Source organism: Pseudoruegeria aquimaris (assembly GCF_900172235.1).
GTDB lineage: Bacteria > Pseudomonadota > Alphaproteobacteria > Rhodobacterales > Rhodobacteraceae > Pseudoruegeria > Pseudoruegeria aquimaris.
Genome location: NZ_FWFQ01000012.1, coordinates 1 through 54,952, shown reverse-complemented (window position 1 = coordinate 54,952; position 54,952 = coordinate 1). Strand labels below are relative to the sequence as shown.

The window sequence follows — 54,952 nt, the reverse complement described above, 5'->3', positions numbered from 1 at the left end:
ATCGGCATCGCGCCGCTCCCCGGGCGCGGTGGCGATCTGGCGGCCGATCTCCGGGCCATTGCCGATTTCGCCCCCGCTTTCGTGATATCCTGCACCGAAGCGGCCGAGATGGGCTGCGCAAGGGCCCTGCCCGCGGGCCTTGCGGCGGCAGGCATCGGCTGGCGGCGGTTTCCGATCGCCGATTTCGGCGTGCCCTCGGAACGGACGGCGCAGGCATGGCCCGCCTTGCAGGCCGAGGCGCTGGCGGTTCTGGCCGGGGGCGGCCGCGTGCTGGCCCATTGTCACGGCGGGCGCGGGCGCTCGGGCATGGTGGCTCTGGCGTTGCTCATGGCACTGGGGCAGGCGGAGCCATTCGCCCATCTGCGCCGCCATCACCCGCAGGCGGTGGAGACGGAGGCGCAGAGGCTTTGGGCGGAAGGGGTGAACGAGGGATGAAGGGATGAGGCGGCCGGGATGACAGGCGGACCAGCATCGCTTCGCAGGTGGCTCTGGCCGCTGCTTGCGCTCTGGCTGGGATGCCAGATCTGGGCGGTGTCGCAGCTTTGGGAAGCGCCCACGGGCGACGGTTTCACGCGGGGGATGAACAGGATCACCGGGTTCCTGGCCGGGCAGCTCGTGGCCGGTCTCCTCGCGATCTTCTGCTGGCAGGCCGGAAGTGGCGGCGGGAGCCGCTTGGCCCGGTGGGCGGCGCGGCTTCCGGCGCTCGTGGCACTCGCTTGGGTGCTGGGAATCGCCGGGTTGATCGGCTGGGCCTGGATCACCCATCCCGGCCCCTAGCAGGCCACCCGAGGGGGGCGGCCTGACCGGGGCCGTTTCAACTCTTTCCGCGCCGATCCCGTTCGCGCATCGCCTCGCGGACGATCTTGCCGAACTGCCTGTCCCGATGGCGGGCCTCGGCGATGGTTTCGCTGTTGCGCCTGTCCTCGGCACGCAGTTTCTGCCAGCGGCGCAGGCGGTCGGCCTCCAGACGGCCCTCGGCGATCGCCGCCTGCACCGCGCAGCCGGGCTCGCCTTCGTGGCGGCAATCGGAGAAGCGGCATTGCTCGGCCAACTCGGCGACGTCGGAAAACACCGCGTCGATCCCCTCTTCGGCGGCCTGAAGGCGCAGGGCGCGCAGGCCGGGGGTGTCGATCAGCCAGCCGCCGTGGCTGGCGCGAAGGAAATCGCGGCGGGTGGTGGTGTGGCGGCCCTTGGCGTCGTCCTCGCGAATGCCGCCGGTGCCCTGCGCCCCGCCGCAGAGGGTGTTGGCGAGGGTGGATTTGCCCACGCCGGAGGAGCCCAGCAGCACGGCCGTCTGGCCCTTGCGCCACCAGTCGGTGAGCGGGGCCACCTGCGCCGGGTCGCGGGCGTCGAGCAGTTGGACGGCGAGGCCCGGCATCAGCGCTTCGCCGCGGGCGCGCCAGTCTTCGCGCGCCTCGGTGCCGGCGCAGCCATCGGCTTTCGTCATCACGAGAACGGGGGTGATGCCGGCCTGTTCGGCCAGAGCGAGGTAGCGTTCCAGCCGGCGCGGGTTGAAATCGGCGTTGCAGCTGGTGGTGATGAACATCACGTCCACGTTCGCCGCCAGAAGCTGCTGCCGTGCATCGGTTCCCGCGGCGCGGCGGGCCAGCGTCGTGGCGCGGTCGAGGAGGGTGATGACCCGGAGGGTTTCGGGCTCCACCATCAGCCAGTCGCCGATGGCATAGGCGCCGGTTTCCTGCCCGCCGGGCAGGGTGAGCGCCGCCGGGCCGGCCGTGCCGATGGCTTCGAGCCGGTCGCGATGCACCGCGCTCACGCGCATGGGCTGCAGGGTTTCAAGCGCCTCGATGTCGAGTTGCTGCATGAAGTGGGCCGACCATCCGAGGTCGGCGAGGGTATGGGTAAGCATTGGTCTGCCTGAGTTGAAAAGACAAACGCGCCCATCGCCGCGATGCGGGGGCGGGCACGGTGGCTCAGGCGAAGGTGGTGGCGTCAGCCTGCGGTGCGTGTGGCGCGCGGGGCAGGGTGGGCGTCAGCGGTTCCCGGCCTGAGCGGGCAGTGTGACAGTCATCTACTTTCCCTTCTCAAGCGGTTGCGGTTCCGGGGTGCGCCAGCGGTGACGGCAAGGTGAGAGGTTGGACAACGACCCAAACGGGACTCGTTACGGCTGCTTCCTTCCGGACCTGACCGGGTTGGCGAGGCGTTTGCCCGCGCCAACCTCTCACCGGGTCAGATAGGCGGTTTCGGCGCCGAGTGCAAGAGGGGCGCGGCCGGGGATCGGGCAGAGGAGAGCGCATGGGTAAGCGCCCCGGGCGGGCGGTCCGCGGGGGCGTCAGGTTTCGGTGAGCGGGCCGAAGAAGGCCGGCAGCCCGCGCAGGACATCGCCGCTCTGGCGGGCGCGCGCCTGCGTCCAGCCGCCCTGCACGAGGAACATCAGGTGCTCGGCCTGCCGCCGGGCCGCCTCGGGCGCGAGGCCAAGGCGCAGGGCATGGGTTTCGACCCGGTGACGCCAGCTTTCGAAGATCTCCGCCGCCACCGCCCGGAAACTTTCGTTCTCCGGCCCGTCGAACAGCACCGAGGAGATCGGACAGCCGCGCCAGTCCGGGTAGAGATCGAACAGCTTCGCCAGCTTGAAGCAGAGCGTGGTGGCGCCGCCGGTGAAATCCGCGGCCGGGGTGAAAGCGTCGTCGATGATCCCGAGCATGCCGGCCGAGGCCCAGCGGGCGGCGGCAACGGCCAGATCAGCCTTCCCGGCGGGGAAGTGGTGATAGAGCGAGCCTTTCGGCACGCCGCTCTCGGCCAGGATCTCGGCCAGCCCGGTGCCGTGGTAGCCCTTCTGGCGAAAAAGCCGGGCGGCGGTTTCGGTGAGGCGGGACTTGGTGGCGGGCGCGGTCGGGGGCATGGCGGCAGTCTACCGGGGCTGGACCGATTGGTCCAGTCGTGCTATTGGACCAATCGGTCCAGTGCGCTGCCACGGCGTGCCGGAAACAATCGGGAGGGCAGCAGATGAGACACCTGAGACTGGCGGAGACCCGCGCCACCATGGAAGAGATCCGCTTTCCCTGCGACGGCGCCGAGTTGAGCGGCCGCCTGTTCCGCCCCTCCCACGCGCCGAAGGCCGCGATCGTGATCCACGGCGCCACCGGCGTGCCGCAGGGGTTCTACCGGCCCTTCGCCGAGTGGCTCTCCCGCGAGGGCTACGCCTGCCTGACCTACGATTACCGGGATTTCGGCGCCAGCGCGGTGAAGCCGCCGAAAGACTCCGAGGCGACGATGGCGATCTGGGGCCTGAAGGATCAGCCGGCGGCGCAGGAGGCCCTTGAAACGCGGGTGCCCGGCGTGCCGGTCTGGGTGATCGGCCATTCGCTGGGCGGGCTGATGATCCCGTTCCAGCAGGGGGCGGGCCGGCGGCTTTCGCGCGTCATCACCGTGGCTTCGGGCCCGGTGCATTTCTCCGATCACCCGCTGCGCTACAAGCCCGTGACGGCGGCCTTCTGGTATGGCCCCGGGCCCCTGGCCACGGCGATGCTTGGCTACCTGCCGGGCCGCGCGATGGGGCTTGGGCCGGATCTGCCGGCCGGGGTCTACTGGCAGTGGCGGCGCTGGTGCACCACGCCCGGCTTCAACGCCTGCGACGTGGGCAGGGATCTGCCCGAGCCGGACCCCGCGGCGGTGCAGTGCCCGGTGAAACACGTGGCCGTGGCCGATGACGTGATGGTGCCCCCGGCGGCCGTCTGGCGTCTGATGCAGCTCTACCCGGAAGCCCCCAAGCGCCAGCTGACCCTGCGGCCGGCCGATTTCGGGCTGAAGCGGATCGGGCACATCGGCATGTTCAACGGCCGTAACGCCGCGACATGGCCCGCGATCATCGCCTGAGCTTTGGTCAGAACCGCTGACCGATGTAAACGTAGGTGGCGCTGCCGCCGTTGGCGTTCCAGGCCATGTCGATCGCGAAGTCCAGCGGGAACTGCCTGCTGATCCTGACCCGCAGCCCGAGGCCGGCGGCCGCGCGGGTTTCGGAGCCAATCACGTCGGACAGATCGTTGCCCACGGCCCCGACCCCTCCAAATACAGCGTAGCCGAAGCGATCGGTGAAGGCGCCGCGGTATTCGGCCTGCGCGGAGAGCAGGGCGTCGCCGATGAACTGCGTCGAGGGGTAGCCGCGGAAGCCGTCGACGCCGCCGAGGCCGCAGGAATCGTAGAAGGGAGCGGTTTCCGAGGCACCGCAGGCGGCGAATCTCACCGCCAGCGCATCGCCGTCGCGGGGCATCGGGCGGTAGTGATCGAAGAGCAGCGTGGCCTTGTTGTATTCCCGGCTGCTGCTCGTCATGAAGCCTCGGCTCGTGCGCAGCGCGAGGTGGGTGCCGCTGGTGGCGAAGATCGTGTCGTCGCGCGTATCGTAGTCGAAGGTCGCGCCGAAGGTGAAGATCCCGAGGGACTGGTCGTCGTTGATGTCCGGTGGCAGCCCGCTGCCCCCCGAGCGCAGGGTGATGTCGGTTACGAGGTAGCGCATGTGCATGCCGAAATTGATGTCCGGCGTGACGCCGTAGGCGAGGTTGGCCTGCACGAGGTTGCCCGTCTGGTTCAGCGGGATCGGCGCGCCGAGCACGAAGAGATCGTAGTTGGCATCCAGTGCTCCGGCGGCGAAGCCGAATTTCCAGCGGTTGTCGTCCAGCGCGAAATTCCCGGCCAGCGCGTAGCCCGAGGTGCCGTTGTCGGTGCGCATGCCGCCGATGCCGAAGAAGGAGGTATCGCTGCCCTCGTCGGCATCGAACAGGTAGCCCGTCACCAGAACGAGGCCCGAGCCGAGGGTGGGATTGGACAGCGGGATCGGCGCGACGACGACCGAGCCCGAACGCAGCCCGTATTCGGCTTCGTCGTAATCCTTGATGCCGGACAGCGCCCCGTCGGGCAGGCTGCTCTGGGCGGTGGCCGCAGGTGGGGCCGCGAGGCCGGCAAGCAGGGCCAGCACCGGTGCCGCGGATCGGATCGTCATGGGCCTGTCCTTCGCTGGGTTGCGCCGCGGTGGCGGCGGAAGACACCGCCTGAACCCTAGCGCACCATGCGGGAACTGCAACGTTCCGGCAAAGGCCGGCGAAGGAAAGAGGCGGGCGGGCCGCCTCTTCCGGTTCGGTACGGGCGTCAGAGCGTGATGCGGAAGAGCGCGAAGCCGTCGGGGCCTTCACCGGCCTCTTCGATCGTCACGCCTTTCACGTCACCCAGGTAGTCTTTCGCCTTCGGCCCGGTTTCGAACAGCACCGAGGTGCCAGGCGTGGCCTTGAAATGCCAGTTGGCGTCGGCCGCCGGGCTGATGGTGCCCTGATCCACGATGTAGCGCACGATCACGTCGCGGTTGGTGTCGGGCGCCTCAAAGACGATGGTGGAGCCATCGGCCCCGGGGAAGCTGCCGCCCCCGCCGGCGCGGTAGTTGTTGGTGGCGACGATGAACTCCTGCTCCGGGTCGAGCGGCTTGCCTTCGTACATCAGGTTGACGATGCGGTTGGCCTCCGGGTTCTCCAACTCGCCCTTGGGCCCGTATTTCGAGGGCTGGGTCAGGTCGATCTCGTAGGTCACGCCATCCATCACGTCGAAGTTGTAGGAAGGAAACGCCGGGTTCAGCAGCGGCTGATCGGCCTTGCCGGGCTCGATCTGGTTGAACATGCCGGCGGAGCGTTCCAGCCAGTCCTTCACCTGCGCGCCGGTGATCTTCACCGCCCGCACGGTGTTGGGGTAGAGGTAGAGATCGGCCACGTTCTTGATCGCCACGTCGCCGGCCGGCACATCGGTGTAATACTCCGGCCCACCCCGGCCACCGGCCTTGAAGGGGGCGGCGGCTGAGAGGATCGGCAGGCCCTCGAACTCGGTGCCCGCCAGCATCTCGCTGACATACCACTTCTGCGCGATGGACACGATCTGGACGCTGGGATCATCCGCCACCAGCGCGAAATAGCTGTGCAGCGGGGCGCTCGTCTTGCCGACGGCGCGGCGCACGTAGGCCAGCGTTTCCTCGTGATCCTTGCGCACCGCGTCCAAAACGTATTGCTGATCCTCCACCAGCGCGGTGATGGAGCGATCCTCGTTGCGCTTGGAGATCGGGCGCGCTTCCGAGGAGGCGGTGACGACCTTCCATTCGCCGCCGTCGATTTCCAGCATCAGGTCGATCACGCCCAGGTGGCTGCCCCAGAAACCGCCCATGGCGGCGGGCTTGCCCTGGATCGTGCCGGCCTCGGCGTCCACCAGCGGCACTTCGGCGAAGGCCGGGCCGGGGAAGACGAGGTGCTGGTGGCCGGTGACGAGGGCGTCGATCCCGTCAACGCCGGCCAGCGCGACGGAGGCGTTCTCCAGCCCCTCGCCCTCGGCCGCGCCGAGGCCCGAATGCGACAGCGCCACGATGATGTCGGCGCCCTGTTCCTTCATCTCGGGGATGTAGGCGCGGGCGGTCTCCACGATGTCGCGCGCCTGCACCTTGCCTTCGAGGTGGCGGCGATCCCAGTTCATGATCTGGGGCGGCACGAAGCCGATGATGCCGATCTTGATCGGATGCTTCATGCCCGCGCCGTCTTCCAGCTCGCGTTCGAGGATCACGTAGGGCTTCACCAGCGTCTTGTCCTCGCGCGGGGAGGCGCCGGTCTCCAGCGCGACGTTGGCGGAGACCACCGGGAACTCCGCGCCCGCGAGCGATTTGGCGAGGAAATCGAGCCCGTAGTTGAATTCATGGTTGCCCAGTGTGGAGGCATCGAAGCCCACCGCGTTCATCGCGGTGATGACGGGGTGCATGTCGCCTTCCTTCATGCCGCGCTCGTAGGCGATGTAATCGCCCATCGGGTTGCCTTGCAGGAAGTCGCCGTTGTCCACCAGCAGCGTGTTGGTGGCCTCGTCGCGGATCTGCTGGATCAGCGTCGCCGTGCGCGAAAGCCCCACCGTGTCGCGCGGTTTGTCGGCGTAGTAGTCATAGGGGAAGACGTGGACGTGCAGGTCCGTGGTTTCGAGGATCCGCAGATGCGCCTGGTTGGTGGCGGCGGCGACGGAATAGGGGTGCAGCGCGATCATCGCGGAGCCTGCGGCGGTGCCTGCGAGGAAGCCGCGCCGGCTGAGGGGGGTGGATGAAAATGCCATGTCTGGGCCTCTTTTTGGTGTCCCTGTCGGATGGAAAGGCGAAAGACGGGTGCAGAGCCCTGCGCCTTTGCGCATTCAGGCTACAGCACTACAGGGGATTCCAAGACAGTTTTTTGACTGTATGGTCCAGAATTGGCGGGTGGCCGCTGAAAAGGAGAGCAGAGCATGAAAATCGCGGAGAGCGTGACCTTCGGCGGATCGGGGCTCGATCGGGCAGCGCATCTGCGCACGCAACCGGAGGCGGTCGCGGCGCTGGCGGAACGGGCGGATGCCCGCTGCTTCGCGCTCTGGCGCGGCAAGATCCTGATGCACCGGGACGGCGCGCAAGGCCTCGTCTGGCTGGGCATGGACCATTCGCTGTTTGCCGAGGCGCCGGAGCCTTTCGTCTTTCTCGGAATGGATGAAGCGGGCCCGCGCTTCGCGCGCGATGTTTCCGCGTTTCGGCCGGAGGGGGTGGACGAGGAGGCGCTGAAACGCTTCTTCGATCCCAACGAATACGGCGTGCCGGGCCTGCCCGAGAGCCAGCGTTTCGCCGAGATGCGGGGTGCGATGATGGAGCTGACGCCCCGCGACGCGGAGCTTGCCGCCACCGGCAAGGCCATTCTCGAATGGCACCGCAGCCATCGCTTCTGCGCGCGCTGCGGCGCGGCCTCCGAGATGATCAACGCCGGCTGGCAGCGCAGTTGCGCAAGCTGCGGCGGCCAGCACTTCCCGCGCACCGATCCGGTGGTGATCATGCTCATCACCCACGGCAACAGCGTGCTCCTTGGCCGCAGCCCCGGCTGGCCGGAGGGCATGTATTCGCTGCTCGCGGGCTTCGTGGAGCCGGGCGAAACCATCGAGGCGGCGGTGCGCCGCGAGGTGATGGAGGAAACGCAGGTGCAGGTCGGGCCCGTGCGCTACCTCGCGAGCCAGCCCTGGGCCTTTCCGAACTCGCTGATGATCGGCTGCCACGGCCTCGCCACCAGCACCGAGATCACGCTGGATCCGGTGGAACTGGAGCACGCGCTCTGGATGACGCGCGAAGAGGTGGCCGACAGCTTTTCCGGTGCCGACAAATCGGTCAAACCCGCACGCGCGGGATCCATCGCGCATTTTCTTCTCAGGAATTGGCTTGCGGACCGGCTGGATTGACGCCAGTAAAGAACGAGCCGCAGCGAAGGGTCCGACCGGATGAAACTTTCCGCCAATGAAGACATCGAAGCCCCCATCGACACGGTGTTCCGTGCGGTGACCGATTTCGACTTCTTCGAGCGCTCCGCCCTGCGGCGCGGCATCGACGTGACCCGCACCGACGGAGCCAAGCCGCATTGGAGCATGGGCTTCGACTACCGCGGCAAGGCGCGCAGGCTGGAGGCAGACCTGATCGAGATGGAGACTCCCAGCCTCGTGAAGTTCCGCGGCAAGATGGGCGGGATCTACGGCGATCTGGACGTGGAACTCGTGCCGCTCTCGCGCAACCGCACGCGGCTGAGCGTGGCCACGGTGCTGAAGGCCGAAAGCCTGACGGGAAAGCTGCTGCTGCAATCGCTGAAGCTTGCGAAGTCCAAGATCACCAAGCGCTACAAGAAGCGCGTCGGCAGTTTCGCCGCGGACGTTGAAAAGCGCGTCGGCGCGGCGGGCAAGCGCCCGGTCTGATCCTTTCAGCCTGATCCATCCCGCCCGATGCATCCGGCCGACCGGCCGGCGCTGCGCCTGGGTCAGCCCAGCCTGCCGGCCTTTCAAGCCTCGCGCGGCACCGTCAGCGACGGCGCGGATCCGCCGGGTAGACCCCCAGAAGCGATACGTGCGAGGTGAAGTAGTCGAGCTCTTCCAGCGCGAGCTGCACGTTGCGGTCGTCCGGGTGGCCCTCGATGTCGGCGTAGAACTGCGTGGCCGAGAAGCTGCCGTCCACCATGTAGCTTTCCAGCTTCGTCATGTTGACGCCGTTGGTGGCGAAGCCGCCCATCGCCTTGTAGAGCGCCGCCGGAATGTTGCGCACGCGGAAGACGAAGGACGTCATCATCCCGGCCTTGCCCCGGCGCTTCAGATCCAGTTCGCGCGACATGATCAGGAAGCGCGTGGTGTTGTTGGACTGATCCTCGATGTGGCGCGCAAGCACCTTGAGGCCGTAGATCTCGGCGGCCAGTTCGCTCGCCAGCGCGGCCTTGGTTGGGTCGCCCTCGGCGGCGATGTCGCGGGCGGCGCGGGCGTTGTCGGAGCTGACGCGGCCGGTGATGCCGTTTTCGCGCAGGAAGCTTGCGCATTGGGGCAGCAGCACGAGGTGGGAATAGGCTTCCTTCACGCCGTCGATGGTGCTGCCGGGCACGCCCAGAAGATTGATGTGCACGCGCACGAAGGCTTCATCGACGATGTGCAGCCCGGATTCGGGCAGCAGGCGGTGGATGTCGGCCACCCGCCCGTAGGTGGTATTCTCCACCGGCAGCATGGCGAGATCGGCGTCGCCCTTGCGCACGGCTTCGATCACGTCTTCGAAGGTGCGGCAGGGCACCGATTCCATGTCGGGGCGCGCCTGTCGGCAGGCTTGATCGGAATAGGCGCCAGGTTCCCCCTGGAAGGCGATGCGTCCGCTCATCGGTGTCTCCGTCCCTGCATCCGGGGGCCCATGCCGGGGCGCCCCTCTCCCCGCCGCCGGGCCACGAAAATCCCGGTGGGCGATTGGTCGCGGTAACTACACCTTGCAGTCTGGGAGTGGAAGCGGGTAGTAAGCGCAAAAATTCCGACGATATGGATCGCGACATGTTCGACACAATGACACTGACGAAGATCACCGCCGGGCTGTGCGGCTCGCTGCTGGTCTTTTTGCTGGGCGGCTGGGTTGGAGAAATTCTCTTCCACACCGGTGGCGGCCACGGCGGCGATGACCACGCCAAGGCCGGCTTCGTGATCGAAGTGGCAGAGGGCGGCGCAGGCGCCGAAGCCGAGGAAGGCCCGAGCTTCGAAGAGCTTCTGGCCGCGGCCGACGTCGGCAAGGGCGAGAAGGTCTTCGGCAAGTGCAAGGCCTGCCACAAGCTGGAAGACGGCGCCAACGGCACCGGCCCGCATCTTTTCGGAGTGGTGGATCGCGATATTGCTTCGGTTTCGGGCTTCGGCTACTCGGCGGCGCTCGAAGGGCTGGAAGGCGCCTGGACGCCCGAACACCTCGACGGCTTCCTGGAAAGCCCGAAGAACTACGCGCCGGGCACCAAGATGTCCTTTGCCGGTCTGAAGAAGGCGGAAGACCGCGCCAACCTGATCGCTTACCTCGAAACCGTGAAGTAAGCCGGGCCGGCGCCCTGTGCGCAGGCTGGAGAGCAAACAGGAAAGTGCCTGTGAAGCCGCCCGATCCGGGCGGCTTTTTCATTGTGCGCCCTGCGGTGGGCAGGGAAGGGGGCCAGCCCCCGCCGCGCCCCGCGGGGGGCGCGACTCCCCCGAGGTATTTGGAGCGAGAGGAAGCGCGCGGAGGGCCCGTTTCACGCGGGTTTCACAAATTCGCAACTTGGCCCTGTGATGGGGTGAATTCTGCGCTAATGTATCCCCACATAGGCGAAAGCCGCGTTCTGCACATTCGGAGGATCCACATGCAAAACAGCCGCCCGCGCGCCGCCGCCCTCGGCACACACCCGAAGCGCCGCGCCCGACTTGGCCTTTTGTTGTCCGCCCCGCTGTTCGCCGCGGCCCTTCTGCTGGGGGCGCCGAAAGCCTTTTCCGAAGACGCCATCATCAAGAGCCACGCGATCTCGACCTTCGGCACGCCGAAATACCCGGCGGATTTCGCGCATCTCGACTACGTGAATCCCGAGGCGCCGAAGGGCGGCGAGATCTCGATCAGCTGGGTTGGCACCTTCGATTCGATGAACCCCTACACCACGAAGGGGCGCGCGGGCATTCTTTCGAGCGTCTTCTTCGAAAGCCTGCTCACGACGACCTCCGATGAGATCGGCACCTCCTACGGGCTGCTGGCGGAGAGCCTCGAGTATCCCGAAAGCAAGGATTGGGTGATCTTCAACATCCGCCCCGAGGCGAAGTTCGCCGACGGCAGCGACGTGACCGCCGAGGACGTGGCCTTCACCTACGAGCTGTTTCTCAACGAGGGGCTGCCTTCCTTCCGCGCGGTGCTGAGCCAGCAGGTCGAGGGGGCCGAGGTTCTGGGGCCGAAGCGGATCAAGTTCACCTTCAAGCCCGAGGCGCCGCGCCGCGACGTGATCGAGAGCGTCGGCGGGCTGCCGGTGTTCTCCAAGGCGTGGTTTGAGGAGACGGGCGCGGGGCTGGATGAAAGCCGGCTGGAGCCCGCGCTGGGGTCCGGGCCCTACGTGCTCGACAGTTTCGACATCAACCGCCGCATCGTCTACAAGCGCAACCCGGACTACTGGGGCAAGGATCTGCCCATCAACATCGGTCGCAACAATTTCGACCGCATCCGCATCGAGTATTTCGGCGATGGCAACGCGGCCTTCGAAGGGTTCAAGGCGGGCGCCTACACTTTCCGCAACGAGAATTCCTCCAAGACCTGGGCCACGCAATACGATTTCCCGGCGCTCGAAGCGGGCCACGTCGTCAAGGCGGAACTGCCCGACGGCACCATCGCCACCGGCCAGAGTTTCGTGATGAACCTGCGCCGCCCTCAGTTCCAGGATCCGCGCGTGCGCGAGGCGATCGGCCTGATGTTCAATTTCGAGTGGTCCAACAAGACGCTCTTCTACGGCATCTACAAGCGGATCAATTCCTTCTGGGACAACACCGAGCTCGCCGCGAGCGGGCTGCCGAGCGCGGAGGAGCTGGCGCTTCTTGAGCCGCTGGCGGATGATCTGCCGCCGGGGGTTCTGACGGAGGAGGCCGTGCGCGCGCCTGTCTCCGGGGAACGCCGGCTCGACCGCCGCAACCTGCGCAAGGCGGCGGCGCTTCTGGACGAAGCCGGCTGGACGGTCGGTGACGACGGGCTGCGCCGCAATGCCGAGGGGCAGACGCTGAAGGTCGAGTTCCTCGAAGACAGCCCGACCTGGGATCGGGTGATCAACCCCTACGTGGAAAGCCTGCGCGCCCTGGGCGTGGACGCGAGCCTGAACCGGATCGATTTCGCGCAATACACGGACCGCACGCGCAACTTCGATTTCGACATCATCACCGACCAGTTCCCGATGGGCTACGAGCCCGGCTCCGGTCTGAAGCAGTATTTCGGGTCCGAGACGGCCGACACCTCGATCTTCAATTCCATGGGGCTGAAGAGTAAGGCGGTGGATGCGCTGATCGATCACGTGATCGCGGCGGAGTCGCAGGCGGAGCTGACGATCGCGGTGCGCGCCCTCGACCGGGTGCTCCGGGCCGAGCGCTTCTGGGTGCCGCAGTGGTTCAAGGATACCCACACGGTGGCCTACTGGGATCAATACGCCTACCCGGAACCGCTGCCGCCCTACGGGCTGGGATACCTTGATTTCTGGTGGTACGATCAGGAAAAAGCAGATACCTTGCGCGCAGCCGGCGCGCTGAAATAGGCCGACAAGAAGAATAGGGCAGGCATATGGGCGCCTATATCCTCAGGCGATTGCTCCTCGTGATCCCGACGCTGTTCGGGATCATGGTCATCAACTTCGCACTCACCCAGTTCGTGCCGGGCGGGCCGATCGAACAGATCCTCGCCCAGCTCGAAGGCGAAGGCGACGTGTTCCAGTCCATTTCGGGCTCGGGCGGCGATGCGGGCATCGATACCAACGCGGGCGGCGACTCCTCCTACCAGGGCGCGCGCGGCCTGCCCCCCGATTTCATCGAGGATCTGGAACGGCAGTTCGGCTTCGACAAGCCTCCCGTGGTGCGCTTCTTCAACATGATGTGGGATTACATGCGCTTCGATTTCGGCGAGAGCTATTTCCGCTCCGTCTCGGTGCGCGATCTGGTGCTGGAGAAGATGCCGGTGTCGATCACGCTTGGGCTGTGGTCCACCTTGCTGGCCTATATCGTCTCGATCCCGCTGGGCATCCGCAAGGCGGTGAAGGACGGCAGCCGCTTCGACACCTGGACGTCGGCCGTCATCATCGTGGCCTACGCGATCCCGGGCTTCCTCTTCGCCATCCTGCTGCTCGTGCTCTTCGCCGGCGGCTCCTACTGGCAGATCTTCCCGCTGCGCGGACTGACGAGCGACAACTTCAGCGAGCTCAGCGCCTTCGGCAAGATCCTCGACTACCTCTGGCACATCACCCTGCCGGTCATCGCCATCACGATCTCCAGCTTCGCCACGCTGACGCTGCTGACGAAGAACAGCTTCCTCGACGAACTGGGCAAGCAATACGTGATCACCGCCAAGGCCAAGGGGCTGGCGGACCGGCGCGTGTTCTACGGCCATGTCTTCCGCAACGCGATGCTGATCGTGATCGCGGGTTTCCCGAGCCTCTTCATCGGGGTGTTCTTCGGCGGCTCCATCATCATCGAGACGATCTTCTCGCTCGACGGGCTGGGCCGGCTCGGCTTCGAGGCCGCCGTCGCGCGAGATTACCCGGTGATCTTCGGCACCCTCTTCTTCTTCGGCCTGCTGGGCCTGCTGGTGAACATCCTGTCCGATCTCATGTACGTGCTCGTCGATCCACGCATCGACTTCGACTCGCGGGAGACCTGATCCATGGCGCTCTCACCTCTCAACCAGCGCCGCTGGCGCAATTTCCGCCGCAACCGGCGCGCCTTCTGGTCGCTCATCATCTTCTCGATCCTGTTCGGGCTCTCCTGCTTCGCGGAGTTCATCGCCAACGATCGCCCGATCCTCGTGCGCTACCAGGGCGAGTTCTACACCCCGATCTTCCGCTTCTATCCGGAAACCACCTTCGGCGGGGATCTCTCCATCGAGGCGCAATACCAGTATGAAGACGTGGAATGCCTCATCGTTTCCGGCGGCCTGGAAGACTGTTTCGACGATCCCGAGGCCGTGATGGAGGAGGTGCGCAGCACCGGTGCCTTCAACGGCGAGCCCGTGCAGAAGGGCTGGGTGCTCTGGCCGCCGATCCCCTACAAGTACAACACCATCGTGGACATCCCCGGCGTGGCGCCCTCGCCGCCGGACGCCAACAACTGGCTGGGCACGGATGACACCAAGCGCGACGTGGCGGCGCGGGTGATCTACGGCTTCCGGCTTTCCGTGTTCTTCGCGCTGGTGGTGACGGTCCTCTCCTCGGTGATCGGCATCGCCGCCGGGGCGGTGCAGGGCTATTTCGGCGGCTGGCTCGATCTCTTCTTCCAGCGCTTCATCGAGATCTGGAGTTCCTCGCCGAGCCTCTACATCATCATCATCCTCTTCGCGATCCTGGGGCGAAGTTTCTGGCTCCTCGTCTTCGTGACGGTGCTCTTCGGCTGGATGGCGCTGGTGGGCGTGGTGCGGGCGGAGTTCCTGCGGGCGCGCAACTTCGAATACGTGCGGGCCGCGCGGGCGCTGGGGGTGAGCAACCGGGTGATCATGTTCCGCCACATGCTGCCCAACGCCATGGTGGCCACGCTCACCTTCCTGCCCTTCATCATCACCGGCGCCATCGGCGGGCTGGCCTCGCTCGATTTTCTCGGTTTCGGCCTGCCGTCCTCCGCGCCCTCGCTGGGCGAGCTGACCCTGCAGGCCAAGCAGAACCTGCAGGCGCCGTGGCTCGGCTTCACCGCCTTCTTCACCTTCTCGATCATGCTGTCGCTGCTCGTCTTCATTTTCGAGGGCGTGCGCGATGCCTTCGACCCGCGAAAGACGTTCCAATGAGTTCCGTTCTCTCCGTCAGGGATCTGACCGTATCCTTCCGCCAGGACGGCCGCTCCGTGCAGGCGGTGAAGGGCGTTTCCTTCGATGTCGGCAAGGGCGAGACCGTCGCGCTCGTGGGCGAATCCGGCTCCGGAAAATCCGTCACCGCGCTGTCCACGGTCTCGCTGCTGCCGGCCTCCGCCACGATCGAGGGCAGCGTCACCTACGGTGACAGGCAGCTCGTGGGCGCCGACGAGGCGACCCTGCGGCAGGTGCGCGGCAATGACATCAGCTTCATCTTCCAGGAGCCGATGACCTCGCTCAACCCGCTGCACACGATCGAGAAGCAGCTCGCCGAAAGCCTGCTGATCCACCAGGGGCTCTCGGGCCGGCCGGCCCGGGAGCGCATCCTCGACCTGCTCGACAAGGTCGGTATCCGCGATGCCGAAAGCCGCCTGTCCGCCTATCCGCACCAGCTTTCGGGCGGGCAGCGGCAGCGGGTCATGATCGCCATGGCGCTGGCCAACGGGCCGGAGCTTCTGATCGCCGACGAGCCGACGACGGCGCTGGACGTGACGATCCAGGCGCAGATCCTCGAACTGTTGGCCGATCTCCAGAAACAGGAGGGCATGAGCCTTCTGTTCATCACCCATGATCTGGGCATCGTGCGCAAGTTCGCCGATCGCGTCTGCGTGATGAAGGATGGCGAGATCGTCGAAACCGGCCCCACGGGCGAGATCTTCGCCAACCCGCAGCACCCCTATACGCAGAAACTCCTGGCCGCCGAGCCCTCGGGCGCCCCCGCCCCCGTGCCGCAAGGCGCGGAAGAAGTGGTCGCCACCGAGGCCATGCGCGTCTGGTTCCCGATCCAGCGCGGGCTTCTCAAGCGGACGGTGGGCCACGTCAAGGCCGTGAACGAGGCCACCGTCTCGGTGCGCCGGGGCGAAACGCTCGGCATCGTCGGGGAAAGCGGATCGGGCAAGACGACGATGGCGCTCGCCATCATGCGGCTGATCTCGAGCCAGGGCCGGATCGTCTTCCAGGGCCGCGGGATCGACGGGCTGAACACCCGCCAGATGCGCGATCTGCGCAAGGACATGCAGATCGTCTTCCAGGATCCCTTCGGATCGCTCTCGCCCCGCATGACGGTAGAGCAGATCATTTCCGAGGGGCTGGAGATCCACGGCACCGAGGACGAACGCTCCTTTCGCGATCAGGTCGCGCAGATCATGGAGGAGGTCGGGCTCGATCCGGCGACGATGGATCGATACCCGCATGAATTCTCCGGCGGCCAGCGCCAGCGGATCGCCATCGCCCGCGCCATGATCCTGCGCCCCAAAATGGTGGTGCTGGACGAACCCACCAGCGCGCTCGACATGACGGTGCAGGTGCAGATCGTCGAGCTTCTGCGCCACCTGCAGGCCAAATACGGGCTCGCCTACCTCTTCATCAGCCACGATCTGAAGGTGGTGAAGGCCCTGAGCCACAAGGTGATCGTGATGAAGCAGGGCGACGTGGTCGAGGCCGGCAGCCGCGACGAGATCTTCGAGAACCCGCGCGATCCCTACACGCGCACCCTGATCGCCGCGGCCTTCGACATCGTCGAACACGGCGCCTGACCTTTTCCTCTCGCCGCAAATACCTCGGGGGTGCGGGGGCGGAGCCCCCGCGTGGCGCTGGGCGCCTGTTCTGCCTCCGGCGGGGATGTGCCCGGTCCGAAGATGATTACCTGCGCGGCTTCGCGCGGAGCGTCGGATCCGCCTGCGTCGGGTCTTCGGGCCAGGGGTGCTTGGGATAGCGGCCGCGCATGTCCTTGCGCACGTCGGCGTAGGAGGTGGCCCAGAAGGCCGGGATGTCCATCGTCGTCTGCACCGGGCGCCGGGCCGGAGAGAGCAGGGTCACGCGCAGGGGCAGGCGCTGTGGCCCGACCGTGGGGTGCACGGTGGTGCCGAACATCTCCTGCAGCCGCAGTTCGATGGCCGGCGCCTCGCCGGCGTAGTCGATCGGGATGCGGTTGCCCAGCGGCGAGGTGAAGTGGCTGGGCGCTTCCCGGTCCAGCCGCTGAAGCTGATCCCAGTCGAGCCGCTGGCGCAGGGGTTCCAGCAGGTCCAGCGCGCGCAGATCGGCCTCGGTGCGCACGCCGGCGAGATGGGGCAGCAGCCAGTCTTCCGCCTCCGCGAGCAGGCTTTCGCCGTCCATCGGCGGCATCTGCGCACCGCCGCTGCGCAGCAGTTCCACCCGCGCCCGGAAACGTTCGGCAGCCGGCGACAGGCGCAGGCCGAGATCGCGCAGCCCTTCCAGCGCCGCCCGCGCGCGGGCCTCCTCGGGAGCATCCTTCCAGAGCCTGTCCTCCAGCACGAGGGCACCGAGGCGCTCCTGCCGGCGGGCCTCCACGCGGCGCTCGCGCCGGTTCCAGCGGCAGAGCTCGACCCATTCGATCCGGTCGGCGAAGAGCGCGCGCAGTTCGGATTCGGTGATCAGCGCCGCCTGCCGGATCTTCGCCTCGCGGGCATCGCCGTCCAGATCGGTGGCGACGAGCAGCCGGGCCGAGCCGAAGGGGTCGGTGTCCGCCATGGTCGCGCCCTTGCCGCCGGAGAGCACCCAGCGCGGTGCATCGCCCCTGCGCCGCAGCCCGATGCGGTCCGGGTATGCCAGCGCGGCCATCTCGCCGGCGCTCATCGCCGGCGCCTCGGGCAGGCCCCGGGCCAGGCGGCGGGCCTCCTCGCGGATCCGCGCCAGCGCGCCGGGATTGGGCGGGGGGGAGACCGATTTCGGATCGCGCAGGGCGCGCAGGCGCAGGTCGAGATCCACCGGGGCGCCGCGCAGCGGATCGCGGTCCGACAGCAGCGCGGCAAGCGGCGCGGCCTGTTTGCCCGCCGTCAGCAGCATGTGGGCCAGACGCGGGTGCACGGGATGGGCCGCGATCGCCCGGCCATGGGCGGTGATGGCCCCGTCGGCCTCCAGCGCGCCGAGCTGGCGCAGCAGCGCGCGGGCTTCCGCCAGGGCGCCGGGCGGCGGTGTCGTCAGCAGGGCAAGCTCGCCCGCGTCGCGGGTGCCCCAGAGCGCCAGTTCGAGCGCGAAGCCGGCGAGATCGGCGCGCTCGATCTCGGCCGGGGCGAAGGGCAGCAGCCCGCCTTCTTCGCCCTTCGTCCAGAGCCGGTAGCAGATGCCCGGCGCAAGGCGGCCCGCACGCCCCTGCCGCTGGGTGGCCTCGGCCCTGGTCACGCGCTCCGTCACCAGCCGCGACATTCCCGAGGCCGGATCGAACCGCGCCCGGCGCGCCCGGCCGCCGTCCACCACCACGCGGATCCCGTCGATGGTGAGCGAGGTTTCCGCAATCGAGGTGGCGAGCACCAGCTTGCAGCCCTCGGTGGGCGGGGCGATGGCGGCGCGCTGGGCCTTGAAGTCCATCGCGCCGTAGAGCGGGTGCACCGAGATCCCGCCGGGCAGATCCGCCAGCAGGGCCTGCACCCGCCGGATCTCGCCCTCGCCGGGCAGGAAGCACAGGATGCCACCTTCGGTTTCGGCCACGGCCTTGCGGATCAGCCCCGCCACGGCCTCCGGGTAACGCGCTTTCGGGGGCAGGGGCTTTTCGAGCCAGCGGGTTTCCACCGGGTGGCTGCGCCCGTCCGAGGTGATGATCGGCGCGTCGTCCAGCAGGCGGGCCACCGGTTCGGCATCCAGCGTGGCCGACATCACCAGCAGCCCAAGGTCCTCGCGCAGGGCGCCGCGGATTTCCCAGCACAGCGCAAGCCCCAGGTCGGCGTTGAGGGAACGTTCGTGGAACTCGTCGAAGATCACCACCCCCACGCCCGACAGCTCCGGGTCGGACTGGATCATGCGCGTCAGAATGCCCTCGGTGACGACCTCGATCCGCGTCTGCCTGCTGACCTTGGCTTCCCCGCGGATGCGGTAGCCCACGGTTTCGCCCACGGGTTCGCCCAGCGTGGCGGCCATGCGTTCGGCCGCCGCGCGCGCGGCGAGACGGCGCGGCTCCAGCATCAGGATGCGCCCGGGCCAGCCGGCCTCCAGCAGGGCCAGCGGCACGCGCGTCGTCTTGCCGGCGCCCGGCGGGGCCTGCAGCACCGCGCGGCCCTGTGCCTCGAGGGCGTCCAGCAGGGCCGGCAGGGCGGCTTCGATGGGAAGGTCTGTTCGTGTCACGCCGCCCTTATCGGCGATTCATCGTCACAGTGCCATAGAGCGATGCGGAGGTGATCTTCACCGGGTGGAATTTTCCGCCGCCGGCGGGCGCCATCTCCACCGTGAACGGGAAGGAGGTGCGTTCTTCCATGTCGGCGGGCTTGTAGCCTGAAACGCGGCGGTATTCGCCCTTGCAGGTGTAGCCGGTTTCGCTGCGCTTGGGCTGGCTGAGCGAGACCTTGCTGCGGCGGTGGCCGTCGAAGACGAAGACCGAAAGCCGGCAGACCTCGGATTCCGGCACGGCGCGCAGCGTGAGGTGCAGGGCGGTGAGCGGATCCACCGCATCGCCCTGCCGCGCCGGGTCGATGTCCCACGGGCGGGGCTTGCGCCCCTCGCGCCCGGAGACCACCACCGGGACGCCGTTGCGGTAGGTGATGGTGGAGGTCGAGTCCCTCCGGCTGGTGTGTTCCGTCTCGCTGTAGGCGGCGGGGCGGTAGCGGCCCCCGCGCACCGAACCACGCACCTTCGCGGTGTAGCGGAACCGGGCGATCGCGCCCACGAGCCCGGTGGTCTGGGCAAGGCCCGTCGCCGCATACTGGCCGTTGCTCTCCACGGCCGAAAGCGTCAGCGAGCCGCCCTTGATGCCGCGCAGTGACACGTCGAAGATCGCGTCCTCCGCGAGGGCCGGCGCAGTGGCGAACGTGGCCGAAACCACCAGGAGCGCGGCGCGCCCCCCCGCCAGGGCCTTGCGGAAATCGGGAAAACACATAACGAAAAACCTTCTGCTCATCCGTTGGGGGCGCTGGACACCTCGCCCCGATCAAGGCAAGAAACTCCGAAAGCCGTCAACCCGGCGGGCGGCGCAGGAAGCGAAAGGTTGCCGAGATCCCGTGAAGAAGATTTCAGAACTCGCAGAAGGCGTGAGCCGCGGAGACAGGCGGGCGCTGGCCCGGGCCATCACCCTGATCGAAAGCGCGCGCGCCGATCACCGCGCGGAGGCCACCGCCCTGCTGGACGCCCTGCGCGGTTCGCGCCAGGCGCTGCGCATCGGATTGTCCGGCACGCCCGGTGTGGGCAAATCCACCTTCATCGAAAGCTTCGGCATGATGCTCACGGGGCAGGGGCTGAAGGTGGCGGTGCTGGCGGTCGATCCTTCCTCCACCCGCTCCGGCGGCTCGATTCTCGGGGACAAGACCCGCATGGAGCGGCTGTCGCGCGATCCCAACGCCTTCATCCGCCCCTCTCCGAGCCAGAGCCAGCTCGGCGGCGTGGCGCGGCGCACCCGCGAGGCGGTGATGCTCTGCGAGGCGGCGGGTTATGACGTGGTGCTGATCGAGACCGTGGGCGTGGGCCAGTCGGAGACGATGGTGGCGGAGATGAGCGATCTCTTCCTGCTGCTGATCGCGCCGGCGGGCGGGGACGAGCTTCAGGGGGTGAAGCGGGGAATCATGGAGATCGCCGACATCATCCTCGTCAACAAGGCCGACGGCGATCTCAAGCCCGCGGCCACGCGCACCTGCGCCGACTACACCGGCGCCCTGCGCCTGCTGCGCAAGCGGCCACAGGATCCGGAGGGCTTCCCCAAGGCGCTGCTCGTCTCGGCGCTCGAAGAGGAGGGGCTGAAGGCGGCCTGGCAGGAGATGCAGGCGCTCGCGGAGTGGCGCAAGGCCAATGGCCATTGGCAGGCGCGGCGGGCCGCGCAGGCGCGGCACTGGTTCGAGGAGGAGGTGCGGCACGGGCTGCTCGCACGGCTCTCCGACGATCCCGAGATCCGCGCCCGGATGGAGCAGCTGGGCACGGAGGTGGCCGGTGGTTCGCTGGCGCCGGGCGTTGCCGCACAGGCCCTTCTGGAGGCGCTTCGGGCGCCGAAATGAATCGCTTGACGTTCCCCGGCTTTGGCCGTAAATCGCGTGAACGGAATTTCAGGGCGCTGCCTGTGCGGCGCCCGTTTCAATTGTCGAGTCGGATAGGGATCCGCCCGACGCCGACCACGAGATGAGGAAAAAACCATGTCGCGCCGTTGCGAACTGACCGGAAAAGGCCCGATGTCTGGCAACAATGTCAGCCACGCCAACAACAAAACCAAGCGTCGGTTTCTGCCGAACCTGAACGACGTGACCCTGCAGTCCGAGACTCTGGGCCGCGGCTTCAAGTTCCGGATTTCGGCTGCCGCGCTGCGCTCGGTGGACCACCGCGGTGGTCTGGACGCCTTCCTTGCGAAAGCAAAAGACGAAGAACTGTCGCCGAACGCGCTGAAAGTGAAGAAAGAGATCGCGAAAGCCAAGGCTGCCGCCTAAGCCTTTCCGATTGCTTGGAATCAGGATGCGGCCCTGCCAATCGGCGGGGCCGCTTCCTTTTGGCACTTGGCCTTGCCGCCGCCCGGGCCTAGAAACGGGCCATGATCCGGCGCCTGCCATATCTCGCCCGCCTGGGCCTCGTGATCGCGCTTCTTGCCGCAAGCGTGGCCACCGGGGCGGTCCGCGGGCAGGCCCAGGCTGCTGGCACGGCCATCCTGTGCCTGGGCGAAGTGGCGCGCGCGGTTCCGGTGGACGCCGAGGGCCGCCCCACGAGTGGCCATCACTGCCCACTCTGCACGCTTGCGCCCCACGCGACCCTGCCTCAGGTGGCCAGCGCACCGGCGCGGCCTGCCGTGACCGAATCGCGCAGCCTGCCGCCCGCACTTCCGCCCGCCTCGGCCCTTGCCGCCCTTCCGCCGCGATCCCGCGGCCCTCCGCGTGCTGTCTGACCTTTCGTTCCACCACGACCAGAATGACCAGACAGACAGGAGACCAAGATGTCTTTCTCCAAATCCTTCCTCGCCGCCTCCGCTGCGGCCCTGCTTGCCCTTCCTGCCTTCGCGGCGGATGCGACGATCGAAGTGCGCGACGCCTACGCCCGCGCCGCCGGCGTGACGGCCAAGGCCGGCGCGGCCTTCATGGAAATCGTCAACACCGGGTCGCAGGATGATCGCCTGATCGACGTCAAATCCGACGCGGCCGCCAAGGTGGAAATCCACACCCACAAGGACATGGGCGACGGCGTGATGAAGATGGTGCACGTCGAAGAGGGGCTTCCGGTGCCCGCCGGCGGCATGGCCGTGCTGAAACGTGGCGGCGACCACGTGATGTTCATGGGCCTGACCGCGCCCTTCGAGCAGGGCAAGACCCTCGACGTGACGCTCGTGTTCGAACATGCCGGCGAAATGGACGTGACGATCCCCGTGGACAACGAGCGCGCCGCCGACGCCGGCGCCCACACCCACACCCACAATCACTGACGCCCGGGCCGGGCCGCGCGTGCCGCGGCCCGGCCCTTCGCCGCCACCGGAGCCGCCTGCCATGGAAGAGACCTACCGCAAGGCCACGCCGGATGACGTGGAGGGCATCGCCGCGCATTGGGCGGAGGGCTGGCACGATGCCCACGCGCAGATCGTGCCCGACGCGCTGATCGCCCAACGCGCGCCGGACAGCTTCCTGCCCCGCGTCGCCGCGCATCTGCCGGGCTGCTGGATCGCCGAGTCCGACGGCCGTCTTGCCGGTTTCTTCATGCTGGAAGGCCCGGAGATCTACCAGTTCTACGTTGCCCGCGCCGCCCGTGGCACCGGGCTAGCCGCACGGATGATGGCGCGGGCGGAGGCGCTGCTCGCCGAGGCGGGCGTGCGCGATGCCTGGCTCGCCTGCTCCGTGGGCAACAGGCGCGCCGCGGCCTTCTACGAGAAGGCGGGCTGGCGCAACGCAGGCGAAACGGAAATCGAGGTGGAAATCGCCGGCGGCGGCATGGCCCTGACCGTCTGGCGCTTCGAAAAACGCCTCGCCTGAGCGGGGCTGGACAGCCGGATTCGCCTTCCGCACACTTGGTGCATCGATTTCAGGAGGGCGAAATGGCGAAATTTCTCGTTCACGTTCATACGGGCCCATCGGACCCGACCAAGGCTACTCTTGCCTGCCTCGTGGCGGCTACGGCGCTCAAGGAGGGGCACGAGGTTTCGATTTTCATGGCCGGGGATGGTGTCCATCTTCTCGCGCCTGAAACGGTCAGCGCGCTCGAAGGGCAGGGCACGGGGGCATTGCGCGATCACCTCGCTGCGATCCGCGAGGGTGGCGGAACGCTTTACCTGTCGGGGATGTCGGCCAAGGCCCGCGGTTATGATGAAAGCCTGCTGGAGGGCCACCCGGCCACCTTCGCGATGCCCGATGAACTCGTGCGCCTCGCGGCGGAGGCCGATACGGTGCTCTGCTACTGAGGCGCTAGCGGCGCAGCATCTGCTGCACCCAGTCCGGAACGATCCTCGTGGCGGGCCCGTGGCGCGCCTCGTCGAAGGGCAGGCGCGCCTCGCTCGGTTCGAGGTTGAGTTCCAGCGTGCGTGCGCCGGCGATCCGTGCTTCTTCGGCGAAGCCGGCCGCCGGGTAGACGTTGCCGGAGGTGCCGATGGAGACGAACAGGTCGCAGGCCGCCAGAAGCTCCGCGATCCGATCCATGTGGTATGGAAATTCCCCGAACCAGACGATGTCGGGCCGCGTGGCAGGGGCGGCGCAGGCGGGGCAGGGGTCATCGTGGGCCATCACATCCGGGGCGGGCCAGCGGTGGCCGCAGGCCGCGCAGAGCGCGCGCGCCAGTTCGCCGTGCATGTGGATCACCTCCGGGGTGCCTGCGCGCTCGTGCAGGTCGTCCACGTTCTGCGTCACGATCGAGACGCGCCCACCGGCGAAGCCGCGCTGAAGCCGCGCGAGGGCCGCGTGGGCGGAATTGGGCGCCGCGTCCCGGCAGTTGGCGCGGCGGGCGTTGTAGAACTCGTGGACCAGTGCCGGATCGCGCGCGAATCCTTCCGGCGTGGCCACGTCGTTCAGGTCGTATCTCGTCCAGAGCCCGTCCTTATCCCGGAAGGTGCCAAGGCCGCTCTCGGCAGAGATCCCGGCCCCGGTGAGGATCACGATGTTCATGGGCAGCCCCGTGGTGTGATGCGTTCAACGGCAGTCTAGCCGGGCGGGTGGATGGTGTCCCGCCCTGCGGTCCGGTCCGCTGCGGAACGGAAGGGGCTTGAGGCGGCCTGAGGATTGACAGGCCGCGGGCGCTTTGCCACCCATTGGCCCATGACACAGCGCATCCTCTTCGTCTGCCTCGGCAACATCTGCCGCAGCCCCACCGCCGAAGGCGTCTTCGCGACCCTCGCCGTGCGGGCCGGTCTTTCGGTGGCGGTGGATTCGGCGGGCACGAGTGACTGGCACGTAGGCGATCCTCCCTACGGGCCGATGCAGCGGGCGGCCCAGGCGCGGGGCTACGACTTGTCGGCCCTGCGGGCACGCCAGGCCACGGCGAAGGATTTCGAGGATTTCGATCTGATCCTCGTGATGGACGAAAGCAATCTAGCCGACATGGAGCAGCTTCGACCGGCCGGCAGCCGAACGCCGGTGCGCCTGTTTCTCGACTACGCGGAAACGGCCGGGGTCCGCGAGGTGCCCGACCCCTACTACACGCGGGATTTCGACACGCCCATCGCCCTGATCGAAGCCGCCAGCCGCGGGCTGATCGCTCAGCTTCTACGGCAATAGGATTCGGCGGTGGCGCCGAAGGATTTGTAGCGCTGCCAGAATTTCTCGTGGCCGGAGTTGTCGGACTGGCGGATCTCCTGCGCCCGGTGGGGATCCTTGAAGAAACTGGCGGCCAGTTTCTGATCCTTGCGGGTGAGGGTGAGATCGGCCACGTCCTGGATGCAGCCGCAGAGCGCGCGCGAGGCGCCCTTGCGATCGGATTTCAGGCAGGCGCGCTCGATCGTGCCTGCATGAAGGGTGGGGGTGGTCAGGGCCAGCACAAGGGCGGCCAAAGCAATGGGTTTCATGGGTCTGCCTCGCTCCAGGCGGCGCTCCGTCTTCGGAGTTCTTTCCGCGCAATCGTCAACTGGCGGAAGAATGCCCCAGAACGGGGCATTTTTCAATTGTGCATGCGGGCCGCGAGGCGACGGAGCGCTATTCTGCCGCGATGGGCAGGAGCCTTTCGGCCATCATGGCGTCGGCGATCAGCGCCGGGCTGCGGCCTTCGCGCGCCGCGCGGGCGAGCAGCCCGTCCATGGTGTCGACCAGCGCCTCCAGCCGCCCGGCCACCCACGGCCCGGTGTTGTGGATGCGCAGGATCTCGGAAGCCACGTTGATGATGCCGCCGCCGTTGGCCACGTAGTCCGGGGCGTAGAGGATGCCGCGCGCCTGAAGCAGCGCTGCGTCGGCCGCAGTCTCCAGCTGGTTGTTGGCCCCGCCGGCCACCAGCTTCACCTTCAGCTGCGGGATGGTGCGGGCGTTGAGGATGGCGCCGATGGCGCAGGGGGCGAAGATATCGGCCTCGGCGCCGTAGATCGCGTCGCTCGCCACGGCTTCCGCCCCGAAATTGGTGACGGTGCGGGCCACGCGGGCCGGCTCCACGTCGGTGACGATCAGCGAGGCTCCGGCCTCGGCCAGCAGGCCGCAGAGGTTCCAGCCGACATTGCCCAGCCCCTGCACGGCGACGCGCCGGCCGGCCAGATCCTCGGAGCCGAAGCGATGGCGGGCGCCGATGCGGATGGCGTTGAAGATGCCGCGGGCGGTGACGGGGGAGGGATCGCCCGAGGCGAAGGCCCCGTCGGACAGCCCGGCCACATACTGGGTTTCACCGCGCAGCACGGCCATGTCGGACGGGCTCATGCCCATGTCTTCGGCCGTCCAGTAACGGCCGCCCAGCCCCTCGATGGCGCGGGCGAAGCTTTTCAGCAGCGCCGGCGTCTTCCGCGTGGCGGGATCGCCGATGATGACGGCCTTGCCGCCGCCCAGCGGCAGATCCGCCGCGGCGTTCTTGTAGCTCATGCCTTCGGACAGCCGCAGCACGTCGGTCAGCGCCTCGTCCTCGCTGGCATAGGGCCGCATCCGCAGCCCGCCGGCGGCCGGCCCGCGGCAGGTGGAATGCAGGGCGATGAAGCCCGTCAGCCCGACTTCGGGCGCATGGACCCGGTAGACGGCTTCGTGGCTGTCGCTGGTGATCTGGGTGACGGTCGGTTCGACGGTCTGGCTGGCCTCGGTGGTCATGGCGCGCTCCTTTTAACTCCCTCTGTGTTGAAAATAGGTCCGATCCGGGAGCGTTTCTCACCAAAGATCCTCACGTTTGGGTGGCGTGTTGGTGGAAATCCCTCATAATGATGGGAGGCTTGGAGGAAATCGCCATGGATGAGCTGGATCGCAGGATCGTGAGGGCGCTACAGGAAGATGGGCGGCTGCGCATCGCGGACCTGTCCGAGAAGGTCGGGCTTTCCCCAACGCCCTGCGCGCGGCGGGTGGCGAAGCTGGAGGCCAGCGGGGTGATCACGGGCTACCGCGCCGAGGTGAACCCGGCGGCGCTGGGGCTGCCCCTGACCGTGTTCATTTCCGTGGAGCTCGAACGGCAGAGCAGCGAGGATCTTGCTGTCTTCGAACGCGCGGTCGCGCGGTTTCCGGAAGTGGTGGAATGCCACCTCCTCACCGGCTCGCGGGACATCCTGCTGCGTGTCGTTGCCGCCGATCTGGCGGCCTTCGACCGCTTCATGGAGGACGGGTTGATGCGGGTGCCCGGCATCCGCAACCTCAATTCCAGCTTCACCCTGCGCACGATGATCCGCCGCGAGGTGCGCCCCTGACGGCTGAAGCGGCGCGTTCTCCACAGGAAGCGGGAGTTATCCACAGGGCGCGGGCCGGGCAGGGGCTTGTCTTGCCCCGCGGCGCGCCCGATATTGGGCGGCATGAGTCTGCCCCCCGGTTTTCTGGATGAACTGCGCACGCGCGTTTCGCTCTCCCAAGTGGTGGGGCGGAAAGTGATGTGGGATGCGCGCAAGTCCAACCAGGGCAAGGGCGACATGTGGGCGCCGTGCCCCTTCCACCAGGAGAAATCCGCCTCCTTCCACGTGGATGACCGCAAGGGCTACTACTATTGCTTCGGTTGCCACGCCAAGGGCGACGCCATCTCCTTCGTGCGCGAAACCGAGAACGTGGATTTCATGGAGGCCGTGCGCATCCTTGCGGGCGAGGCCGGGATGCAGATGCCCGCGCGCGATCCGCAGGCACAGAAGAAGGCCGACAGGCGCTCGCAGCTGGCGGAGGTGATGGAGCAGGCGGTGCAGTTCTTCCGCCTCAACCTCGCCGCAGGTGCCGGCTTCGCGGCGCGCGAGTATCTCGACGGGCGCGGAATGTCCGCCGCCACGCGGGAGCGCTTCGAGATCGGCTTCGCGCCGGAGGGCTGGCAGAACCTCTACGATCATCTGCGGGGCAAGAACGTGCCCGAAGATCTGATCATGGCCTGCGGGCTGGCGAGGGCGTCCAGCAAGGGCGGCAAGCCCTACGACGTGTTCCGCAACCGCATCATGTTCCCGATCCGGGACGCGCGCGGGCGCTGCATCGCCTTCGGCGGTCGGGCCATGGATCCGGCGGACAACGCGAAATACCTGAACTCGCCGGAAACCGAACTCTTCGACAAGGGGCGCAGCCTCTACAACCACGGCCCGGCGCGGGAGGCGGCGGGCAAGGGCCAGGCGCTGATCGTGGCCGAGGGCTACATGGACGTGATCGCGCTTTCGGTGGCTGGCTTCGGGGCAACCGTTGCCCCGCTTGGCACGGCGGTGACCGAAGATCAGCTGCGCCTGCTGTGGCGCATCCACCCGGAGCCGATCATCGCGCTGGACGGCGACGCGGCCGGCCTGCGCGCCGCGCGCCGGGTGATCGATCTGGCGCTGCCGCTCCTGGAGGCGGGCAACTCCCTGCGCTTCGCGATCCTGCCGGAAGGCCAGGATCCGGACGATCTGATCAAGGCCAAGGGCCCCGAGGCCATGCAGGCGGTTCTGGACGCCGCGCGCCCGATGGTGAGCCTGTTGTGGGAGCGCGAGACGGAAGGGCAGGTCTTTGACAGCCCCGAACGCCGGGCGGCGCTGGACAAGCGCCTGCGCACCGTCGTCAAGACGATCCGCGACCCCTCGATCCAGCGCCACTACACCGAAGAAATCAAGCGGATGCGGCAGGATCTCTTCTTCCCGCCGCGCGCCCGCGGTGGCTGGAGCGGCGGTAAGGGTGGAATGGGCGGCAAGGGCGGATGGCGCCCGCGCGGCGCGCCGGAGCCGGTGCGGGCCTCGACCAAGCACTCCCTGCTCGCCATGGCGGATCCGTCCGCCGAGGACCGTCTGCGCGAAGCGGTGATCCTTGCGAGCCTGCTGCTGCACCCCGAACTGGTGAACCGTTTCGTCGGCGCGCTCGAAATGCTGGAGTTCGCCGATCCCGACCATGCCCGGATCCGGGACGTGCTCCTGCGCACCGAAGCCGAAACCACCGAGGCGCTGGAGGCCGAAATCCGGCGGTCTATCGGCGGCGAGGCCCTTGAAAACCTCTTCGCCACGCGCCATGTCCAGATCGCCCCTCCCGTCCGCAGCCCCGGAAACACCACCGTCGCCGCCATGTGCATCGCCGAGGCGATGGCCAAGCTGAAGGCGCGCCGCGGTGCGGAGCGCGAGATCGCCGAGGCGATGGAGGATCTGCTCGGCGTTGCCGACGAGGGGCTGACGTGGCGTCTGCAGCAGGCCGCCGAGGCCCGCAACCGGGCCGAGCGGAGCGAGGCGGAGGACACCACGGAGTATGAAACGGGCAGCAACGGGGCGCTGGTGAGCCGCGAGGAGCGGGAAACCTTCGACAAGCTGTTGCAGGGCATTAAGTACACGAAAGGCAAAGGATGACACCTCCGGCGCGCTTTCGTAAGGAAGAGGATGTGGAAAACGGGTAGACATGGAGGCGAATCATTGATTCGCCCAGCGTGATTCGCACCAGACCGCCCGGAATTTCCGCCCTGAATCAGGAGCAACGCATGGCCGCCAAAGACACCGACGACCGCAAGCAGGACGACAGCGAAAACGAGCCGATGATCGACATGAGCCAGGCCGCGATCAAGCGCATGATCGCCGAGGCGCGTGAAAAAGGCTACATCACCTACGACCAGCTCAACGAAGCTCTGCCGCCGGAGCAGGTGTCCTCGGAACAGATCGAAGACGTGATGTCGATGCTGTCGGAAATGGGCATCAACGTGATCGAGGCCGAGGAAGCCGAGGAGGCGGAGGCCGAGGGCAAGTCCACCGCCGTGGCCACCACTTCCGACAGCCGAGAACTGGCGGTGTCTTCCGGCGAGGCCGAGAAACTGGACCGCACCGACGATCCGGTGCGCATGTACCTGCGCGAGATGGGCAGCGTCGAGCTTCTGAGCCGCGAGGGCGAGATCGCCATCGCCAAGCGCATCGAGGCCGGGCGCAACACGATGATCGCCGGTCTCTGCGAAAGCCCGCTGACCTTCCAGGCCATCACCATCTGGCGCGACGAACTTCTCAGCGAAGACATCCTGCTGCGCGACGTGATCGATCTCGAGGCGACTTTCGGAAACTCCATGGAGGAGGAAGAGGAAAGCGAGCCCGTGGTCAACGTGGCCAACGTGCAGGCCGCGCCCAAGAAGGAAGCCCAGCAGGAGCTGGACGCCGACGGCAACCCGATCCGCAACACCGATGACGATGACGACGAGGACGAGCAGGCCAACATGTCGCTCGCCGCGATGGAGGCCGCGCTGAAGCCGCGCGTGCTGGAAACGCTGGATCGCATCGCCGCCGATTATGCCCGTCTGTCGGAAATGCAGGATCAGCGGATCTCGGCGACGCTGAACGAAGAGAACTACACCGACAAGGAAGAAGAGACCTACCAGAAGCTGCGCAGCGAGATCGTGGAACTGGTGAACGGCCTTCACCTGCACAACAACCGGATCGAAGCGCTGATCGACCAGCTCTACGGCATCAACCGCCGGGTGATGTCGATCGACTCCGGCATGGTGAAGCTGGCCGACCAGGCCCGCATCAACCGCCGCGAGTTCATCGAGGCCTACCGCGACCACGAGCTCGATCCGAACTGGATGGAGCGTATGGCCGAGAAGCCGGGCCGGGGCTGGCAGACCTTCGTCGAGCGCTCCGCCGACAAGGTGGAGGCTCTGCGCGCCGACATGGCGCAGGTGGGCCAATACGTCGGCCTCGACATCCCGGAATTCCGCCGCATCGTGCAGCAGGTGCAGAAGGGCGAAAAGGAGGCCCGTCAGGCCAAGAAGGAAATGGTCGAGGCCAACCTGCGCCTCGTGATCTCCATCGCCAAGAAATACACCAACCGCGGCCTTCAGTTCCTGGACCTGATCCAGGAGGGCAACATCGGCCTGATGAAGGCGGTGGACAAGTTCGAGTATCGCCGCGGCTACAAGTTCTCCACCTACGCGACGTGGTGGATCCGGCAGGCGATCACCCGCTCCATCGCCGATCAGGCGCGCACGATCCGTATCCCGGTCCACATGATCGAGACGATCAACAAGCTGGTGCGCACCAGCCGCCAGATGCTGCACGAGATCGGCCGCGAGCCAACGCCGGAAGAACTGGCCGAGAAGCTGCAGATGCCGCTCGAGAAGGTGCGCAAGGTGATGAAGATCGCCAAGGAGCCGATCTCCCTCGAAACCCCGATCGGGGACGAGGAAGACAGCCAACTGGGCGATTTCATCGAGGACAAGAACGCGGTGCTGCCGCTGGATTCCGCCATCCAGGAAAACCTGAAGGAAACCACGACGCGTGTTCTGGCGAGCCTCACCCCGCGCGAGGAACGGGTTCTGCGGATGCGCTTCGGCATCGGCATGAACACCGATCACACGCTCGAAGAGGTGGGCCAGCAGTTCAGCGTGACCCGCGAACGGATCCGCCAGATCGAGGCCAAGGCGCTCAGGAAGCTCAAGCACCCGAGCCGCTCGCGCAAGCTGCGCAGCTTCCTCGACCAGTAACCAGAAAGCGCCCTCCGGGGCGCTTTTTTCTTGCGGCCCTTGAGGCACGGAGCAAAGGCGGCCCATGGCCGCCGCCGTGCCAGCGCCGGGCCTGCCCCATGGGCCGGTGCTGGCACGGCTGGGCGAGATTGTTCCCACAACCGCTTCATCTATTTGACAAGCCCGCGCCGCCATGGTCGCTTGCCGGTCGAACGCGCGTGAGACAAGCGAAAGGCAGGCCGATGACAGCCGACATGACAGCCGAAATGGAATTCGACTACGTGATCGTTGGCGGCGGCTCGGGCGGGGCCACGCTGGCCGCGCGACTGAGCGAGGACCGCAAGGTGTCCGTGTGTCTTCTGGAAGCCGGCGGCGACGGCAAGGACATGCTGATCCGCCTTCCGATCGGCGCGGCGCTCATGGTGCCGGGCCACCCGGTGCCGATGAACAACTGGGCCTTCGAGACGATCCCGCAGGAGGAACTGGCCGCGCGTCGCGGCTACCAGCCGCGCGGCAAGGCGCTGGGCGGCTCGTCCGCGATCAACGCCATGATCTACACGCGTGGCAACCCGAAGGACTACGACCACTGGGCGCGCCTCGGCTGCACCGGGTGGGCGTGGGAGGATGTCCTGCCCTATTTCCGCAAATCCGAGGACAACAGCCGCGGGGCGGACGACTACCACGGCGAGGGCGGCCCGCTCCAGGTGACCGATCCGCAGAGTCCGCGCCCGATCAGCCGCGATTTCGTCGCCGCGGCCGAGGCCGTCGGCATCCCGGCGAACGGGGATTTCAACGGCCCCGTGCAGGAAGGTGCCGGGCTGTTCCAGCTCACCCAGTTCCATGACCGCCGCCGAGGCGAACGCTGTTCGGCGGCCGCGGCCTTCCTGCATCCGGTGATGACCCGCGCGAACCTCGAAGTGATCACCCATGCCCTCGGCCGCCGGGTGCTGTTTGACGGCAGGACGGCCTGCGGAGTGGAGTTTTCCCGGCGCGGCCAGATCCGCAGGGTCAAGGCCCGCCGCGAGGTGATCCTCTGCGCCGGCGCGCTGCAGTCGCCGCAGCTTCTGATGCTGTCGGGCATCGGCAACGCCCACCAATTGCGCGCCCACGGCATCGATGTGGTGCAGAACCTGCCCGAGGTCGGGCTGAACCTGCAGGATCACATCGACACCGTGCTCGGCTACGAGGTGAACACGACGAACCTCTTCGGCATCGGGCTCAAGGGCGGGGCGCGGCTCCTGAAAGCGTTGCGGCGCTGGCGGCGCGAGGGGCGCGGGATGGCGGCCTCCAACTTCGCCGAGGCCGGCGCCTTCCTGAGCGTCGGCGACGGGGCCGAGGGCTGGCCCGACGTGCAGATGCATTTCGTGGTGGGCCGGCTGATCAACCACGCGCGCACCATCCGCCCCGGATACGGGGTGACGCTGCACACCTGCCTGCTGCGCCCGAAGAGCCGGGGCTGGGTGCGGCTGGGCACGGCGGATCCGTCCGATGCGCCGATGATCGATCCGGGTTTCCTCGAAGCCGGAGAGGATGCCGATCTGCTGCTGGCGGCCGTCAAGCGCGGGCGCGAGATCATGGCGGCTCCGCCGATGGCGCAGCATGTGATCAAGGATCACGATTGCGCCCATGTCACCAGCGACGCCGATCTGATGGCGGTGCTGCGCGAGAAGAGCGATACCATCTACCACCCGGTGGGCACCTGCCGCATGGGCGGCGATGACGCCTCCGTGCTGGACCCGCAACTGCGGGTGCGCGGGGTGGAGGGGCTGCGCGTGGTGGATGCCTCCGCCATGCCGCAGATCGTCTCGGGCAACACCAACGCCCCGGTGATCATGATGGCCGAGAAAGCCGCCGACATGATCCGGCAGGCGCGGCTGGGCGGATGACGCTTGACAGGAGCCGGCCCGCGCGGGCCACTCTGCGCCCATGACATCGCTCGCCCAACGTTTCTGGAACCTCACCGCGCGCGGCTTCGAAAAGCAGGTGCTGCGGCTCGTCACCAACCAGGCGGCCCTGCGCAGGCTCTACGACAGGCTCGCGCCGATCAGCTACCGCCGCCTGAAGGACATGCACTTCGCGCCTGCCCTGATCGAGGCCGGCGGCTTCACCGCGCGCGGCCGCTGGTGCACGCGCGGCACGGGCGCGCAGGCGGGGCTGCTGTTCTACGTGCACGGTGGTGGTTTCTGCATCGGCTCGCCCAGAACCCACGGCAGGCTGGTGGCCGCGCTGGCCGGGGCCGCTGGCCTGAAGGGGCTGGCGGTCGCCTACCGGCTTGCGCCGGAACACCCGTTCCCGGCGGCCCTGGAGGACGTGGTGGAGGCCTACCGCGCCGTGCTGGCGGCGGGCTGGGATCCGGCGCGCATCGTCATCGCCGGCGACAGCGCCGGGGGCAACCTCGCGCTCTCGCTGCTGGCCGAATGCAAGCGCCTCGGCCTGCCCCGTCCGGCGGGCTGCATGGCCATCGCGCCGGCGGTGGATCTCTCCGGCGAAAGCCCCTCGCTGCATGAAAATGCGGCCAGCGAGATGCTCCTGCCCGAGAAATGGCTGGCCATCGCGCTCGATGGATACCTCGCGGGCGCCGATCCGAAGGATCCGCGCGCCTCGCCCCTGTTCGGCGATTTCGAAGGTGCGGGGCCGGTGTTCCTCACCGTCGGCGCCGGTGAGCTGTTCCGCGACGAAGCCCGCCGGATGCGGGATGCGTTGCAGGCGCAGGGCGTGGCGGTGAGCTACGAAGAGGTGCCCGGCGTGCATCACGTCTGGCACCTGCGGTTCGGCCAAAGCCCCGAGGCCGACGCCGCGGTGGCCCGGATGGGGGCCTTCGCGCGCGCCTGCCTGCCGCGCGCCGGCGACGCCCCGGATTGACCTCGCGGCCGCGCTGGGTCACATCTGTGCGGCCCGGAAAGGATACCCCATGACGAAACCCTTCCTGATCCTGCAGCTGCGCCCCGAAGCGGAGGCCGCGGACGACGAGTTTGCCGCCTTCCTCGCCAAGGGCGGGCTGGCGCCGGACGAGGTGCAGCGCATCCGGCTGGATTGCGAGGATCTGCCCGAAAGCCTCGATCTGGCGGATTATTCCGGCGTGATCGTCGGCGGTGGGCCGGGCTGCGTGAGCGATGCCGAGAGCGAGAAAAGCCCGGTCGAGAAGAAGATCGAGGACACCGTTCTCTCGCTCATGCCCGCGATCACGGCGCAGGACAAACCCTTCCTCGGCTGCTGCTACGGCATCGGCATCCTCGGGGCGCACCTGGGCGGCGTGGTCTCCAAGGAGCGTTACGGCGAGCCCGTGGGTGCGGCCGATTGCACCCTGACCGAAGAGGGCGCGAAGGATCCGCTGCTGGCCGGCATGCCCCCTCGCTTCCAGGCGCTGGTGGGCCACAAAGAGGCCATGCAGGCGCTGCCCGACGGCTGCGTGCACCTGGTGTCCGCGCCCACGTGCCCCTACCAGATGGTGCGGCACGGGCGGAACGTCTACGCCACGCAGTTCCACCCGGAAGCCGATGGCGAAGGCTTCGCCTTGCGCATCCGCATCTATCGCAACAAGGGGTATTTCCCGCCGGAAGAGGCCGACGCGCTCACCGAACGCGTGCTGGCCACCCCGGCGAAGGAGCCGGCGCGCATCCTTGCCAATTTCGTTTCCCGCTACCGGGAGGGCTGAGCTTGGATATCGCGCTGGAACTGGATCACATCGCCGTGGCGGCCGAAACGCTCGAAGAGGGCGTGGCCTGGGTGGAAGAGCGCCTCGGCGTGTCCATGCTGCCCGGAGGCAGGCACCCCGTGATGGGCACGCACAACCGGCTGCTGGGGCTCGCGGACGGGCTCTACTTCGAGGTCATCGCGGTGGATCCCGACGCGCCGCGGCCGCCCCACGCGCGCTGGTTCGATCTGGATCGTTTCGAAGGCCCGCCGCGCATCGCCAACTGGATCCTGCGCACTCCGGATCTCGCCGCGGCCTGCGCCGCCGCCGGGCCGGGCGTGGGCAGGCCCGTGGCGCTGGCGCGGGGCGATCTGCGCTGGCGGATGGCCGTGCCCGATGATGGCATCCTGCCGTTGGGCGGCGCCTTCCCGGCGCTGATCGAATGGGAGGGCACGGCGCACCCGGCGCGGCGGCTGGCGCCCAGCGGGCTGCGGCTCACCCGGCTCGAAGTGCGCCACCCCGACATCGTTAACCTGAAGCTGCCCGGCTTCTCCGATCCGCGTGTGGCCTTCGTCGAGGGCACGGCCGGTTTCGCGGCCAGCTTCGACGGCCCCGACGGCGAAAGAACCCTGCCATGACGATCCGCCCCGCGACACCCGCCGACTGCCCCGCGCTCGAAGCGATCTGGGCGCCGATGATCCGCGACACCCTGGTGACCTTCAACAGCGTCCCGCGCAGCGTGGCCGATCTGGAGGCGATGATCGCGGAGAAGGCTGCGGCGGGGCATGGGTTCTTCGTGGCGGAAACCGCGCCGGGGCGGGTTGCGGGCTTTGCGACCTACGGCCAGTTCCGCGGCGGCATCGGCTACGCGCATACGATGGAACACACGATCATCCTCGCCCCGGAGGCCCACGGCAGGGGGCTGGGGCGCGCGTTGATGGCGGCGGTGGAGGAACACGCGCGGGCCGGGGGCGCGCATTCGATGTTCGCCGGCGTCAGTTCGGGAAATGCGGCGGGCGTGGCCTTCCACGCCGCGCTCGGCTATGCCGAAGTGGCCCGGCTGCGCGAGGTCGGGCGGAAGTTCGACCGCTGGCTCGATCTGATCCTGATGCAGAAGTTCCTGTGAAATTTCCATGAGTCGCGCTGACAGCGCGCCTGTGAGCCGCTAGGGTTTTTCCATGTCGATCTGGACACGCATATCCGAGGCCATCTCCGCATTGGCCAAAGGCGAGAGCCTCGCCGAGGTGTTTGACAAACTGCGCGCGCCGCCCGAGCGTTCGGTGGCCTTCGCCATCGCGGTGATCGCGCTGGGGGCCAAGATGGCCAAGGCCGACGGTCTCGTGACGCGCGATGAGGTCACGGCGTTCCGCGAGGTCTTCCACATCCCGAAATCCGAGGAGGCCAACGCCGCGCGGGTGTTCAACATGGCGCGCCAGGACGTGGCCGGCTTCGAGCTCTACGCCGAACGCATCAACCGCATGTTCGGCGAGGAGCGCGACGCCATCCGCGACCTGATGGAGGGGCTGTTCCACATCGCCGTCGCCGATGGGGAATACCATCCGGCGGAGGATGCCTTCCTGAGCCGGGTGGCCGAGATCTTCGGCCTCGACGAACGCGCCTTTCGCAGCCTGCGCGCCCGCTTCGTGCCGGACGCGGCGCCCGATCCCTACGAGGTGCTGGGCATTTCGCCCGAGGCCACGCTCGAAGAGGCCCGCGCCGCCTGGCGCGCGCTGGTGCGCGAAACCCACCCCGATCGCATGATGGCGAGGGGGGTGCCGGAAGAGGCGGTGAAACTGGCGGAGAAACGCCTGATCGCGGTCAACCGGGCCTGGGAAGAAATCAACCAGTCCGCCGCGTGATCCATGCGCATCGCCACCTACAACATCGAGTGGTTCACCAATCTGTTCGACGATGACGACCGCCCGCTTGCCGATGACGGCTGGTCGGCCCGGCGGGACGTGACCCGGGCGCAGCAGCTGGAGGCGCTGGGCATCGTCTTCACCGCGCTGGATGCCGATGCGGTGATGATCGTCGAAGCGCCGGACACCAACCGCAGCCGCTCCACCGTGGCCGCGCTGGAGAACTTCGCGGCGCTCTACGATCTGCGCACGAGGCGGGCGCTGACGGGGTTCACCAATGACACCCAGCAGGAGCTGGCGCTGCTGTTTGATCCCACGGCACTGACGGCGCGCCATGACCCGCAGAGCGGGCTTGAGGCGCAGCGCGGCTGGGTGCCGCGCTTCGACGGGGAATTCCCGCTGGATCTGGACGTCGATTCCGCGCCCGAGACCATCCGCTTCTCCAAGCCGCCGCTGGAGATCGCCGCCACCAGCGCGGCGGGCGTGGATTTCCGCATGATCGGGGTACATCTGAAATCCAAGGCACCCCACGGCGCCCGCACCCGCGACGAGGTGATCCGGATCTCCATCGCCAACCGCCGCAAGCAGCTGGCGCAGGCGGTGTGGCTGCGCCGGCGCATCGAGGCGCATCTGGCGGCCGGCGATCCGCTCATCGTGATGGGCGATCTCAACGACGGCCCCGGCCTCGATGAATACGAAAAGCTCTTCGGGCGCTCCGGCGTGGAGATCGTCATGGGCGAGGAGGACGGCCCGCAGCTGTATGATCCGCACGCCCGGCAGGCCTCTACCCAGAAGATGGGCGCACAGCCGGCCACGTCGCGTTTCTACATCGCCGAGGAAAAGCGCTACCTTTCGGCGCTGCTGGATTACATCCTTGTCTCGCCGGACCTGCGCGCGCGCAATCCGCGCTGGCGCATCTGGCACCCGTTCGACGATCCCGTCTGCTACGGCACGCCCGAGTTGCGGCAGGCGCTGCTCACGGCCTCCGATCACTACCCCGTCACGCTGGACATCGACCTGTGACGGCGGCAAACCGCCGGGTCTCCACGCGGCAAGGCTTCCGGCGGGGCGCCTGGGTGCCTATATTGGGGGCATGAAACCGATCGCCACCAGCCTGCTGCTTGCCAGCCTCACCCTCGGCGCGGCGCCTCTGCCCGCGCTCGCGCAGGAATCGGAGGGCTCCCGCAAGGAAGAGGGGCTGTCCCTGATGGAGCAGGGGCTTTCGATGCTGTTCGAGGAACTCCTGAAAGACATGGAGCCCGCCCTGCGGGAGCTGGAGGGCCTTCAGCAGGACATGGGCCCGGCGCTGGAAGAGCTCTTGGGGCGGATCGGGGAACTTTCCCAGTATCACGCCCCCGAAGTGCTGGAGAACGGCGATATCCTGATCCGCCGCAAGACGCCGGAAGAGCTGCGCCGCGAGGAAGAGGCCCGGCCGCTGGAAGATGGGGAAGTAGAGATCTGAGCACGCCTTCAGCGCGGCCGGATCACCTTTGTTTCCGCATTCAGAGCCTGCGCGAGCGAGGCGAAACGCGCCTGCGCAACCTCTCCGAACAGGTCTTCGGCCTCGTGGGAGAGCCGTAGCTCCAGCACCTGTTTCTTGGGGTAGAACTTCAGCTTGCCCAGGTGCTCCGGGTTCAGCGTGGTGAACATGGCGCCGAAGCGCATCGCCTTGCCCAGCACCTCCGCCTCCCGGATCTTCTTCTCGGGCACCAGCGAGAACAGCGGCTCGAAGTGGCTGCCTGAACGGCTGTTCTTGTAGCGGTGCAGCAGCGCGAGCCCGAGGTAGACCCGTTCCCAGTGCTTGAGCCCGCCCATGTTGGCGCGGGTGGCGTTGTCGAAGCAGACTTCCGCCCGGTAGTCCGGATGCGCGCGCCAGCTCACGTCATGAAGCTGGCAGGCGGCGCGGATGAGGCGGATGTCTTCGTATTTGTCCGTCTTGAACAGGGGTTTGACGAAATTGTAGAGCGCCTTGCCGTAGCCGGGGATGCGGGCGTCCTTGGCCTCGGAGAAGCGGCAGGCCTCGATCAGCGGATCCCTGTGGCGCAGCGGATCGGGCATCTGCTCGTAGAGCAGGCCCTCGCGGATGCCGTAGGAGGAGATCGCGATTTCCTTCGGGCCGAAGGTGTGGATCAGGCGCTTGAGAACCTCGCAGGCCAGCGGGACGAGGCTCATGCGGGCCTCGGAGATGCCGGCCTCCGCGCGCAGGGTCTGCAGATCCTGCGCGCGGATCCATTTCACCGTCGCCTGCACGTCGCTCGGGCGCATCCGGTATTCGTGCAGCACTTTCAGCGGGTAGCCCCGGCGCTGCATGTCCAGCCGGGCGATGGCGCGCCAGCTGCCGCCCACGAGGAACAGGCGTTTCTGATCTTCGGGAAACTCCGCACGCAATTCGTTGATCACGCGCTTGATGTATTCGGCGCGGCCCTTCTTGCCGCCCTTGATGTCGCGCAGTTTCAACGGCCCGAGCTTGGTGCTGCGGCGCTTGCCGACGGTGCCGTTGCCGACCTGCGCAAGCTCCATCGAAGAGCCGCCGATGTCGCACACCAGCCCCTGTGCGGTGGGCCAGCCGAGCAGCACGCCCTGCGCGGAGAGCCGCGCTTCTTCTTCGCCGTCGATGACGTAGAGGCGGAGGCCGGTCTCCCGGGCTATCTCCTCCCTGAAGCCGGGACCGTCCTCCGCCTCCCGCACCGCGGCCGTAGCAACGGCGGAAAGCGGTGCGAGTTCCATTTCTTCTGCCAGCCGCTGGAAGCGCTTGATCGCCGCCAGCGCGCGTTTGCGCCCCTCGGGGTTCAGCCTGCCGGTTTCCGACAGGCCCGAGCCGAGGCCGCACATGATCTTTTCGTTGAAGAAATACGCAGGGCTGCGCGCAGCTCCATCGAAAACGACCATGCGAACCGAGTTGGAGCCAACGTCCACCACGCCTACGCGGGAAAGCGCACGCGACGATGGATCGTTGAACAGCGGTCTGCCGAACGGCCCCCAGTCTTCGCCGGGTGCTTCGGAGCCTCCGTCCATGAGATCATCCCCTTCAGTCCGGGTTGCACTCTGACAATGAGTCGCGGCGTCTGTCAATCGTCGGAATGGGTGAGTTCGGGCACATCGGATGCCCCGGCGGAACCCCGGCCCGAAAGCGAGGGGTTTTCCATGAAGAACCGGTGGCAGCTGAACGGCGTTTCATCGGGGGCGACCTCGTGCCGGCGGAAGCTGCCGTCCGGCTGCATCACCCAGCTCTGGGCCACGTCGGCGAGGTTCGCGGTCATGATCTGGCTCACGATCTGCGCCTTCACGGTGGGGTTCGTCGCCTCCACCAGCGTTTCCACGCGCCGGTTCAGGTTGCGGCCCATCCAGTCCGCCGAGGAGAAGTAGACCTTGGCCTTCTTCGAGGGCAGCCCGTGGCCGTTGCCGAAGCAGACGATGCGGGAGTGTTCGAGGAAGCGCCCGACGATGGATTTCACCCGGATGTTCTCGGACAGCCCCTTGATGCCGGGGCGCAGGCCACAGATGCCGCGCACCACGAGGTTGATCTTCACACCGGCCTGGCTGGCGGCGTAGAGCGCGTCGATCACGTCGGGCTCGATGATCGCGTTCATCTTGGCCCAGATCTCCGCCGGTTTGCCCGCCGCCGCGAACTCGGCCTCGCGCTCGATGTTCTCGATCAGGGTGGATTTCAGCGTCAGCGGAGCGATGTTGAGGTTTTCGAGCGCAACCGGCTGCGCGTAGCCCGACAGGTAGTTGAACACCTTGGCCGCATCGCGCCCGAGGGCGTCGTCGCAGGTGAAGAAGCTGAGATCGGTGTAGATGCGCGCGGTGATCGGGTGGTAGTTGCCGGTGCCGAAATGGGAATAGGTCACCAGCCGGTTGCCCTCGCGGCGCACCACGCAGCTGATTTTGGCGTGGGTCTTGTAGTTGACGAAGCCGTAGACCACATGCGCACCGGCCCGTTCCAGCCGCCGGGACTGGTGGATGTTGGCGGCCTCGTCGAAGCGGGCCTTCAGCTCCACGAGGGCGGTGACGGACTTGCCGTTCTCGGCCGCTTCGCAGAGCGAGGCGACGATGGGCGAATTCTGGGAGGTGCGATAGAGCGTCTGCTTGATCGCCAGCACGTTGGGATCGCGCGCCGCCTGTTCGAGGAAGCGCACCACCATGTCGAAAGTTTCGTAGGGGTGGTGCAGCAGCATGTCCTTGTGCTTGATCGCGGCGAACATGTCGCCCTCGTGATCCTGCACGCGCTCGGGCACGCGGGGCGCGAAGGAGGGCCAGAGAAGCTCGCGCCGGTCGTCCAGCACCAGCTCCTTCAGATCGGCCACGCCGATCATCCCCTCGATCTCCACGACCTCGCCGTCGCCGACGGCGAGCTCTTCCATGATCATCGAACGCAGCGCCTCCGGGGCACCCGCCGATATCTTGAGCCGGATCACGTCGCCGCGGCGGCGCCGTTTCAGGGCCACCTCGAACTCGCGCACCAGATCCTCGGCCTCTTCCTCCACCTCCAGATCGCTGTCGCGCAGGACGCGGAAGGTGCAGTGGCCCTTCGTCTTGTAGCCGGGGAAGAGGCTGTCCAGGTGCAGCAGGAGCAGATCCTCCAACGGCAGAACCCGGTGTTCGCCCGCCTCCGAGGGCAGCACGACGAAGCGCTGGATCTGCTGCGGCACCGGCAGCAGCGCCTCAAGCGTGCGCTTGTCCTTCTTGCGCTCCAGTTGCAGCGCCAGCGCGAAGCCCGTGTTGGGGATGAAGGGGAAGGGGTGTGCCGGGTCGATCGCCATCGGCGTCAGGATCGGGAACACCTGCGTGAGGAAGTGCTCGGCAAGGAAGGCGCGGTCATCCTCGGTGAGTTCGCCGGCTTCGAGGATGAAGATGCGGTGTGCGTCGAGTTCGTCCTGCAGCGCGCTCCAGACTTCCTGCTGGTGCTGCATCAGCTTGCGGGCTTCCTCGTTGATCAGGGTGAGCTGCTCCGCCGGGGACAGCCCGTCGGCCGCCGGGGTGGTGTTGCCCTCGCGGTTCAGCTCGCGCAGGCCGGCCACGCGGACGGTGTAGAACTCGTCGAGGTTGGTGGCAGAGATCGACAGGAACCGCACGCGCTCCAGCAGCGGGACGCGCGGGTTCTCCGCCTCTTCCAGAACGCGCCAGTTGAAGGCAAGCCAGCTCAGCTCCCGGTTCATGAAGCGCTTCGGGCCGGTGAATTCTTCTTCCGGCAGGGTCACGGGCGCAGGGATCGGGCTGTGCAGAAAATCGGCTTGGGTCATGGGATTCTTATGAAAAACTCTTGTATCGCTATGATGACGCGGAGGCCGCCGGGCTGCAATGGCTCTCCAGCACGCGCGCCGCGAGCGGCCGCGTCACCGGCTGCCGGCGCGCCAGTGCGGCGGTATCCAGCGCCGTGACGAGATCGGCCGCGCTGCCGAGCGCGCGTTCCATCCGGCTCACGAGATAGGGGATCACCGCCGGGTCCAGCGGGGTCTGGCGGTCGTTGAAGAGTTTCAGCAGCACGGCGGAGAGCAGCGCGTCGTCCGGCGGCTCGATCTGGGTGATCGCGGTGCCCTGCATCCGGCTGGCCAGGTCCGGCAGGGCGATCGGCCAGCGGCTGGGCGGCGTCGAGCCGGTGACCAGCAGAGCGCTGCCCGAGGCCAGCGCGAGGTTGTGCAGGTGGAACAGGGCGGCCTCCGCCTCGGCGTCCCCGGCGATGTCGGGCACGTCTTCCACCACCACGGGGCCGGCGGCCAGGGCCTCGATGTTTTCCGCGGCCAGCCTGCGCGCGGGCACGATGCGCGCGCCGGTTTCGGCGGCGAACACATGGGCGAGGTGGGTCTTGCCGGTGCCGCGCGGGCCGACGAGGGCCATCTTGCCGTTCGGCCAGGCCTCCGGGGCGGCCAGCGTCGCCACGGCGACGGCATTGGCCGGCGAAATGAAGAAATCCTCCCGCCCGAGCGCGGGCTTGCTGTGCAGATCGAACGCGAGTTGTTCTGCCAAGGCTTACTCCGAGTCTTGCCCGGCCTGCCCCTTGTAGAGACGGCCGTTCTTGTATTCGGCGATGATGAAACGGGCGAGCACCCCCAGCGCGGCGGCCACCGGCACGGCGATCAGCATGCCGACGAAGCCGAAGAGCGCGCCGAAGGCGGAGAGCGCGAACAGCAGCCAGACGGGGTGCAGCCCCACGGAAGAGCCCACGAGCTTGGGCGTGAGCACGTTGCCCTCGATCATCTGGCCCGAGGCGAAGATCGCGGCGACGATGCCGATGTGCACCCAGTCGCCCCACCATTGGAACAGCGCCAGCCCGATGGCGAGCGCGCCACCCACGAGCGCACCGACGTAGGGGATGAAGGTGAGCGCCCCGGCGACGACGCCGACGACGAGGCCGAACTGCAGCCCGGCGATCATCAGGGCCACGGCGTAGTAGATGCCCAGGAGCAGGCAGACGGTGCCCTGTCCGCGCAGGAAGGAGGCGAGGGTCGCGTCGATCTCTCCGGCGAGCCGGCGGATCGTCGGGGCGTGATCGCGCGGCAGCAGGGTGTCGATCCGGGCGATCATGCGATCCCAGTCCAGAAGCAGGTAGAAAGCCACCACCGGCGCGACCACCAGCAGCACGATCACGTTGATGAGCGAGAAGGCGGTGCTCACCGCGGTGGAGAGCACCTCGCCGCCGTGCGCCTTGACCGCCTCGCCGATGGAAGCCAGCGACTGGCTGATGGTGGAGTTGTCGTTCAGGATCTGGGGGAAGTGCCGCACGAGGAAGGCGCGCAGGTCCGCGAACAACTCGGGCGCGGCGTTGAAGAGGGCGACCGTCTGCTCGATCAGCGTCGGCACGATCAGCAGGATCATCAGCGCGAAACCCACGAGCGCGAGCAGGGTGATCAGTGCGGTGGCCAGCGCGCGCGAGCAGCCCCAGGCTTCCAGCCGATCCGCGATCGGATCGAGGAAATAGGCGATGGCCGCACCGATGACGAAAGGCAGGATCACGTCGCCCAGTGCCCAGAGCACGGCGAAGATCGCGAGGGCGGTCAGGCCCCAGTAGGTTGTCTGTTCCTTGACGGTGAGCGCCATCGGCACGGCCTTTCGCTGGTTCCCGCGTGTCTGGCCGTTTGTCTGGCCGATTGGGGCCGCAAGTTCAAGCGCAAGCGGCCCCGCCGGGGCAATCCTGTCCATTGCGGCAGGCCCGCGATTGCCCTAAACCCGGCGCTGACCCGCGGTGCGGCGCACCGCATCATCCAATCCACCAAAGGGGCCCGCCATGCGCCTTTCCCGCTACTTCCTCCCGGTTCTCAAGGAGAACCCCTCCGAAGCCCAGATCGTTTCGCACCGCTACATGCTGCGCGCGGGCATGATCAAGCAATCCGCCGCCGGCATCTATTCCTGGCTGCCGCTCGGCTACAAGGTGCTGAAGAACATCGAGAAGATCGTCCACGAGGAGCAGATCCGCGCCGGCCACATCCCGATGCTGATGCCGACGCTGCAATCGGCGGATCTCTGGCGCGAATCCGGCCGCTACGACGACTACGGCCAGGAAATGCTGCGCATCAGCGACCGGCACGGCCGCGACATGCTCTACGGCCCCACCAACGAAGAGCTGATCACCGACATCTTCCGCAGCCACGTGGGCAGCTACAAGGATCTGCCGCTCACGCTCTACCACATCCAGTGGAAGTTCCGTGACGAGATACGCCCGCGCTTCGGCGTGATGCGGGGCCGCGAATTCCTGATGAAGGACGGCTACAACTTCGACCTCACCAAGGAAGACGCGCTGCACGCCTACAACCGCCACCTCGTCAGCTACCTGCGCAGCTACGAGCGCATGGGGCTGCAGGCGATCCCGATGCGCGCCGACGGCGGGCCGATTGGCGGCGACTATACCCACGAGTTCCTCGTGCTGGCCGAAACCGGCGAGAGCGAAGTCTTCTATGACAGCGAGATCACCGATCTGAAGTTCGGCAACCGCGAGATCGACTACGACAGCGTCGAGCAGTGCCAGGCGGTGCTGGAGGAGTTCACCTCGCGCTACGCGCGCACCGATGAAACCCACGACGAAGCCCTCTTCGCGCAGGTGCCCGAAGAGCGCCGCCGCGTCGCCCGCGGGATCGAGGTGGGCCAGATCTTCTACTTCGGCACCAAGTATTCCGAGCCGATGGGCGCCACCGTGGTGAACGAGAAGCAGGAGCGCGTGCCCGTCCACATGGGCAGCCACGGCATCGGCGTGAGCCGCCTCGTGGGGGCGATCATCGAGGCCAGCCACGACGACAAGGGCATCATCTGGCCGGAAGGGGTCACGCCGTTCCATGTGGGGATCGTCAACCTGAAGCAGGGCGACGCGGAAGCCGATGCCGCCTGCGAGGCGCTCTACAAGAGCTTCACCGCGCTGGGCCTCGAACCCCTCTACGACGATCGCAGCGAACGCGCCGGCGCCAAGTTCGCCACGATGGATCTCATCGGCCTGCCGTGGCGCATCACCGTCGGGCCGCGCGGCCTGAAGAACGGCGTCGTGGAACTCACCTGCCGCCGCACCGGCGAAAGCGAAGAGCTTGCACCCGAGATGGCCGTGGAGAAGGTCGCCGGGATCTACGCCGGGCTCTGATCCGGCCGGGAGCCGGACATCAGGCCGTCTTGGTGAAAATTCGGGCGCGCGGGGGCTTCCTTGCGCGCCCTTTCTCTTTTCGCATCCTTTGCCTGCCCCTTCGCCAGCCCTGAACGGGCCGAGGCTAGCGGTGCGGGGTGTCGTGGCTGGCGGCCATGGCCGCGTAGAAGGCCCGCAGGGATTTCGATACCTCGGCGGGAAAAGTGCCGTCCTCCCGCACGCAGGTGAGCCTGTCCACGCGGAACATGCGGAAATCCTCCCGGAGGTCGCACCAGGCCACCAGCGTCCAGACCTTGCCCCAGAACCAGAGGCCGAGGGGGCGGATGCGCCGCTCCGTGGCGGCGCCGGACTGATCCTCGTAGGCCACACGCAGCGCGGTGCGGCTTTCAGCGGCGGCTTCGAGGCGATCCAGCAGGGCGCGGGTTTCGGGGCTCAGATCGCCCGGGTTGCGGGCGTGCACGCGCACGGTCTCCACCTTTGCGCGCATGGCGGGCGGCAGCACCGCGTCGATCTTCACCAAGGCTTCCTCGGCGGCCAGCGCCATGGCCGCACCGCCCCATTCGCGCACCATCCGGGCGCCCGCCACCAGCGCCACCAGCTCGTCGCGGGTGAACATCAGCGGTGGCAGGTCGTATCCGGCCCGCATCACGTAGCCGACCCCGGCCTCCCCCTCGATGGGAACGCCGGAGCCGACCAGGTCGGCGATGTCGCGGTAGATTGTGCGCTCGCTGACTTCCAGCCGTTCGGCCAGCCGCGCCGCCGTCAGCAGCCGTCCGCCCCGCAGGGCCTGGACGATCCGGAACAGGCGGTCGGCGCGGCGCATGGCTCAGGCCGCCTCGAAAAGGCCGACGGAATTGCCGTCGGGATCGAGGATGTAGATGAACTGGCCGGCCGGAATGGTGATCGGCCCCATCACCCGCGTGCCGCCCGCTGCCTCGGCCCGCGCGGCGGCGGCCTCTGCGGTGTCGGGCACGGCCAGGTGCACGGTGGGGCCCGCGCCCTTGCCCGGCTTGCCGGGGTAGAGGTGACCCGCGACGGAGCTTTCCGTCATCGGGAAGAAGGCAACCGGGTTGGGGCCGGTTTCGTCGAGGGTGAGTTCCCAGTCCAGCACGGTGGCGTAGAAAACCATCGCGTCGGCAAGATTGCTCACGGGGATCTCGCACCAGACGAGGGCGTTTTCGGGGACTGTCGGCATGGCTCAAATCCTTTGCTCGGGGTTGGCGATGCCGCCGTTGTGCCACAGCCCCCCTGACAGCATAGTGTCAGGAGCCTGTCAGGGGGAGAAGGATTTCATCCGCCGGCCAGCCCGAACCAGCCGTTCACCCGCCGGCGCACCGCCGGGCCGGCGGTGGCGATCACCGCGAAGGCGATGGGCCAGGCCAGCGCCCAGGCCGCGAGCCAGTCGCCCAGGAACCCCGCGCCGAAGCCGAGCGCCTTCCACGTGGCCACGCAGGTGACGATGAAGCTCATCAGCCCCGAGGTGAGAGCGCAGAACGCGAGGTGGGCGGCGAGGGCGCGGTTCATTCCAGCTCCAGTTCGTCCGACGGAATGATCGGAAAGAAGCAGCCGCCCGACCAGACGCCGAACCACATGCGCCCTTCGTGCTGGCGGTGTTCGCCCAGTTCCACCAGCCGGTAGAAGCTCTTGCGATCGATCAGCGCTTCGAGGTTGGCGCGCACCAGCACGTAGGGCGAGGGCTCGCCCGTCTCCGGATCCCGCACCACCCGGATCGGGTGCTCCGCATCGGCCGTCACCACGTCGTCCACATGGGTGCGGAAGGTGAGCCGCTGCTCTGGGCCGTCGCCCTCCGCTTCGAAATCCACCGCCACGAAGGGGGCGTCTTCGACGGTGATCCCGACCTTCTCTACCGGGGTGACGAGGAAATAATCCTCGCCGTCCTTGCGCAGGATCGAGGAGAAGAGCTTCACCAGCCCCATGCGGCCGATCGGCGTGCCGAGGTAGAACCACGTGCCGTCGCGCGCGATGCGCATGTCCAGATCGCCGCAGAAGGGCGGATTCCACAGGTGGACCGGCGGCGGCCCCTTCTTGGTGGCGGCCCTCGCGGCGGCGGCCAGCGTGTCGGCGGTGGGTTTCACGATGTTTTCATCTTCCATCGGTTTTGCCATTTGTGCTGCGCAGATTATCGTCCTTTAATAGCTCATATAGCGCCCAGAGGAGACATGCCATGCCCCAGCCCGAAGACCTCGTCTCGGAGATCGAAGCCCTCGGGGGCCAGCTTGCGGCTGCGAAAGCCAGCATTTCCAAGCGGTTGATCGGGCAGGAAAGCGTGGTGGACCTGACGCTCGCCTCGCTTCTGTGCGGCGGTCACGCGCTGCTGATCGGCCTGCCCGGGCTCGGGAAGACGCGTCTGGTGGAGACGCTTTCCACCGTCATGGGGCTCGAAGGATCGCGCGTTCAGTTCACGCCGGACCTGATGCCCGCCGACATCCTCGGCTCGGAGGTGCTGGAGAAGAAGAAGGGCGGGGAGCGGGAGTTCCGCTTCATCGAAGGCCCGATCTTCTGCCAGCTCCTGATGGCGGATGAGATCAACCGGGCCAGCCCGAGGACGCAATCGGCCCTGCTTCAGGCGATGCAGGAGAAGAAGGTGACGATCGCCGGCGAGGAGCGCCCGCTCGGCGCGCCCTTCCACGTGCTGGCGACCCAGAACCCGATCGAACAGGAGGGCACCTATCCGCTGCCGGAGGCCCAGCTTGACCGCTTCCTCGTGCAGATCGACGTGGACTACCCCGACCGCGACACCGAGCGCGCCATCATCCTGGCGACGACCGGGGTGGAGGAAGCCGAGGCGGAGGCCGTCTTCACCGCCGAAGAGCTTCTGGCGGCGCAACGGCTGCTGCGCCGGATGCCGGTGGGCGATGCCGTGGTGGAGATGATCCTGGATCTGGTCCGGGCCTGCCGCCCGGATGATCCGGATGCCCCCGAGGTCGTGCGCGAGAACGTGGCCTGGGGGCCGGGGCCGCGGGCGGCGCAGGCGCTGATGCTCACCGTGCGCGCCGAGGCGCTGTTGAACGGGCGGCTGGTGCCCTCGCCGGAGGACGTGCTGCGCATGGCGCGCCCGGTGCTCTCGCACCGCATGGCGCTTTCCTTCGCGGCCCGCGCGCGCGGGCTGGAGCTTTCGCAGGTGATCGCGGAAGTGGCCGAACGGGTGTCCGGCACCGAGGCCGCCGCGTGAGAGCCCCTCGCGCCCTGCGCCGGACGGCGGCGGAGATCGCCGCGCCGTTTCCGCCCCTTCTGGCGGATGCGGAGCGCCTCGCCGCGACGGTGCTTCTGGGCGAACACGGCCGCCGGCGGGCCGGCCTTGGCGATGAATTCTGGCAATACCGCCCCGCCGTCGAGGGCGACGAAGCCCGGCTGGTGGACTGGCGCCGTTCGGCGAAATCCGATGTGCATTTTATCCGCCAGCGCGAATGGCAGGCGGCGCAGAGCGTGATGTTCTGGATCGACAATGCCCGCGCGATGGATTTCACCTCGGCCGAGGCCTTCCCGCGCAAGATCTCGCGGGCGCGGACCTTGGCGCTGGCGCTCTCCATCCTCTTGGTGCGCGCCGGCGAGCGCGTGGGGCTGACCACATCGGATCATCCACCGCGTTCGGGCGAAGCGCAACTGCTGCGGCTGGCCGAAGAGCTTCTGGGTGAGGGCGAGGGCCGGGAATACGGCGCGCCGGAAACCCGCGGGATGCGGCCCCATTCCACCGCGATCTTCTTTTCGGATTTCCTCGGCCCCTTCGGCGGAATCGAAGAGGCCGTCGCCCGCGCCGCCGACAGGGACGTGCGCGGCGTGTTGTTCCAGGTTCTGGATCCGCAGGAGGAGAGCTTCCCCTTCGATGGGCGCACCATCTTCGAAAGCGTGGGCGGCACGATGCGCCACGAAACCCGCAGGGCGGGCGATCTGCGCGCGCGCTACCTCGAAAGGCTGGCGGCACGGCGCGATGCGCTCTCGGCCCTGTGCCGCGCCACCGGCTGGCAGATGCATGTCCACCACACCGATCAGCCCGGGCAGGCGGCGCTTCTGTGGCTGCATGAAGCGCTGCAGAGGGGGCGGCGCTGATGCTGGTTCTGGGCCCCATCGGCTTCACCGCGCCCTGGCTCCTGCTGGGGCTGCTGGTGCTGCCCGTCCTGTGGATCCTGCTGCGCGTGGTGCCGCCGGCGCCGATCCGCCGCCGGTTCCCCGGTGTCGTCCTGCTTCTGGGGCTCAAGGACGAGGAAAGCGAAACGGATCGCACGCCCTGGTGGCTGCTGCTCTTGCGGCTGGCCGCGGTGGCGGCGCTCATCCTCGGCTTTTCCGGCCCGGTTCTGAACCCCCAGCCGCAGCGGGCGGGCGAGGGGCCGCTGCTGATCGTGATGGACGGCACATGGGCCTCCGCGCAGGCCTGGCCGCGCCGTATCCAGCGCGCCGAAGCCCTGCTGGAGGAGGCCGGGCGTGCCGGGCGCTCGGTGGCCGTGGTCACCCTGACCGAACTTCCGCCTGCCGGCGATCTGCCCTTCCAATCCGCGGATGCGTGGAAGAACCGCCTTGCCGGCGTTTCGCCGAAGGCGCACGCACCCTCCGCTGCGGCGCTGGCGGACTGGGGGCTGGCCCTGCCGCAGGTGGATTTCGAAACCTACTGGATTTCCGACGGGCTGGCCCGCGAGGGGCGCGAGACCCTGCTGGCGGCCCTGCAGACGCGCGGCGCGGTGACGGTGTTCCAGCCGCCCACGGCGAGCCTCGGCCTGCGCCCGGCCATCTACGCCGACGGGGTGATCGAGATTACCGTCCTGCGGGATCTGACGGCCGTGGCGCAATCGGTTTCCGTCGCCGCGATCGGGCTGGACCCGGCGGGCACGGAACGCGCGCTTGCCAGCGGCACGGCGACCTTCGACGCCGGTGCCGGCGAGGCGGTGGTCACGCTGGCGCTGCCGCCGGAGCTGCGCAACCGCGTGTCCCGCTTCACGGTCGCCGGCGTGCGCTCCGCCGGCGCGGTGGCCCTGACGGATGACGCCCTGAAACGCCGCGAAGTGGCGCTGATCGCGGGCCGCGAGGATCGCGAAGGGCTCGAACTGCTGTCGCCGCTGCATTACCTGCGGCAGGCGCTCGCGCCCACGGCGGATCTGCTGGAAGGCGGGCTGACCGAACTGCTGCCCGCCAACCCGGACGCGATCATCCTCGCCGACGTGGCCACGCTCGCGCCGGCCGAGGCGGCGGCGCTTCTGGATTGGGTGGAGGCCGGGGGGCTGCTGCTGCGCTTCGCCGGCCCCCGCCTGGCGGCGAGCGACGTGAGCCGCGCCGAAGAAGATCCGCTGATGCCGGTGCGCCTGCGAGAGGGCGGCCGCACGGTGGGCGGCGCCATGAGCTGGGGTGCCCCCAAACGGCTGCGCGCCTTCACCGACGGCTCGCCCTTCTTCGGACTGCCGGTGCCTCGGGAGGTGGAGGTGAGCGCGCAGGTGCTGGCGCAGCCGGATCCCGAACTCGCCAGCCGCACCATCGCCGTGCTCGAAGACGGCACCCCGCTCGTCACCCGCAAGCCGCTCGGTGACGGGCAGGTCGTGCTCTTCCACGTCACCGCCAATGCGGAATGGTCCAGCCTGCCGCTCTCGGGGCTTTTCGTGCAGATGCTGGAGCGGCTCGCCGTGTCCACCCGGCCCGACCGCCCCTCCGCCGAGGATCTGGCCGGCACCAGCTGGCAGCCCGTGCGCGTGCTGGATGCCTTCGGCGGCTTCGCCGAGGCCGGGGCGCTGGCGGGCGTCGCCGGGGAAGTGCTCGCGGCGGGCCAGGCCGGCCCGACCTCCCCGCCGGGGCTCTATGCATCGGGCGATCGCGCCATCGCGCTGAACGTTCTCGGCCCCGAGGCCACGCTTGCGCGGGCCGAATGGCCCGTCGGCGTGCCTGTCGAAGGGCTTGCCGTGGCCCGGGAATTCGGCCTCAAGGGGCCGCTTCTGGCCGCCGCGCTCGCGCTGCTGCTGCTGGACATCCTTGCCTCGCTGCTCGTGGGCGGGCGGCTCTCCGGGCTGCTGTCGCGCGGCACGCGCACGGCGGCCTTCCTGCTGGCCGCGGGGCTGGGCGCGCTGTTCCTGCAAGCGAGCCCGCTTGCGGCGCAGCAGGCGGAGGCCCCGGCACAGGCGGCGCCTTCCGAGGCGGCCGAGGCGCTGGCCCTCGCCGCCACCCGTGACGTGGTTCTGGCCCATGTCGTGACCGGCGATCCGGCGCTCGACCGCGTGGCGCAGGCCGGCCTGCGCGGCCTGGGGCGCACGCTGCGGCAGCGCACGGCGATCGAGCCGGCCGAGCCGATCGCGGTGAACCTCGAAACCGACGAACTGGCCTTCTTCCCCTTCCTCTACTGGCCCGTTTCGGAAAACCAGCCGCTGCCCAGCGACGAAGCCTACGCCAAGCTCAACCGCTACCTGCGCACGGGCGGGATGATCCTGTTCGATACGCGCGATGCCGATGTCTCGGGCTACGCCGGCCAGACGCCGCAGGCCCGCCGCCTGCAACAGCTGGCCGCGCCGCTGGACATCCCGCCGCTGGAGCAGATCCCGGCGGATCACGTCCTGACCCGCACCTTCTACCTGTTGCAGGATTTCCCCGGCCGCCACGCCGGCCGGGAGGTCTGGGTGGAGGCCGCGCCGCCGGACGCGGTGCAGATCGAGGGCATGCCCTTCCGCAATCTCAATGACGGCGTGACCCCGGTGGTGATCGGGGGCAACGACTGGGCGTCCGCCTGGGCCATCGACGAGAGCGGCAACCGCCTGTTCCCGGTGGGCCGGGGCTTCGGCGGCGAGATGCAGCGTGAGATCGCCCTGCGCTTCGGCGTGAACCTCGTGATGCACGTGCTCACGGGCAACTACAAATCCGATCAGGTCCACGTGCCTGCGCTACTGGACAGGCTGGGGCAATGATGACGGCAGACCGGATCCTTTTCGACGCCCTCGTGCCTTGGCCCCTGATCTGGGCCGGCGCGGCGCTTCTGGTGGCGCTTCTCCTCTTCGCCGCCTACCGCGGCCTCTCGGGCTGGTGGCTGCGCGCTTTCGGCGGGGCCGTGCTGCTGCTGGCGCTTGCCAACCCGTCCCTTCAGACCGAGGAGCGCGACCCGCTGGACGACATCGCGCTGGTGATCGAAGATCGCAGCGCCAGCCAGGGCATCGGGGGGCGGCCCGCGCAGATGGATGCCGCCGCCGCGCAGCTGGAGGCCGCCCTTGACGCGCGCCCCGGCACCGAGACGCGCCGCGTCGTCGTCGGTGATGGCGAGGACAACAGCGGCACCCGCCTGATGGGCGCGCTGGCGCAGGCGATGGCCGATCTGCCGGACGCGCGGCTGGCCGGTGTCTTCCTGCTGACGGACGGGCAGGTGCATGACGCCGATCTCCAGCCGGCGGTGCCCGCGCCGGTGCATGTGCTGCTCACCGGGGAACCCGAGGACTGGGATCGCCGCCTCGCGGTGCGCAATGCCCCGGCCTTCGGCATCCTCGGCGAAGAGATCATCCTCACGCTGCGGGTGGAGGATCAGGGCGCGGTTCCCGAAGATGTCCAGGGGCTTTCGCAGCTTGAAATCTCCGTGGACGGCGAGCCGCCGGTGACGGTGCGCGTGCCCACGGGGCGCGATCTGGAACTGCCCATCACCCTCGCGCATGGCGGGCTGAACGTGGTGCAGATCACGGTGCCCGAGGCCGAGGGCGAGCTGACCACCCGCAACAACAGCGCGGTGGTGCAGATCAACGGTGTGCGCGACAGGCTGCGCGTGCTTCTGGTTTCGGGCGAGCCGCATCCGGGCGAGCGCACGTGGCGCAACCTGCTGAAATCCGACAGCTCGGTGGATCTCGTCCATTTCACCATCCTGCGCCCGCCCGAGAAGCAGGACGGCGTGCCGGTATCGGAGCTTTCGCTCATCGCCTTCCCGACGCGGGAGCTGTTTCTCGACAAGATCGACGAGTTCGACCTGATCATCTTCGACCGTTACAAGCGGCGCGGGATCCTGCCGGGGCTCTACCTCGACAACGTGGCCCGCTACGTGGAGGAGGGCGGCGCCGTGCTGCTCGCCGCCGGGCCGGATTTCGCCTCCGCCGACAGCCTGTTCCACTCCGGGCTCGCCAACGTGCTGCCCGGCGCCCCCACCGCGCGCGTGATCGAGGAGGGATACCGCCCCGCGATCACCGAAATGGGCCAGCGCCACCCGGTGACGGAAGGGCTGGACGCGCCCTATCTCGATGCCGAGGGCACGCCGGCCTGGGGGCGCTGGTTCCGCCTCGTGGATCTCGATCCGCTGGCGGGCACCACGGTGATGGAAGGCATCGACGGGCGGCCGCTGCTGATGCTGGATCGCGTGGGCGAAGGGCGCGTGGCGCTGCTGGCGTCGGATCACGCCTGGCTCTGGAGCCGGGGGTTCGAAGGCGGCGGGCCGCAGCTCGAACTGCTGCGCCGGCTGGCCCATTGGATGATGAAGGAGCCCGAACTCGAGGAAGAGGCCCTCTGGGCCGAGGCCAACGGGCAGGAAATGACGATCGTGCGCCGCACGCTTGGCGAGGAGATCGGCGAGGTCGAGATCACCAACCCGTCCGGCGAAACCGAGCGCCTCGGGCTTCAGCAGGTGGCGCCGGGGCGCTACGAAGGCACCTACGTGGGGGCTGACATCGGGCTCTACCGGTTGAAGGAGGCCGAGCTGGAAAGCGTGGTTGCGTTGGGGCCGGCGGCGCCCCGCGAGTTCGAGCAGACGATCGCTTCGGCGGAACCGCTCGCCGCCCTGGTGGATGCCGGGAACGGGGGCGCCGTGGCGCTTTCGGCCGGGATGCCGGGCCTGCGCGACGTGCGTCCGGGCCGGCCTGCGGCCGGGCGCGGCTGGCTGGGGCTGACCCCGCGCAACGCCTACTTGACGACCGACGTGCGGGTCGCGCCGCTCTTGCCGGCGTGGCTGTTCCTGCTGCTGACCGGTCTGCTGGCGATCGCCGCCTGGCTCTACGAGGGCCGCAGGGCGCGGCGTGCCGGCGCCGCGTGACGGCGCGGACTACTCCCCCAGATCGAGCCAGAAGCCGACCTTGCCCCAACCATCCCGGTTGCAGCGCGCCTGGATCCCCACACGTTTGATGCCTTCTTGAAGGGCAACGCCGCCGAGGGAACGGGTGAACGGCTGTTCAGTGACATGAGGATGCAGAAGTTCGCGCGTTGCCAGCACCGTGCCGTCTTCGGCCACGACGCGCCAGCCGTCGGCGTAGTGATCCCACCCGGTATCGGGGTGGCTCAGGGTGACGGAAAACCGCCAGCCGGCCCCATCGCGAATCGCCGTTGCGCCTTCGACGACCGGGATGTCGGCCCGGGCGGTCAGCGCCGGGCAGAGCAGGCAGGCGATCAGGGCGGCGCGCATCATTCGACCGGCTCCTGCGCGAGGGTTCCGAGCCCTTCTTCCAGCACCTGCCGCGAATGGGAGGAAAACTCCCGCCGCCACAGGAAGGCGAGAGTCAGCGCGGTGGCGCAGAGCAGCGCCCAGGCGCCCAGCAGCCAGGTCAGCGCCGCCAGCGCGAAATAGATCGAGCGCAGGCCCCGGTTGTAGCTGCGGGCGGCGGAGATGTTCAGTTCGGCGGCCTGATCGGCCCGCCGGTAGACGGAGGGATCCTCGGGATCGTTGGGCACCGCCGCCATGACGACGGCGCAGTAGCCGAAGACGCGATGGGCCCAGACGAATTTCAGGAAGGCATTGACGACGAAGATAAGCGCCATGCCGATCTTGACCTCCCATACGATGTCGGGCGCGGTTTCGAAGGTGAAATCCGCCGCCACGCCGGAGAGCCGTTCGGTGTTGCCGATCAGCGCCAGCCCGCCGCCGAGGGCGATCATGCAGGCCGAGGCGAAGAAGGTCGTGCCCTGCCGCAGCGACGACAGGATGGTGGCGTCGAAGATGCGCGGCTGGCGGGTGACGAACTGGCGCATCCATTCGCGGCGGTAGCGGCGCATCAGCACCGAAACCGAAGGGTTGTGGCTGCGGGCGTTGTCCACGAGCAAGCCGATGCCGAGCCAGCCGCCCCAGATCAGGAGAACGGCGGCCAGATCCAGGGGGCCGAAATAGGCGAGGGTCTTCGAAAGCGTCATGGCGCCACGTTAGGTCGTGAACTCATAAACGGGATTCCGTTTTTGGCGGTGTGATGATTCACTTTCGGAAACGGAGGTGAGCATGACGGGCAGACACGATGTGAGCGATGCGGAATGGGCGGTGATCTCGCCGCTGT

Annotated in this window: 53 protein-coding genes and 1 other RNA gene (1 of these 54 cut by a window edge); 33 read left to right on the top strand and 21 right to left on the bottom strand. The window is 68.0% G+C overall.

The features are described from left to right. Positions 1-435, top strand: the 3' portion of a protein-coding gene (locus tag PSA7680_RS09820) for a protein-tyrosine phosphatase family protein (RefSeq protein WP_139838603.1). It extends 48 nt beyond the left edge of the window; 435 of the gene's 483 nt are visible here — the last part of the coding sequence; its start codon lies beyond the left edge, outside the window; its stop codon occupies positions 433-435. An 18-nt stretch (positions 436-453) separates the two neighbouring features. Further along, complete coding sequence (locus PSA7680_RS09815; RefSeq protein WP_085868535.1) at positions 454-777, top strand: hypothetical protein; 324 nt, start codon at positions 454-456, stop codon at positions 775-777. A 37-nt stretch (positions 778-814) separates the two neighbouring features. Here PSA7680_RS09815 and rsgA read toward each other — a convergent pair whose 3' ends face one another. From rsgA to PSA7680_RS09800, 3 genes are all read right to left on the bottom strand, one after another. After that, complete coding sequence (gene rsgA / locus PSA7680_RS09810; RefSeq protein WP_085868534.1) at positions 815-1,867, bottom strand: ribosome small subunit-dependent GTPase A; 1,053 nt, start codon at positions 1,865-1,867, stop codon at positions 815-817. 216 nt (positions 1,868-2,083) lie between these two features. Continuing rightward, positions 2,084-2,182, bottom strand: an RNA gene (gene ffs / locus PSA7680_RS09805) — signal recognition particle sRNA small type. Between the two features lie 108 nt (positions 2,183-2,290). Further along, entirely contained in the window at positions 2,291-2,860 is a 570-nt protein-coding gene (locus tag PSA7680_RS09800) for a TetR/AcrR family transcriptional regulator (RefSeq protein ID WP_085868533.1), read from the bottom strand. Positions 2,861-2,964: 104 nt separating this feature from the next. Here PSA7680_RS09800 and PSA7680_RS09795 point away from each other — a divergent pair, with 104 nt between their 5' ends. After that, positions 2,965-3,834, top strand: coding sequence for an alpha/beta hydrolase family protein (locus PSA7680_RS09795; RefSeq protein WP_085868532.1), 870 nt, complete (start codon positions 2,965-2,967; stop codon positions 3,832-3,834). 7 nt (positions 3,835-3,841) lie between these two features. Here PSA7680_RS09795 and PSA7680_RS09790 read toward each other — a convergent pair whose 3' ends face one another. Both PSA7680_RS09790 and PSA7680_RS09785 read right to left on the bottom strand, forming a co-directional pair. Next, positions 3,842-4,954 carry a BamA/TamA family outer membrane protein gene (locus PSA7680_RS09790; RefSeq protein ID WP_085868531.1) on the bottom strand — a complete coding sequence of 371 codons (1,113 nt, stop codon included), beginning with the start codon at positions 4,952-4,954 and terminating at the stop codon, positions 3,842-3,844. Positions 4,955-5,100: 146 nt separating this feature from the next. Further along, positions 5,101-7,074, bottom strand: coding sequence for a bifunctional 2',3'-cyclic-nucleotide 2'-phosphodiesterase/3'-nucleotidase (locus tag PSA7680_RS09785; RefSeq protein ID WP_085868530.1), 1,974 nt, complete (start codon positions 7,072-7,074; stop codon positions 5,101-5,103). 165 nt (positions 7,075-7,239) lie between these two features. Between PSA7680_RS09785 and nudC the strand changes: the two genes are divergently transcribed. Together nudC and PSA7680_RS09775 are read left to right on the top strand one after the other, a co-directional pair. Continuing rightward, positions 7,240-8,208 (top strand): NAD(+) diphosphatase, encoded by a 969-nt coding sequence (nudC, locus tag PSA7680_RS09780; protein ID WP_085868529.1) that lies wholly within the window; start codon positions 7,240-7,242, stop codon positions 8,206-8,208. A gap of 39 nt (positions 8,209-8,247) precedes the next feature. Next, positions 8,248-8,712: an SRPBCC family protein gene (locus tag PSA7680_RS09775; RefSeq protein ID WP_085868528.1), complete on the top strand. Its 465-nt coding sequence runs from the start codon at positions 8,248-8,250 to the stop codon at positions 8,710-8,712. Between the two features lie 103 nt (positions 8,713-8,815). Here PSA7680_RS09775 and PSA7680_RS09770 read toward each other — a convergent pair whose 3' ends face one another. Next, positions 8,816-9,649 carry a prephenate dehydratase gene (locus tag PSA7680_RS09770; RefSeq protein ID WP_085868527.1) on the bottom strand — a complete coding sequence of 278 codons (834 nt, stop codon included), beginning with the start codon at positions 9,647-9,649 and terminating at the stop codon, positions 8,816-8,818. A 164-nt stretch (positions 9,650-9,813) separates the two neighbouring features. Here PSA7680_RS09770 and PSA7680_RS09765 point away from each other — a divergent pair, with 164 nt between their 5' ends. From PSA7680_RS09765 to PSA7680_RS09745, 5 genes are all read left to right on the top strand, one after another. After that, positions 9,814-10,335: a c-type cytochrome gene (locus PSA7680_RS09765; protein ID WP_085868583.1), complete on the top strand. Its 522-nt coding sequence runs from the start codon at positions 9,814-9,816 to the stop codon at positions 10,333-10,335. Between the two features lie 299 nt (positions 10,336-10,634). Next, positions 10,635-12,545, top strand: coding sequence for an extracellular solute-binding protein (locus PSA7680_RS09760; RefSeq protein WP_085868526.1), 1,911 nt, complete (start codon positions 10,635-10,637; stop codon positions 12,543-12,545). A gap of 26 nt (positions 12,546-12,571) precedes the next feature. Continuing rightward, positions 12,572-13,660 carry a microcin C ABC transporter permease YejB gene (locus PSA7680_RS09755; RefSeq protein ID WP_085868525.1) on the top strand — a complete coding sequence of 363 codons (1,089 nt, stop codon included), beginning with the start codon at positions 12,572-12,574 and terminating at the stop codon, positions 13,658-13,660. A gap of 3 nt (positions 13,661-13,663) precedes the next feature. Then, positions 13,664-14,773, top strand: a complete 1,110-nt coding sequence (locus PSA7680_RS09750; RefSeq protein WP_085868524.1) for an ABC transporter permease — start codon at positions 13,664-13,666, stop codon at positions 14,771-14,773. Next, positions 14,770-16,371, top strand: coding sequence for an ABC transporter ATP-binding protein (locus PSA7680_RS09745; RefSeq protein WP_085868523.1), 1,602 nt, complete (start codon positions 14,770-14,772; stop codon positions 16,369-16,371). The genes PSA7680_RS09750 and PSA7680_RS09745 overlap by 4 nt, the downstream gene beginning before the upstream one ends. A 106-nt stretch (positions 16,372-16,477) precedes the next feature. Here the strand turns inward: PSA7680_RS09745 and hrpB are convergent, their stop codons facing one another. Further along, a complete protein-coding gene (gene hrpB, locus PSA7680_RS09740; RefSeq protein ID WP_085868522.1) occupies positions 16,478-18,913 on the bottom strand; it encodes an ATP-dependent helicase HrpB in 2,436 nt (811 codons plus the stop codon). Positions 18,914-18,920: 7 nt separating this feature from the next. Continuing rightward, positions 18,921-19,661, bottom strand: a complete 741-nt coding sequence (locus PSA7680_RS09735) for a DUF3108 domain-containing protein (protein ID WP_245824571.1) — start codon at positions 19,659-19,661, stop codon at positions 18,921-18,923. A 121-nt stretch (positions 19,662-19,782) separates the two neighbouring features. Here PSA7680_RS09735 and meaB point away from each other — a divergent pair, with 121 nt between their 5' ends. The 6 genes from meaB (at position 19,783) to PSA7680_RS09705 (ending at position 23,135) form a co-directional block, all read left to right on the top strand. Beyond that, entirely contained in the window at positions 19,783-20,766 is a 984-nt protein-coding gene (gene meaB / locus PSA7680_RS09730; RefSeq protein ID WP_245824569.1) for a methylmalonyl Co-A mutase-associated GTPase MeaB, read from the top strand. A 135-nt stretch (positions 20,767-20,901) separates the two neighbouring features. After that, positions 20,902-21,189, top strand: coding sequence for a 50S ribosomal protein L28 (gene rpmB, locus PSA7680_RS09725; RefSeq protein ID WP_085868519.1), 288 nt, complete (start codon positions 20,902-20,904; stop codon positions 21,187-21,189). Positions 21,190-21,290: 101 nt separating this feature from the next. Beyond that, on the top strand, positions 21,291-21,638 hold the full coding sequence (locus PSA7680_RS19155; RefSeq protein ID WP_085868518.1) for a DUF2946 family protein: 348 nt from the start codon (positions 21,291-21,293) through the stop codon (positions 21,636-21,638). 48 nt (positions 21,639-21,686) lie between these two features. Beyond that, on the top strand, positions 21,687-22,169 hold the full coding sequence (locus tag PSA7680_RS09715) for a copper chaperone PCu(A)C (protein ID WP_085868517.1): 483 nt from the start codon (positions 21,687-21,689) through the stop codon (positions 22,167-22,169). A 61-nt stretch (positions 22,170-22,230) separates the two neighbouring features. After that, complete coding sequence (locus PSA7680_RS09710; protein ID WP_085868516.1) at positions 22,231-22,710, top strand: GNAT family N-acetyltransferase; 480 nt, start codon at positions 22,231-22,233, stop codon at positions 22,708-22,710. Between the two features lie 62 nt (positions 22,711-22,772). Next, positions 22,773-23,135 (top strand): DsrE family protein, encoded by a 363-nt coding sequence (locus PSA7680_RS09705; RefSeq protein WP_085868515.1) that lies wholly within the window; start codon positions 22,773-22,775, stop codon positions 23,133-23,135. Between the two features lie 4 nt (positions 23,136-23,139). Here the strand turns inward: PSA7680_RS09705 and PSA7680_RS09700 are convergent, their stop codons facing one another. Continuing rightward, a complete protein-coding gene (locus PSA7680_RS09700) occupies positions 23,140-23,832 on the bottom strand; it encodes an NAD-dependent deacylase (RefSeq protein WP_085868514.1) in 693 nt (230 codons plus the stop codon). A 150-nt stretch (positions 23,833-23,982) separates the two neighbouring features. On the opposite strand from PSA7680_RS09700, the gene PSA7680_RS09695 reads away from it, so the two are divergent. Beyond that, on the top strand, positions 23,983-24,441 hold the full coding sequence (locus PSA7680_RS09695; RefSeq protein WP_085868582.1) for a low molecular weight protein-tyrosine-phosphatase: 459 nt from the start codon (positions 23,983-23,985) through the stop codon (positions 24,439-24,441). Here PSA7680_RS09695 and PSA7680_RS09690 read toward each other — a convergent pair. Both PSA7680_RS09690 and PSA7680_RS09685 read right to left on the bottom strand, forming a co-directional pair. Next, the gene (locus PSA7680_RS09690; RefSeq protein WP_085868513.1) at positions 24,423-24,728 is read right to left on the bottom strand and encodes a hypothetical protein; all 306 of its coding nucleotides are present in this window, start codon (positions 24,726-24,728) and stop codon (positions 24,423-24,425) included. The genes PSA7680_RS09695 and PSA7680_RS09690 overlap by 19 nt on opposite strands. Before the next feature lie 127 nt (positions 24,729-24,855). Next, the gene (locus PSA7680_RS09685) at positions 24,856-25,938 is read right to left on the bottom strand and encodes a Glu/Leu/Phe/Val family dehydrogenase (protein ID WP_085868512.1); all 1,083 of its coding nucleotides are present in this window, start codon (positions 25,936-25,938) and stop codon (positions 24,856-24,858) included. A gap of 134 nt (positions 25,939-26,072) precedes the next feature. On the opposite strand from PSA7680_RS09685, the gene PSA7680_RS09680 reads away from it, so the two are divergent. From PSA7680_RS09680 to PSA7680_RS09630, 11 genes are all read left to right on the top strand, one after another. Next, the gene (locus PSA7680_RS09680; protein ID WP_085868581.1) at positions 26,073-26,522 is read left to right on the top strand and encodes an Lrp/AsnC family transcriptional regulator; all 450 of its coding nucleotides are present in this window, start codon (positions 26,073-26,075) and stop codon (positions 26,520-26,522) included. A gap of 102 nt (positions 26,523-26,624) precedes the next feature. Beyond that, positions 26,625-28,598, top strand: a complete 1,974-nt coding sequence (gene dnaG, locus PSA7680_RS09675) for a DNA primase (RefSeq protein ID WP_085868511.1) — start codon at positions 26,625-26,627, stop codon at positions 28,596-28,598. A gap of 128 nt (positions 28,599-28,726) precedes the next feature. Then, positions 28,727-30,709 carry an RNA polymerase sigma factor RpoD gene (gene rpoD, locus PSA7680_RS09670; RefSeq protein ID WP_085868510.1) on the top strand — a complete coding sequence of 661 codons (1,983 nt, stop codon included), beginning with the start codon at positions 28,727-28,729 and terminating at the stop codon, positions 30,707-30,709. 245 nt (positions 30,710-30,954) lie between these two features. Next, on the top strand, positions 30,955-32,574 hold the full coding sequence (locus PSA7680_RS09665; RefSeq protein ID WP_139838607.1) for a GMC family oxidoreductase: 1,620 nt from the start codon (positions 30,955-30,957) through the stop codon (positions 32,572-32,574). Positions 32,575-32,614: 40 nt separating this feature from the next. Then, complete coding sequence (locus PSA7680_RS09660) at positions 32,615-33,550, top strand: alpha/beta hydrolase (protein WP_085868509.1); 936 nt, start codon at positions 32,615-32,617, stop codon at positions 33,548-33,550. A 49-nt stretch (positions 33,551-33,599) separates the two neighbouring features. Then, the gene (locus PSA7680_RS09655) at positions 33,600-34,343 is read left to right on the top strand and encodes a glutamine amidotransferase (RefSeq protein ID WP_085868508.1); all 744 of its coding nucleotides are present in this window, start codon (positions 33,600-33,602) and stop codon (positions 34,341-34,343) included. A gap of 2 nt (positions 34,344-34,345) precedes the next feature. Then, the gene (locus PSA7680_RS09650) at positions 34,346-34,960 is read left to right on the top strand and encodes a VOC family protein (RefSeq protein ID WP_245824563.1); all 615 of its coding nucleotides are present in this window, start codon (positions 34,346-34,348) and stop codon (positions 34,958-34,960) included. Further along, positions 34,957-35,448, top strand: a complete 492-nt coding sequence (locus tag PSA7680_RS09645) for a GNAT family N-acetyltransferase (protein ID WP_085868507.1) — start codon at positions 34,957-34,959, stop codon at positions 35,446-35,448. The genes PSA7680_RS09650 and PSA7680_RS09645 overlap by 4 nt, the downstream gene beginning before the upstream one ends. 52 nt (positions 35,449-35,500) lie before the next feature. Continuing rightward, positions 35,501-36,181 (top strand): molecular chaperone DjiA, encoded by a 681-nt coding sequence (locus PSA7680_RS09640; RefSeq protein ID WP_085868506.1) that lies wholly within the window; start codon positions 35,501-35,503, stop codon positions 36,179-36,181. Positions 36,182-36,184: 3 nt separating this feature from the next. Then, positions 36,185-37,204, top strand: a complete 1,020-nt coding sequence (locus tag PSA7680_RS09635; protein ID WP_085868505.1) for an endonuclease/exonuclease/phosphatase family protein — start codon at positions 36,185-36,187, stop codon at positions 37,202-37,204. A 70-nt stretch (positions 37,205-37,274) separates the two neighbouring features. Further along, complete coding sequence (locus PSA7680_RS09630; protein WP_085868504.1) at positions 37,275-37,643, top strand: hypothetical protein; 369 nt, start codon at positions 37,275-37,277, stop codon at positions 37,641-37,643. A gap of 8 nt (positions 37,644-37,651) precedes the next feature. Here PSA7680_RS09630 and PSA7680_RS09625 read toward each other — a convergent pair whose 3' ends face one another. From PSA7680_RS09625 to PSA7680_RS09610, 4 genes are read right to left on the bottom strand one after another with little or no spacing between them, the layout of a single operon-like run. Beyond that, positions 37,652-39,196 carry a Ppx/GppA family phosphatase gene (locus PSA7680_RS09625; protein ID WP_085868503.1) on the bottom strand — a complete coding sequence of 515 codons (1,545 nt, stop codon included), beginning with the start codon at positions 39,194-39,196 and terminating at the stop codon, positions 37,652-37,654. Positions 39,197-39,249: 53 nt separating this feature from the next. Then, entirely contained in the window at positions 39,250-41,424 is a 2,175-nt protein-coding gene (locus tag PSA7680_RS09620) for an RNA degradosome polyphosphate kinase (protein WP_085868502.1), read from the bottom strand. A gap of 28 nt (positions 41,425-41,452) precedes the next feature. Continuing rightward, positions 41,453-42,148 carry an AAA family ATPase gene (locus PSA7680_RS09615; protein ID WP_085868501.1) on the bottom strand — a complete coding sequence of 232 codons (696 nt, stop codon included), beginning with the start codon at positions 42,146-42,148 and terminating at the stop codon, positions 41,453-41,455. Positions 42,149-42,151: 3 nt separating this feature from the next. After that, positions 42,152-43,219 carry an AI-2E family transporter gene (locus PSA7680_RS09610; RefSeq protein WP_085868500.1) on the bottom strand — a complete coding sequence of 356 codons (1,068 nt, stop codon included), beginning with the start codon at positions 43,217-43,219 and terminating at the stop codon, positions 42,152-42,154. Between the two features lie 187 nt (positions 43,220-43,406). Here PSA7680_RS09610 and proS point away from each other — a divergent pair, with 187 nt between their 5' ends. After that, the gene (gene proS, locus PSA7680_RS09605) at positions 43,407-44,744 is read left to right on the top strand and encodes a proline--tRNA ligase (protein ID WP_085868499.1); all 1,338 of its coding nucleotides are present in this window, start codon (positions 43,407-43,409) and stop codon (positions 44,742-44,744) included. A gap of 124 nt (positions 44,745-44,868) precedes the next feature. Here proS and PSA7680_RS09600 read toward each other — a convergent pair whose 3' ends face one another. The 4 genes from PSA7680_RS09600 to PSA7680_RS09585 all read right to left on the bottom strand — a co-directional run bounded on the left by PSA7680_RS09600 (position 44,869) and on the right by PSA7680_RS09585 (position 46,858). After that, positions 44,869-45,567: a helix-turn-helix transcriptional regulator gene (locus PSA7680_RS09600; protein WP_085868498.1), complete on the bottom strand. Its 699-nt coding sequence runs from the start codon at positions 45,565-45,567 to the stop codon at positions 44,869-44,871. A 3-nt stretch (positions 45,568-45,570) separates the two neighbouring features. Continuing rightward, positions 45,571-45,939 carry a VOC family protein gene (locus tag PSA7680_RS09595; RefSeq protein ID WP_085868497.1) on the bottom strand — a complete coding sequence of 123 codons (369 nt, stop codon included), beginning with the start codon at positions 45,937-45,939 and terminating at the stop codon, positions 45,571-45,573. Between the two features lie 95 nt (positions 45,940-46,034). Then, positions 46,035-46,268 carry a DUF2798 domain-containing protein gene (locus tag PSA7680_RS09590; protein ID WP_085868496.1) on the bottom strand — a complete coding sequence of 78 codons (234 nt, stop codon included), beginning with the start codon at positions 46,266-46,268 and terminating at the stop codon, positions 46,035-46,037. Continuing rightward, positions 46,265-46,858 (bottom strand): DUF1285 domain-containing protein, encoded by a 594-nt coding sequence (locus tag PSA7680_RS09585; protein ID WP_085868495.1) that lies wholly within the window; start codon positions 46,856-46,858, stop codon positions 46,265-46,267. The genes PSA7680_RS09590 and PSA7680_RS09585 overlap by 4 nt, the downstream gene beginning before the upstream one ends. Before the next feature lie 71 nt (positions 46,859-46,929). Here PSA7680_RS09585 and PSA7680_RS09580 point away from each other — a divergent pair, with 71 nt between their 5' ends. The 4 genes from PSA7680_RS09580 to PSA7680_RS09565 are packed head-to-tail and all read left to right on the top strand — an operon-like array spanning position 46,930 to position 53,727. Further along, positions 46,930-47,937 (top strand): AAA family ATPase, encoded by a 1,008-nt coding sequence (locus PSA7680_RS09580; protein ID WP_085868494.1) that lies wholly within the window; start codon positions 46,930-46,932, stop codon positions 47,935-47,937. Then, a complete protein-coding gene (locus PSA7680_RS09575) occupies positions 47,934-48,812 on the top strand; it encodes a DUF58 domain-containing protein (protein ID WP_085868493.1) in 879 nt (292 codons plus the stop codon). Before PSA7680_RS09580 ends, PSA7680_RS09575 begins: the two co-directional genes overlap by 4 nt. Then, positions 48,812-51,637, top strand: a complete 2,826-nt coding sequence (locus PSA7680_RS09570; RefSeq protein ID WP_085868492.1) for a DUF4159 domain-containing protein — start codon at positions 48,812-48,814, stop codon at positions 51,635-51,637. The genes PSA7680_RS09575 and PSA7680_RS09570 overlap by 1 nt, the downstream gene beginning before the upstream one ends. Next, positions 51,637-53,727, top strand: a complete 2,091-nt coding sequence (locus PSA7680_RS09565; protein ID WP_085868491.1) for a hypothetical protein — start codon at positions 51,637-51,639, stop codon at positions 53,725-53,727. Before PSA7680_RS09570 ends, PSA7680_RS09565 begins: the two co-directional genes overlap by 1 nt. Positions 53,728-53,736: 9 nt before the next feature. Here PSA7680_RS09565 and PSA7680_RS09560 read toward each other — a convergent pair whose 3' ends face one another. Together PSA7680_RS09560 and PSA7680_RS09555 are read right to left on the bottom strand one after the other, a co-directional pair. Next, complete coding sequence (locus PSA7680_RS09560; protein WP_085868490.1) at positions 53,737-54,096, bottom strand: hypothetical protein; 360 nt, start codon at positions 54,094-54,096, stop codon at positions 53,737-53,739. Then, the gene (locus tag PSA7680_RS09555; RefSeq protein ID WP_085868489.1) at positions 54,093-54,815 is read right to left on the bottom strand and encodes a DUF599 domain-containing protein; all 723 of its coding nucleotides are present in this window, start codon (positions 54,813-54,815) and stop codon (positions 54,093-54,095) included. The genes PSA7680_RS09560 and PSA7680_RS09555 overlap by 4 nt, the downstream gene beginning before the upstream one ends. Between the last annotated feature and the right edge of the window lie 137 nt (positions 54,816-54,952).

Bases quoted from the DNA above. Each gene is read 5' to 3' on its own strand.
- PSA7680_RS09815 (WP_085868535.1), top strand. From the start codon at position 454: ATGACAGGCGGACCAGCATCGCTTCGCAGGTGGCTCTGGCCGCTGCTT.
- rsgA (WP_085868534.1), bottom strand. From the start codon at position 1,867: ATGCTTACCCATACCCTCGCCGACCTCGGATGGTCGGCCCACTTCATG.
- PSA7680_RS09800 (WP_085868533.1), bottom strand. From the start codon at position 2,860: ATGCCCCCGACCGCGCCCGCCACCAAGTCCCGCCTCACCGAAACCGCC.
- PSA7680_RS09795 (WP_085868532.1), top strand. From the start codon at position 2,965: ATGAGACACCTGAGACTGGCGGAGACCCGCGCCACCATGGAAGAGATC.
- PSA7680_RS09790 (WP_085868531.1), bottom strand. From the start codon at position 4,954: ATGACGATCCGATCCGCGGCACCGGTGCTGGCCCTGCTTGCCGGCCTC.
- PSA7680_RS09785 (WP_085868530.1), bottom strand. From the start codon at position 7,074: ATGGCATTTTCATCCACCCCCCTCAGCCGGCGCGGCTTCCTCGCAGGC.
- nudC (WP_085868529.1), top strand. From the start codon at position 7,240: ATGAAAATCGCGGAGAGCGTGACCTTCGGCGGATCGGGGCTCGATCGG.
- PSA7680_RS09775 (WP_085868528.1), top strand. From the start codon at position 8,248: ATGAAACTTTCCGCCAATGAAGACATCGAAGCCCCCATCGACACGGTG.
- PSA7680_RS09770 (WP_085868527.1), bottom strand. From the start codon at position 9,649: ATGAGCGGACGCATCGCCTTCCAGGGGGAACCTGGCGCCTATTCCGAT.
- PSA7680_RS09765 (WP_085868583.1), top strand. From the start codon at position 9,814: ATGTTCGACACAATGACACTGACGAAGATCACCGCCGGGCTGTGCGGC.
- PSA7680_RS09760 (WP_085868526.1), top strand. From the start codon at position 10,635: ATGCAAAACAGCCGCCCGCGCGCCGCCGCCCTCGGCACACACCCGAAG.
- PSA7680_RS09755 (WP_085868525.1), top strand. From the start codon at position 12,572: ATGGGCGCCTATATCCTCAGGCGATTGCTCCTCGTGATCCCGACGCTG.
- PSA7680_RS09750 (WP_085868524.1), top strand. From the start codon at position 13,664: ATGGCGCTCTCACCTCTCAACCAGCGCCGCTGGCGCAATTTCCGCCGC.
- PSA7680_RS09745 (WP_085868523.1), top strand. From the start codon at position 14,770: ATGAGTTCCGTTCTCTCCGTCAGGGATCTGACCGTATCCTTCCGCCAG.
- PSA7680_RS09735 (WP_245824571.1), bottom strand. From the start codon at position 19,661: ATGTGTTTTCCCGATTTCCGCAAGGCCCTGGCGGGGGGGCGCGCCGCG.
- rpmB (WP_085868519.1), top strand. From the start codon at position 20,902: ATGTCGCGCCGTTGCGAACTGACCGGAAAAGGCCCGATGTCTGGCAAC.
- PSA7680_RS19155 (WP_085868518.1), top strand. From the start codon at position 21,291: ATGATCCGGCGCCTGCCATATCTCGCCCGCCTGGGCCTCGTGATCGCG.
- PSA7680_RS09715 (WP_085868517.1), top strand. From the start codon at position 21,687: ATGTCTTTCTCCAAATCCTTCCTCGCCGCCTCCGCTGCGGCCCTGCTT.
- PSA7680_RS09710 (WP_085868516.1), top strand. From the start codon at position 22,231: ATGGAAGAGACCTACCGCAAGGCCACGCCGGATGACGTGGAGGGCATC.
- PSA7680_RS09705 (WP_085868515.1), top strand. From the start codon at position 22,773: ATGGCGAAATTTCTCGTTCACGTTCATACGGGCCCATCGGACCCGACC.
- PSA7680_RS09700 (WP_085868514.1), bottom strand. From the start codon at position 23,832: ATGAACATCGTGATCCTCACCGGGGCCGGGATCTCTGCCGAGAGCGGC.
- PSA7680_RS09695 (WP_085868582.1), top strand. From the start codon at position 23,983: ATGACACAGCGCATCCTCTTCGTCTGCCTCGGCAACATCTGCCGCAGC.
- PSA7680_RS09690 (WP_085868513.1), bottom strand. From the start codon at position 24,728: ATGAAACCCATTGCTTTGGCCGCCCTTGTGCTGGCCCTGACCACCCCC.
- PSA7680_RS09685 (WP_085868512.1), bottom strand. From the start codon at position 25,938: ATGACCACCGAGGCCAGCCAGACCGTCGAACCGACCGTCACCCAGATC.
- PSA7680_RS09680 (WP_085868581.1), top strand. From the start codon at position 26,073: ATGGATGAGCTGGATCGCAGGATCGTGAGGGCGCTACAGGAAGATGGG.
- dnaG (WP_085868511.1), top strand. From the start codon at position 26,625: ATGAGTCTGCCCCCCGGTTTTCTGGATGAACTGCGCACGCGCGTTTCG.
- rpoD (WP_085868510.1), top strand. From the start codon at position 28,727: ATGGCCGCCAAAGACACCGACGACCGCAAGCAGGACGACAGCGAAAAC.
- PSA7680_RS09665 (WP_139838607.1), top strand. From the start codon at position 30,955: ATGGAATTCGACTACGTGATCGTTGGCGGCGGCTCGGGCGGGGCCACG.
- PSA7680_RS09660 (WP_085868509.1), top strand. From the start codon at position 32,615: ATGACATCGCTCGCCCAACGTTTCTGGAACCTCACCGCGCGCGGCTTC.
- PSA7680_RS09655 (WP_085868508.1), top strand. From the start codon at position 33,600: ATGACGAAACCCTTCCTGATCCTGCAGCTGCGCCCCGAAGCGGAGGCC.
- PSA7680_RS09645 (WP_085868507.1), top strand. From the start codon at position 34,957: ATGACGATCCGCCCCGCGACACCCGCCGACTGCCCCGCGCTCGAAGCG.
- PSA7680_RS09640 (WP_085868506.1), top strand. From the start codon at position 35,501: ATGTCGATCTGGACACGCATATCCGAGGCCATCTCCGCATTGGCCAAA.
- PSA7680_RS09635 (WP_085868505.1), top strand. From the start codon at position 36,185: ATGCGCATCGCCACCTACAACATCGAGTGGTTCACCAATCTGTTCGAC.
- PSA7680_RS09630 (WP_085868504.1), top strand. From the start codon at position 37,275: ATGAAACCGATCGCCACCAGCCTGCTGCTTGCCAGCCTCACCCTCGGC.
- PSA7680_RS09625 (WP_085868503.1), bottom strand. From the start codon at position 39,196: ATGGACGGAGGCTCCGAAGCACCCGGCGAAGACTGGGGGCCGTTCGGC.
- PSA7680_RS09620 (WP_085868502.1), bottom strand. From the start codon at position 41,424: ATGACCCAAGCCGATTTTCTGCACAGCCCGATCCCTGCGCCCGTGACC.
- PSA7680_RS09610 (WP_085868500.1), bottom strand. From the start codon at position 43,219: ATGGCGCTCACCGTCAAGGAACAGACAACCTACTGGGGCCTGACCGCC.
- proS (WP_085868499.1), top strand. From the start codon at position 43,407: ATGCGCCTTTCCCGCTACTTCCTCCCGGTTCTCAAGGAGAACCCCTCC.
- PSA7680_RS09600 (WP_085868498.1), bottom strand. From the start codon at position 45,567: ATGCGCCGCGCCGACCGCCTGTTCCGGATCGTCCAGGCCCTGCGGGGC.
- PSA7680_RS09595 (WP_085868497.1), bottom strand. From the start codon at position 45,939: ATGCCGACAGTCCCCGAAAACGCCCTCGTCTGGTGCGAGATCCCCGTG.
- PSA7680_RS09590 (WP_085868496.1), bottom strand. From the start codon at position 46,268: ATGAACCGCGCCCTCGCCGCCCACCTCGCGTTCTGCGCTCTCACCTCG.
- PSA7680_RS09585 (WP_085868495.1), bottom strand. From the start codon at position 46,858: ATGGAAGATGAAAACATCGTGAAACCCACCGCCGACACGCTGGCCGCC.
- PSA7680_RS09580 (WP_085868494.1), top strand. From the start codon at position 46,930: ATGCCCCAGCCCGAAGACCTCGTCTCGGAGATCGAAGCCCTCGGGGGC.
- PSA7680_RS09570 (WP_085868492.1), top strand. From the start codon at position 48,812: ATGCTGGTTCTGGGCCCCATCGGCTTCACCGCGCCCTGGCTCCTGCTG.
- PSA7680_RS09565 (WP_085868491.1), top strand. From the start codon at position 51,637: ATGACGGCAGACCGGATCCTTTTCGACGCCCTCGTGCCTTGGCCCCTG.
- PSA7680_RS09560 (WP_085868490.1), bottom strand. From the start codon at position 54,096: ATGATGCGCGCCGCCCTGATCGCCTGCCTGCTCTGCCCGGCGCTGACC.
- PSA7680_RS09555 (WP_085868489.1), bottom strand. From the start codon at position 54,815: ATGACGCTTTCGAAGACCCTCGCCTATTTCGGCCCCCTGGATCTGGCC.